Raw genomic sequence first — 56435 nt, forward strand, 5'->3', positions numbered from 1 at the left:
TGCGCAAGATCGTCGAGGAGCACGGCGGAAGCATCGATCTTCTGGATTCACCGGCGGTGGCCGAAGGCGGCCACGGCGCAATGGTCAGGATCAGCTTGCCGATCGATCCGCACAGAACGGGTTGATTGTCGGTGGTTTGCCATCGATAGGGCTTCAGATCGTGTGACATTTATGTTACTGCCGAAGCGGCCCGGGGCACTCGGACGGCCGCTCGGCGGCGGAACGGATACGCAGGAAACAATGGCGACCGACATTCTGATCGTTGACGACGAGGCCGATATTCGCGACCTCGTGGCGGGCATCCTGGAGGACGAAGGTCATGGTACCCGGACGGCCGGTGACTGCGACAAGGCCTTGCAGGCCATTGCCGAGCGGCGGCCGCAGCTGATCTTCCTCGATATCTGGCTGCAGGGCAGCCGCATGGATGGCCTGCAACTGCTCGACGAGATCAAGGCCAGCAACCCGGACGTGCCGGTGGTGATGATCTCCGGCCACGGCAACGTCGAGACGGCCGTCTCCGCCATCAAGCGCGGCGCCTACGACTATATCGAGAAGCCGTTCAAGGCCGATCGTCTGCTGCTGATCGCCGAAAGGGCGTTGGAATCGTCGCGCCTCAAGCGCGAGATCCGCGATCTGCAGATCCGCTCCGATCGCCAGGAAGGCATCGTCGGCGGTTCGTCGGTGGTCAACCAGCTTCGCAACACCATTGATCGCGTCGCGCCCACCAACAGCCGGGTGCTGATCTCCGGCCCCTCCGGCTCCGGCAAGGAATCGGTGGCGCGCGCCATCCACGAGCACTCGCACAGGGCGGGCGGCCCGTTCGTGGTGCTCAACGCCGCCGCCTTCTCGCCCGACCGGGTGGAGATCGAGCTGTTCGGCAGCGAGTCCGACTCCGACGGCAAGCGCAAGGTCGGCGCCCTCGAGGAGGCGCACGGCGGCACGCTCTACCTCGACGAGATCGGCGACATGCCGCGCGAGATGCAGAACCGCATGGTGCGCGTGCTCGTCGAGCAGGCCTTCGAACGCGTCGGCGGCACCCAGAAGGTGCACGTCGACGTGCGCTACGTGTCGTCGACGGCGCGCGACCTCGAGCGCGAGATCGCCGAGGGTCATTTCCGCGAGGACCTGTTCCATCGCCTGGCCGTGGTGCCGGTGCGCGTGCCGGGCCTGTCGGAGCGGCGCGAGGATATCCCGTTCCTCATCGAGCAGATGATGCACCAGATCTCCCGGGCCACCGGCCTGCCGGTGCGGCGCATCGGCGAGGACGCCATGGCCGTGCTGCAGTCGCACGACTGGCCGGGCAATCTCCGCCAGCTCAGGAACAACGTCGAGCGGCTGATGATCCTGACGCGCGGCGATCCGGAGGCGGTGATCACCGCCGACCTGTTGCCGTCGGAGATCGGCACCATGCTGCCGTCGCTGCCCTCCGGCTCGGGCGGCGAGCACCTGATGGCGCTGCCGCTCAGGGAAGCGCGCGAGATCTTCGAGCGGGAGTATCTCAAGGCCCAGCTCAACCGCTTCGGCGGCAATATCTCGCGCACCGCCGAATTCGTCGGCATGGAGCGCTCGGCGCTGCACCGCAAGCTGAAGAGCCTGGCGATCGCCGGCTGAGGCTCTTCAGTCGGTTGGGTCGCCGTCGACCAGCTCGGGTAGGTTGTCCTCTTCCCATTGCCGGCGCGGGATGGGCCTGCCGAGCGTGAAGGCGAAGGAGGCGACGCGGTCGAGGCCGGCCGTCGCGGTGCAGGCGAACGACAGCCGATACCATTCCCCGCCGGCATGGACGGCGGCGCCGGGCGCCTCGATCGACGTTGCCGTCAGCGACGGATCGGCCGTCGCATAGGCTACGACGTGGTCGGCGACGAAGCCGGCCTTCCAACGCCTGAGCTGTTCCATCGCCTCGATGTTGCAAAGCTGGATCAGCCGTTCGTCGCTGCCCAGCGCGGCGAGCTTCCGCCGGGTTGTCCGGTTGCGGGGATCGTCGAGGACGGCGCCGGCAAAATACTCCGTTGCGGTGACGCGGGCGCCGGACGGCGGACGGGCCGGTTGGGCCGGCGGAGCCGCCGGCCGGTCGACAGCCTCAGGCTGTGCGGCCGCCGCCGGGCCGGCGTTGGCAACAGGCGAGGGGACGGTGACAGGCGGCGGCGGTCGGCTTGCCGCCGGGGCGACCATGACCACCTCGACTGCGGCCGGCGGCCGCATGGCGGCGATGTGGCGCGGGGCCTCGATGGCGAGAAGGGCGAGGAAGACCGCGTGACCGAGCACCGACAGTGCCGTCGCCGGCCGTGGCCATGTCAGCGCAAACCTCACCCCTGTTCCTCCCGCTTCCCCATATCCATCGCCGGCTTTCGTGGCGGTTTGGCGGCTCCTCCCCGCCATTGCGGCAGCCGCCGTCCGGACACGATGTCGTGATCGCGACGGGCCTGGCAGATTGCCACCTTTTATCTATTGCCTGGCACCGGAGACTCATTTCGCGCGCTGCCGCAACGGCTGTTCACCCTCCCTTTACCACGTTGGTCCAGACTCCTCGGCAAGGGAACGGGACGTTCCCGCTGTCCCCCGCGTGAGTTGGTTGCGTATGATTACCCGCCAGTATCGCCCGTCTTGGCTCCGCCGCCTGATCCTTCCCGCCGTGACGGCGGTTTTCCTCGGCTATTTCGGCTATCACGCCGTCAACGGCGAATATGGCATGGTGGGACGCGCCCGCTTCGAGAGCCGCACCCAGGAACTCAACGCCGAACTCGCCCGTCTCAACGCCGAAAAGGCGGCGCTGGAAGCGCATGTCAAGCTGCTGCGGCCGTCCAGCCTCGACCAGGACATGGTCGACGAGCGGGCCCGTGTCCAGCTCTCCGTCGTCAATCCCAATGAAGTCGTCATCATGGACTTTGATAAGCTGGCGCAAGCCAAAAGCAATTGACATCACTATATTTTCCTTGAATGAACTTGATTTCGGTTAATTTGCCCATCCAGTGATGCGGCTTTCGCATGATTGACATGCGATCCAAACCTTGACTTGCTCCCGGGAAAGGGGTTCCGTCGGCGCCTCTACGAAATAATCCCGATCCGGGAGGAATGATCTATGGCTGTACGACCGGCGACCGAGAAGCGCAGCCGCGCTTCGGCCCCGACCTCCGCAACGAAAAAAACCGGCAAGACCTCCAATCCGGCCATCAACTATCAGGTCGCCGAGTTCGACAAGGACGACGAGCTCAAAGCCTACCGCGACATGCTGCTGATCCGGCGCTTCGAAGAGAAGGCCGGCCAGCTCTACGGCATGGGCCTGATCGGTGGTTTCTGCCACCTCTACATCGGCCAGGAAGCAGTGGTCGTCGGCATCCAGAAGGCGCTGCGCGACGGTGAGGACCAGGTCACCACATCCTATCGCGACCATGGCCACATGCTGGCCTGCGGCATGGATCCCAAGGGCGTCATGGCCGAGCTGACCGGCCGCCAGGGCGGATATTCGCGCGGCAAGGGCGGCTCGATGCATATGTTCAGCCGCGAGAAGCAGTTCTTCGGCGGCCACGGCATCGTCGGCGCCCAGGTGCCGATCGGCGCCGGCCTCGCCTTCGCCGACAAGTACCGCGGCACCGACAACGTGTCGGTGGTCTATTTCGGCGATGGCGCCGCCAATCAGGGTCAGGTCTACGAGACCTTCAACATGGCGCAGCTCTGGAAGCTGCCGGTGATCTTCGTCATCGAGAACAACCGCTATGCCATGGGCACCTCGGTCAGCCGCTCGTCGGCGCAGACCGATTTCGCCAAGCGCGGCGAGAGCTTCAACATTCCCGGCGAGCAGGTGGACGGCATGGACGTCCGCGCCGTCAAGGCGGCGGCCGACCGGGCTGTCGAATGGGCGCGGGCCGGCAACGGCCCCTACATCCTGGAAATGCAGACCTACCGCTATCGCGGCCATTCGATGTCCGACCCGGCCAAGTACCGCACCAAGGACGAGGTGCAGAAGATGCGCGACGAGCGCGATCCGATCGAGCAGGTCAGGAAGCGGCTCGTAGAGAAGGGCTGGGCCAGCGAGGACGATCTCAAGGACATCGACAAGAACGTGCGCGCCGTGGTGACGGAAGCGGCCGACTTCGCTTCCGCCGATGCCGAGCCGGATCCGTCCGAGCTCTGGACCGACATTCTTCGCTGACAGCGCCGAAAGGTTTTTGAAAATGGCAATCGACATCCTGATGCCGGCGCTGTCGCCGACCATGGAAGAAGGCACGCTCACCAAGTGGCTGAAAAAGGTGGGTGACGACGTGAAATCCGGCGACGTGATCGCCGAGATCGAGACCGACAAGGCGACGATGGAGATCGAAGCCGTCGACGAGGGCAAGCTCCTCGAAATCCTGGTCGCCGAGGGCACCGAGGGCGTGAAGGTCAACGCCGTCATCGCCCGCGTCGGCGAGGAAGGTGAGACGGCGGCCGAGAAGCCGTCCAAGGATCCGGCGGCGGCCGCCAAGGAAGAGCCGGGCGAGGTGCCGACCGCCGCCGCCCAGGCGGCGCCGGCCGAAAAGCCGCAGCCGGTGGCGCAGGCGTCGAGCACGGTGCCTGCCGCCCCGGCCGTCAAGGCGGAGGCCGATCCCGACATCCCCGAGGGTACCGCGTTCGAGAGCAAGACGGTGCGCGAGGCCTTGCGCGAGGCGATGGCCGAGGAAATGCGCCGCGACGGCGACGTGTTCCTGATGGGCGAGGAAGTCGCCGAATATCAGGGCGCCTACAAGATCTCGCAGGGCCTGCTCGACGAATTCGGCGCCAAGCGCGTCATCGACACGCCGATCACCGAGCACGGCTTCACCGGCATCGGCGTCGGCGCGGCCTTCGCCGGCCTGAAGCCGATCGTCGAGTTCATGACCTTCAATTTCGCCATGCAGGCGATCGACCAGATCATCAACTCGGCCGCCAAGACGCTCTACATGTCCGGCGGCCAGATGGGCTGTCCGATCGTCTTCCGCGGCCCCAACGGCGCCGCCGCCCGCGTCGGCGCCCAGCACAGCCAGGATTACGCCGCCTGGTACGGCATGATCCCCGGCCTCAAGGTGGTGATGCCGTATACGGCCGCCGACGCCAAGGGCCTGCTCAAGGCGGCGATCCGCGATCCCAACCCGGTGATCTTCCTCGAGAACGAGGTGCTCTACGGCCATCACTTCGACGTGCCGAAGCTCGACGACTACGTGCTGCCGATCGGCAAGGCGCGCATCCACAAGGCGGGCAAGGACGTCACCATCGTCTCCTTCGGCATGGGCATGTCCTATGCGATCAAGGCGGCGGAAGAGCTGGCCGGCCTCGGCATCGACGCCGAGGTGATCGACCTCCGCACCATCCGGCCGATGGACATCGAGACGGTGATCAACTCGGTGAAGAAGACCGGCCGCTGCGTCACCGTCGAGGAAGGCTGGCCGCAGGGTTCGGTGGGCTCGGAGATCGCCTACCAGATCCAGGCCAACGCCTTCGACTATCTCGACGCGCCGGTCGGCCGCATCACCGGCAAGGACGTGCCGATGCCCTACGCGGCCAACCTCGAGAAGCTCGCCCTGCCGAACGTCGGCGAGGTGATCGAGGCGGTGCGCGCCGTCACCTATCGCTGAGGAGAGACAAGATGCCGATCAAGATCCTGATGCCGGCGCTCTCTCCGACCATGGAGACGGGCAACCTGACCAAGTGGAACGTCAAGGTGGGCGATGCCGTCAAGTCCGGCATGGTGCTCGCCGAGATCGAGACCGACAAGGCGACCATGGAGGTCGAGGCGGTCGACGAGGGCACCGTCGCCAAGCTGGTGGTGGCCGAAGGCGCCGCCGACGTGCCGGTCAACGCGGTGATCGCCATTCTCGCCGAAGAGGGCGAGGACGTCGAAGCCGCCGCGGCGGCGGCCGAAGGGGCGGCGCCGGCCGAGGCCAAGGCGGAAGCGCCGAAGGCCGAGGAGAAAGCGAAGTCCGAAGAGCCGAAAGCGGAAGCTCCGAAGCCCGAGACTGCCAAGCCCGAGGCTCCCAAGCCGGACGCGCCGAAGGCGGAAGGCGCCAAGGCGGCGGAGGGCGAGCGCATCTTCGCCTCGCCCTTGGCCCGCCGGATCGCCAAGGAGAAGGGGCTCGATCTCAAGTCGATCAAGGGCTCGGGGCCGAAGGGCCGCATCATCCTGCGCGACGTCGAGGCGGCCGAGGCCGCACCGAAGCCGGCGCCGTCCGCTCAGCCGGCTCCGGCTGCCGCGCCAGCCGGAAAGCCTGCCGGCGCCGGCGACGAGACGACGCTGAAGCTGTTCGATCCCGACAGCTACGAGCTGATTCCGCACGACGGCATGCGCAAGACCATCGCCCGCCGCCTCACCGAGTCCAAGCAGACGGTGCCGCACTTCTACGTCACCGTCGACGTCGAGATCGACGCGCTGCTCGCCCTGCGCAAGGACATCAACGACGCGGCGCCGACCGCCGACGGCAAGCCGGCCTACAAGGTGTCGGTCAACGACATGGTGATCAAGGCCTACGCGCTGGCGCTGAAGGCCGTGCCGGACGCCCACGTCTCGTGGACCGACGGCGGCATGCTGAAGCACAAGCACGCCGATGTCGGCGTCGCCGTGTCGATCCCCGGCGGCCTGATCACGCCGATCGTCCGCAAGGCCGACGAAAAGAGCCTTTCCGCCATCTCCAACGAGGTGAAGGATCTCGCCAAGCGCGCCAAGGATCGCAAGCTGAAGCCCGACGAATACCAGGGCGGCACCACCTCGGTCAGCAACCTCGGCATGTTCGGCGTCAAGGACTTCGCGGCCGTCATCAACCCGCCGCACGCCACCATCCTGGCGGTCGGCGCCGGCGAGCAGCGGGCCGTGGTGAAGGACGGCCAGCTTGCCGTCGCCACGGTGATGAGCGTCACGCTGTCCACCGACCACCGCGCCGTCGACGGCGCGCTCGGGGCCGAGCTTTTGAAGGCGTTCAAGGGCTTCATCGAGAAGCCGATGTCGATGCTGGTGTGACGGGGTTCCTCCGTCGTCCGTTTCGGGAGGCGGCCGCCGGCGACGCCGGCGCCGCCTGCTTCCGGCGCGAGGCCCGGCCCGCGCCGCACCCAGATTGAAGGCATAGACCTATGTCCCAGTATGACATCCTGATCATCGGCTCCGGTCCCGGCGGCTACGTCGCCGCCATCCGGGCCGCCCAGCTCGGCCTCAAGGTCGGCGTCGTCGAGCGCGCCTATGTCGGCGGCATCTGCCCCAACTGGGGCTGCATTCCGGCCAAGGCGCTGCTGCGCTCGTCGGAGATCTTCCACTATATCGAGCATGCTGCTGATTACGGCCTCAAGGCGGAGAAGCCGGGCGCCGACGTCGCCGCCATCGTCAAGCGGTCGCGCGGCATCGCCCAGCAGATGAGCCAGGGCGTCGGCTTCCTGCTCAAGAAGAACAAGGTCGACCTGATCTGGGGCGAAGCGAGCATCACCGCGCCCGGCAAGGTCAAGGTGAAGGCGGTGGACGGCGCCCCCAAGGGCTGGCTGCCGGCCGGCGACTTCGAGGCCAAGCATATCATCGTGGCGACCGGCGCCCGGCCGCGCGTGCTGCCCGGCCTCGAGCCGGACAAGAAGCTGGTCTGGACCTATTTCGAATCGATGGTGCCGGAAGCGCTGCCCAAGCGCCTGCTGGTGGTCGGCTCGGGCGCCATCGGCATCGAGTTCGCCAGCTTCTACCGGGCGCTCGGCTCGGAGGTGACGGTCGTCGAGGTGATGAGCCAGGTGATGCCGGTCGAGGATCACGAGATCGCTGACCTCGCCAGGAAGCGCTTCGAGAAGGCCGGCATGAAGATCCTGCTGGAGGCCAAGGTGGCCTCGCTGAAGAAGGGCGCCAACGAGGTGACGGCCACCGTCGAATTGAAGGACGGCTCGAAGCAGCAGATCACCGCCGATCGTGTCATTTCGGCGGTCGGCGTGGTCGGCAACGTCGAGAACCTCGGCCTCGAGGCGTTGGGCGTCAAGATCGAGCGGGGGACCATCGTCACCGACGGTCTCGGCCGCACCAACGTGCCGGGCATCTACGCCATCGGCGACGTCGCCGGGCCGCCGATGCTGGCCCACAAGGCCGAGCACGAGGGCACGCTGTGCGTCGAGGCGATCGCCGGCCATCACGTCCACCCGATGGACAAGCTGCAGATTCCGGGCTGCACCTATTGCCATCCGCAGGTGGCGTCGGTCGGCCTCACCGAGAAGAAGGCCAAGGACGCCGGCTTCGAGCTGAAGATCGGCCGCTTCCCGTTCATCGGCAACGGCAAGGCGGTGGCGCTCGGCGAGCCGGACGGCCTCGTCAAGACCATCTTCGACGCCAAGACCGGCCGCCTGCTCGGCGCCCACCTGATCGGCGCCGAGGTGACGGAGATGATCCAGGGCTTCGTCGTCGCCATGCAGCTCGAGACCACCGAGGAAGAGCTGATGCATACGGTGTTCCCGCATCCGACCGTCAGCGAGACCATGCACGAGAGCGTGCTTGCCGCCTACGGCCGGGCCATCCATATTTGACGCAAGAGTCGCGACTCGACACAGAGGCCGGCGGCCTTTCGATTCCGGGAGACACCTGATGCAGGGGCACGCCTTTCTCGTCTGGGGCGCCATCGGCCTTCTTGCCGGCTGGCTCGCGAGCTTCGTGGTGGGCGGCGGCGGCCTCATCCGTTACCTCGTCTCCGGCCTGATCGGCTCGTTCGTCGGCGGGCTGGTGCTGCAGTGGACCGGCATTTCCCTGCCGATCGCCAGCCCCTTTCTGCACGAGGTCGCCGTTGCCACCATCGGCGCGATCATCTTCGTCTTCATCGCCCGCCTGGTCGCCTGAGCGGCCGCAGCCTTCGTTCCTGTGCTGGAATGGTCGGCTTCGGCCGTCCTGTGCGCGTTGTTTCAGCGCTTGATAGGTAATTCCCCCGTCGCTATTTCTACTTTGTTAAAGAACTGGTGGGACTGTTGGAAAATTGAATCCGCGATGATCCGGGGGACGGGATGACGGCTTCGGTTGTGTCCATTCGCGACATTTCGTCAAAATCCGACTCCGTTCAGGAAATCGCCTTCAACAAGGTCGGGCAGATCAGGGCGATCAATCGCCGCATGCGCATTCTCGCCCTCAACGCGCTGATCGAGGCGGAGCGGGCCGGCGAGGCCGGCCGTGGTTTCGCGATGGTCAGCCAGGAGGTGCGCGGCATCTCCGAAGAGGTGGAGAAGCTGTCGACGGCGCTCGAGGCCGAACTCGCCTCGGAGATCGGCGAGATCTCCTCGCTGGTGCAGGAGATGAGCCAGTCGTCGCAGGGGCAGCGGCTGGTCGACCTGGCGCTCAACGCCATCGAGATCGTCGACCGCAACCTTTACGAACGCACCTGCGACGTGCGCTGGTGGGCAACCGATTCCGCCTTCGTCGATGCGATGGCCGCGCCCGACGAGGCGGCCTTCGCCTATGCGGCGCGGCGTCTCGACGTCATCTTGCGCGCCTATACCGTCTATCTCGACATCTGGCTGTGCGACCCTTCCGGCAAGGTGGTGGCGTCCGGCCGCGGCGACCGCTTTGCGGTCACCGGCGCCGATGTCTCGTCGCGCCCCTGGTTCCGTACCGGCATGGGCCTCAGGACCGGCGACGATTTCCACGCCGAGGACATCGCCCGCGAGCCGCTCCTGGCCAATACCGCGGTCGCCACCTTCGTCACGCCGGTACGGACCGGCGGCGAGGCCGACGGCCGGCCGATCGGCCTCCTCGCCATTCATTTCGACTGGGAGCCGCAATCGCGGGCCATCGTCGAGGGCGTCCGCCTGACCGACGAGGAAAGGGCGGTGAGCCGCGTGCTGATCGTCGATCGCGACAATCGCGTCATCGCCGCGTCCGACGGCGCCGGCCTGCTGACCGAGCGGCTGCCGGCCTTCGGTGGCCCGCAGGCGGGCTGGCAGGTCAGCGACGGCCGGATCGTCGCCCAGCACGTCACGCCGGGTTATGAGACCTACCGGGGCCTCGGCTGGCGCGGCGTGATCGAGCAGCGGCTCGCCGCCGACAAGCCCTCGGCCACGGTGACGCCGCTCAAGAGATCCCGCTAGATCGCCACGCGTCCCGACGGACGCGGCTGGCGATCCGGCTTTTTGTTGTGGCATCGGATTTTCCGAAAACCGGATTCCACTTTTCGGTCCGATGCCTTAAGCCGGTCGGCGGCGTTCCCAATCCGCATTTCAGGCAGTAAGATCATCCCGTGAAGGGCGGCGTCGCAGTCTCGTTCCGCCCTCCGGTGGAGGATGACGCGATGCCCGTGGAACTCAATTTCCTCAGTCTTCTTACCGGCTGCTTTGCAACGCCCGTTGCCGAGAACCCGACGGTTGCCATGGTCGAGGCGGCCTACCGAGCCATGGGCCTCGACGCCCGCTATATCAACTGCGACGTGGCGCCCGCCGATCTGGGCGACGCCGTGCGGGGCGCCCGCGCCATGGGCTGGCGCGGCTTCAACTGCTCGCTGCCGCACAAGGTGGCGGTGATCGACTTCATCGACGATCTCGCGCCGTCGGCCGAAATCATCGGCGCCGTCAACTGCGTGATCAACAAGGACGGCCGGCTGATCGGCGAGAACACCGACGGCAAGGGCTTTCTCGCCTCGCTCAAGACGGTGATCGATCCCGTGGGCAAGCGCGTCGTGGTGCTGGGCGCCGGCGGCGCCTCGCGGGCGATCGCCATCGAAACGGCGCTCTCCGGCGCCGCTTCGATCACCATCGTCAACCGCGACGCGGCGCGCGGCAAGGCGGTGACGCAGCTTGTCGCGGCGCACACGTCGGCGGCGGCCGAATTCGTGCCCTGGCAGGGCAAATACGCCATCCCCGAGGATGCCGACGTTGTCATCAACGCGACGTCGATCGGCCTGTTCCCGGGCGTGGACGATATGCCCGCCGTCGCTTTCTCGACGGTGCGTCCGGGATTGGTGGTGGCCGACGTCATCCCCAATCCGCCGCGCACCGCCTTCCTGAAACAGGCGGAGGCGCGCGGTGCCCGGACGCTCGACGGGCTCGGCATGCTGGTCAACCAGGGCGTCATCGGCATCCGCCTGTGGACGGGCCGCGAGCCGGACGCCAAGGTGATGCGCGGCGCGCTGGAGGCCATCTTCGGCGTCTGATTTTTCGCTGAACGTCCGCTTGCGGTTGACCGTGGAAATACTACATTTTTCGCGACGCCCCGCGGACGTTCATCCGCGTTTCCGGTGACTGGGGGATACGCCTTTGACCACGACCGACATTGTGAAGACGCCCATGCAGTATCTCGACAAGGCGATGGGCGGGTTGCGCGACCTCGGCCTTCTGCCGGCCAAGACCGAGGAGGCGCCGATCGTCGGCCTCCTCGAGAAGATCACCGATCTCGATCCCGACAGGATCGCCGTCATCACCCGCACCCTCAGCCAGATGAGCGTGTTCAACGAGGTGGTGCGCGAGCAGATCTCGGAAATGTCGATCGGCGAGCGCTACGAGAAGATCACCCAAGGCTTCAATTCGATCCGCGACGACGCCAAGGCGATGGTCGACCAGATCTCCGACGGCAAGCTCGACCTGTTCGAGCGGGCGACCAACGCCTGGATGAAGATCTCGCGCGGCGACATCGCCAGCCGGTTCGACGGCATCCGCGACACCTATGTCGAGGTGGCGCGCGACACCAAGGCCAATATCGAGCGCGAGCAGATCATCCTCGAAGCCTACCGCGACTTTCGCGGCGCCCTGAAGCAGGCCGAGGTGGCCGCGCTGGAGGTGCTGAAGGCCGGCGAGGCCAAGCTCGCCGCCGCCAAGGACGATCTCGGCAAGGCGTCGGAAGCGGTGGCCGGCTATGCCGGCACCGACGCTGCCGAGCGGGCGAAGCTCGAACTCGTCCGCGACGAGAAGCTCCGCGTCATGCAGAACGAGGAAGGCCGCTACCAGGTGGCCAAGGACCTCGCCGACAACCTGACCATCGGCTATAACACGTCGGAAGTGATCATGGCGCGCCTGTTGCAGACGACGTCGGCCAAGGAGCGCGTCTACCAGCAGTCCGTCTCTTTCTTCACCACCAACGAATCGGTGCTGACGGCGCTGAAGGCGTCGTTCACCGGCGTGTTCGGACTGCACGAGTCGACGCAGACGCTGAACTCCATGAAGGAGGGCGTGTCGAAGTCGCTGGAAGTGTTGGCCGACATCGGCGGCAAGGTGCAGGAGGAGGCGCTGAAGGCCGGCTACGGCCCGACGGTGCGCGCCGACGCGGTGAAGAAGCTGGTCGACAGCGTCGTCAACTACCAGGAGCGCTCGACCGAGATCATCGCCGAGATGCGGACGCTGGCCACCAAGAACTCCGAGGAGATCCGCGCCGCCGTCGAGGACGGCAAGCGGCGGATCGCCCGCCTCGCCGAGCAGGGCAACGCGCTGGTGCTGAATGGCTGACATCGCTCAGGGCGGCGGTGCCGCCGCCCCCAAACTCGACGAACTGATGCTGGCGATGGACGTGGTCGACACGCTCCGTCACCAGGAGGGGCTGGTCGAGAAGGCGCTCGGCGAGGACAATCGCGACGCCACGCTGAAGGAGCGGCTCCGGGCGCTCTACGAGGGGCAGGGGCTCAAGGTTTCCGACCGCATCCTCGACGACGGCATCCGGGCGCTGAAGGAGAGCCGCTTCACCTACGATCCGGCGCCGCCGTCCTTCGCCCGCACCATGGCGCTGCTGTGGGTCGGGCGCGCCATGGTGGCCAAGGTGGTGGTGGCGGCGCTTCTCGCCATCGCCGTGCTCGGCGGCGTCACCTGGTGGCGGGTGGCGTCGACGGAGCGGGCGGCCGAGACGGCGCGGGTCGAGATGGCCGTGACGCTGCCGGAAGCGGTCGATACGGCCGAGCAAGCCCTGGCGACCGAGGCGCTGACCACCGACGCCAGGGCGGAGGCGGACCGGCGCGTCGCCGCCGCCCGCGCGGCGATCGCCGCCGGCGATGCCGGCGCGGCGCGAACGGCCGTGGCGGCGCTCGCCGATCTGCGCGGCAAGCTGGCCGAGGCCTACGAACTCAGGATCGTGTCGCGGCCGGGCGAGCGGACCGGCGTCTTCCGGGTTCCCGACGTCAACACCCAGGCCCGCAACTACTACCTGATCGTCGAGGCGGTGACGCCGTCCGGCGACGTCCTGAAGAGGCCGGTTACCAGCGAGGAGGACGGCAAGGTGGCGACGGTCGACAAGTGGGGCGTCCGCGTGCCCAAGGCGACCTACGACAAGGTGGCGGCCGACAAGAGCGACGACGGCATCGTCGAGGACAACATTCTCGGCGAGAAGCCGCGCGGCAGCCTGGAGCCCGTCTACGAGATGGACGTCCTGTCGGGCGCCATCACCAGTTGGTAAGCGCCGGAGCAAAAACCGATCGAACCGGATCGGTTCCTGCCCCGACTGTTTTTAGGCATCCGCTTGGTCCGAAAAGTCTTTCGACTTTTCGGGCGGATGCCATCCCCGAACCCAAGGACGCAGCATGATTTCCGCGCAGCAGGCGCTCAACGACATCGAACGGGCGATCCTCGGGGTTCGGCGCGACGAAGATCGCCTCGTCGCCATGCTGGCCGACACCAAGGCCGAGGGCGATCGCCTGCGGGCCGGGCAGGCCGACGCCTTCCGGGCGCTGGCCCGCCTGCGGCTCGACGCCATCGCCCGCGACGAGGTGGTCGGCGAGCTCGACAGCGTCGAGCGGCGGGCGCGCGCCGCCCTCGACAAGCGGCGCGACCGGCTCGCCGAGCTCAAGTCCAGCCGCGAGGGGGCATCGCAGAAGCTCGACGAGCTGGAGGGCAAGCGCGAGGCGGCGGCCAAGCTGCGCGACGCGGCGATCGCCGCGGTGGAGGCGAAGACCGATGCCGTGGAAGCCCGGCTGGCCACCGAAAGCGAATGGCAGGCCCTTTCCGCCGTCGTCGCCACGGCGGAAGCCACGGCCGCGGCGGCCGAGGAAAAGCGCCGGCAGGCCGAGGAGGATCGGGCCGTCAAGGGCAAGCCCTACGAGGACGATCGCCTGTTCATGTATCTCTGGCAGCGCGGCTACGGCACTTCCGCCTACCGGGCGGGGCCGCTGACGCGCTATTTCGACGGCAAGGTGGCGAAACTCGCCGGCTACGACGCGGCGCGCGTCAACTATTTCATGCTGACCGAAATCCCGCTGCGCCTCGCCGAGCACGCCGAGCGCCTCAAGGCCGACGTGGCGACGGCCGTTGCCGCCCGCCAGGCGCACGAACGCGCGGCGCTCGAGGCCGACGGCATCGGGCCGCTGGAGGCGGCGGTGGGCGATGCCGACAAGGCGCTCGCCAAGGTCGAGACCGATATCGCGCGCGTCAGGTCCGACGTCGACAGCATCGACAAGGAAACGGCGGCGGCGCTCGACGACAACGGCGATCCGGCGGTGCGCGGGGTGATCGACGATCTGGCCGGCACGCTCTCCCGCTCCGACATGGTCGAACTGGTGCGGCGCGCCGAAGCGACGCCGACGCCGGAGGACGACCGCATCGTCAAGCAGTTGCGCCAGATCGAGCGCGACCTGGTTCGCGTCGACGCCCAGGCCGAGGAACTCCGGCGCACCTCGATCGACATGGCGAACAAGCGGCAGGAACTGGAGCATTCGCGCGACACCTTCCGCCGCAACGGCTACGACCGGCCCAACGGCAGCTTCTCCAACGGCGAGACGATCGGCAACCTGATCGGCGGCATCATCTCCGGCGCCATCACCGCCGCCGTGCTGGAGGGGGCTTTCCGCGACGGCTATCGCCGCAGCGAATCCCGCCGCCGCGACGATTTCGGCGGCGGCCCCTGGGGCGGCGGCGGATCGTGGAGCGGCGGTGGCCGCTCAGGTGGCGGCGGCTTCGGCACCGGCGGCGGTTCGGGCGGCGGCGGCTTCAAGACCGGCGGCGGGTTCTAGAGCATCGGGCCGAAAAGTGGGAACCGGTTTTCGGAGACTCCGATGCGATAACAAAAAACCGAGACCGCATGACAATGACGCAGGCCTGATGCGATGGGGCCGGCATGGCCGCCTCTCAGTAGTTTTGCTAGGAATAAGCCACAGAAGACCGGCAAGGCCGGCCAAACGGGCAGAAAGCAACGGACAATGGTCACCATTCTCGACACCGTGAAGACCGCGCCGAGGGCGCGACATCCCGAGAAAGCCAACCGTCCGGACAACCCGATCCAGCGCAAGCCCGAGTGGATCCGCGTCAAGGCGCCGGGTTCGCCGGTCTACAAGGAAACGCAGGGCATCGTGAAGGAGAACGGCCTCTTCACGGTGTGCGAGGAGGCGGGCTGCCCCAACATCGGCGAGTGCTGGTCGAAGAAGCACGCCACCATGATGATCATGGGCGACACCTGCACCCGCGCCTGCGCCTTCTGCAACGTCAAGACCGGCATGCCGGCGCCGCTCGATCCCAGCGAGCCGGAGAACGTCGCCCTGGCCGTCGAGAAGCTCGGCCTCCGCCACGTCGTCATCACCTCGGTCGATCGCGACGACCTCAAGGATGGCGGCGCCGAGCATTTCGCGCAGGTGATCCGCGCCATCCGCGCCCGTTCGCCGTCGACCACCATCGAGGTGCTGACGCCCGACTTCCTCAGGAAGGACGGCGCGCTGGAAGTGGTGGTGGCGGCAAAGCCGGACGTCTTCAACCACAATCTCGAGACGGTGCCGTCGAACTATCTCACGGTCCGGCCCGGCGCCCGCTATTTCCATTCCATCCGCCTGTTGCAGCGGGTGAAGGAGCTCGATCCGACCATGTTCACCAAGTCCGGCATCATGGTCGGCCTCGGCGAGGAGCGGAACGAGGTGCTGCAATTGATGGACGACCTGCGTTCGGCCGACGTCGATTTCCTGACCATCGGCCAGTATCTGCAGCCGACCTCCAAGCATCATCCCATCATCCGCTTCGTGCCGCCGGACGAGTTCAAGTCGTTCGAGACCATCGCCTACACCAAGGGCTTCCTGATGGTGTCGTCGAGCCCCCTGACCCGTTCGTCGCATCATGCCGGCGAGGATTTCGACAAGCTTCGGGCCAATCGCGACAAGAAGCTCGCCGAGGCGCGGGGCTGAGGCAGGATTGCCTTTCGGCACGAAGTCTGAAAAGCGTAAGGCGGCCCCCCAAAAGCCGCCTTCATTCATCACAGGACGCCACCGGACAATGCCGACCTTCGAGACCGTGCGCCACGTCAACCACAGCCCGGAGCGGATGTTCGATCTGGTGGCCGATGTCGAGAAATATCCCGAGTTCGTGCCGCTCTGCGAACGGCTGATCGTCCGGCAGCGGCGGGTCGACGACGCGGGGCACGGCGTGCTGATCGCCGATCTCACCGCCGGCTACGGACCGGTGCGCGAGACCTTCACCTCGATGGTGACGCTCGACCGGGCGGCGCTCGCCATCAAGGTCGAGTATATCGACGGCCCCTTCCGCTTCCTCGACAACCGCTGGGGCTTCACGCCGCGCGACGGCGGCGGCTCCGACATTCACTTCTGGATTTCCTACGAGTTCCGCAGCCGGATGCTCGGCGCCCTGATGGGCTCGATGTTCGACCGGGCCTTCCGCAAGTTCTCCGAGGCCTTCGAGCAGCGCGCCAACGCCCTCTACGGTGTCGGCGCCTGAAAAGGGGAAGACGGACATGAGCCTTGCCGTCAATCTGCCGATCGTCCTGTCGGCCGCCTTGATCGCCACCGCCAGTCCCGGCCCGGCCACGCTCGGCATCGCCTCGATGTCCATGGGCGCCGGCCGCCGGCGTGGCGTCGCCATGGCGCTCGGCGTGGTGACCGGCTCGCTCGCCTGGTCGGCGGCGGCGGCGCTCGGCCTCGGCGCGGTCATGCTGGCCAACGCCTGGATCCTCGAGGCGGTCCGCTATGTCGGCGCCGGCTACCTTCTCTATCTCGCCGTCCTGTCGGCGCGGAGCGCCCTCCGCCCTCAGGCATTGGCGTTCGGCGCCGCCGGCGATCCGACGTTGGTCGAGGCCTATCGCAAGGGGCTGCTGCTGCACCTCACCAACCCCAAGGCCATCCTGTTCTTCGGCGCCCTCTATTCGATCGGCGTGCCGCCGGACGCCCCGCCGGCGACGCTCCTGGTGGTGATCGCCGCCGTCGGCCTGCAGAGCCTACTGATCTTCCTGACCTATGCCCTGGTGTTCTCGTCGGCAACGGTGGCGCGCGGCTTCGCCCGTATCCGCCGGCTGTTCGACGGACTGCTCGCCGTCGCCTTCGGCTATGCCGGCTTCAAGGTGCTGACGGCGCATTTGCGTTGAACATCGCCGCGCCACCGGTGTTTTTTCACTACCGGCCGACCCGGGCGCATCCTACATTGTCGCCCATAGTCGATCATGGAGGATCGGAATGGCGGGCGTCGGCATCATCGGAACCATCATCATCGGGCTGCTGGCCGGCTGGCTGGCCGAGCGCTTCACCCGGTCCAACCATGGTCTGCTCACCAACCTGATCCTCGGCGTCGTCGGCGCCGTGGTCTTCGGCTGGGTGGTCCGCCATCTCGGCTTCTTCCCCTACGGCTGGATCGCCAACCTCGTCGGCGGCACCATCGGCGCCGTCGTTCTCATCTGGCTCTATCGCCAATTGAGGCGGTGAGGCGCGGCGGAAGCCGCCGCCCCACCGGTTCCCGTCATGCCCTGCCGATGGCGTCGAGCTCGTTCAGCGTCGCGTCGTCGAGCTCGATCGCCGCCGCTGCGAGGTTTTCCTCGAGATGGCCGAGCGACGACGTGCCGGGAATGAGCAGGATGTTGGGCGAGCGCCTGAGCAGCCAGGCGAGCGCCAACTGCATCGGCGTGACGCCGCGGCGGGCTGCCAGCGCATTGAGCGTGTCCGACTGCAGCGGCGAGAAGCCGCCCAGCGGGAAATAGGGCACGTAGGCGATGCCCTCGGCGGCCAGCTCGTCGATCAGCGCGTCGTCGTCGCGGTGGACCAGATTGTAGTGGTTCTGGACGCAGACGACGTCGACGATGCGGCGTGCCGCCCTGACTTGCGCCGACGTCACGTGGCTGACGCCGATATGGCGGATGAGGCCCTGCCGCTGCAACTCGGCCAGCGCCTCGATCTGCGGCTCGACCGGCCCTTCGGCCGGATGGTGCGGATCGAACATGAAGCGCATGTTGACGACATCGAGCACGTCGAGGCCGAGGTTGCGAAGATTGTCGTGAACGGCCGAGCGCAGCTCGTCGGGCGCGTCGGCCCTGAGCCACGAACCGTCGGAGCCGCGCTTGCCGCCGACCTTGGTGACGATGGTCAGATCGGCGGGGTAGGGGTGGAGCGCCTCGCGGATGATCTCATTGGTGACGTGCGGGCCGTAGAAGTCGCTGGTGTCGATGTGGTCGACGCCGGCGGCGACCGCCGCGCGCAGCACCGCCACCGCCTGCGCCCGGTCTTTCGGCGGGCCGAAGACGCCGGGGCCGGCGAGTTGCATGGCGCCATAGCCGAGCCGCTTCACGCTGCGGTCGCCGAGGCGAAAGGTTCCGGACTTGTCGATCGAGGACATGGGCTGTCTCCTGAGCTGAGGAACCTAGAGATAGACGCTGGTCGCTGTGCCGGGAACGGGGTACGATTGGCACAAGCTGTACGGACTTTCGAACAATGGGCGTGGATTTCGGCGACATCTCGGCATTCCTGGCGGTCGCCAGGGCCGGCGGCTTTCGCGATGCCGCCCGGTCTTCCGGCGACAGCGCCTCGCGGCTCAGCGAAGCGGTGCGGCGGCTCGAAACGCGGCTCGGCGTGCGGCTGTTCCACCGGACGACGCGCAGCGTCGAGCTGACGGCGGTCGGCCGCGAGCTTGCCGATCGGCTGGCGCCGGCGATGGCCGAGGTGGACCTGGCGCTCGATGTCGTCAACGGCTATCGCGAGCGGATCGGCGGCCTGCTGAAGCTCAACGTGCCGGTCAGCGCGGCGCGGCTGGTGCTGCCGGATATCGTGCCGCCGTTTCTCGCCGCCTATCCCGATATCCAGCTCGAAATCGTCGCCGAGGACACGTTCGTCGATCTGGTCGCCTCGGGGTGCGACGCCGGCATCCGCTACGACGAGCGGCTCGAACAGGACATGATCGCCGTGCCGATCGGCCCGCGGCGCCAGCGTTATGCGCTCGCCGCCTCGCCCGCCTATCTCGATCGATGCGGCCGGCCGGCCCATCTGCGCGATCTTCTCGGCCACAACTGCATCCGCGGCCGCTTTTCGAGCGGCGCCATCGCGCCGTGGGAACTGGAGAAGGACGGGGAGGTGTTCAACATCGATCCGGCCGGGCAACTGATCGCCGGCACCGGCGGCGCGACGGACCTCATCATCGCCGCGGCGATCGGCGGCGTCGGCATCATGGGCCTGTTCGAGGAATGGCTGCGGCCGCATTTTTCGAGCGGCGCGCTCGAGCCGGTACTGGAATCGTGGTGGCCGAGCTTCTCCGGCCCGTTCCTTTATTATCCCGGCCGCCGCCTGGTGCCGGCGCCGCTCCGCGCGTTCATCGATTTCGTCAAGGCGCGCGGCGGCCCGCCGCCATCCGATCAGGCGGTGAGGCTCCAGCCGGCGACGGCTTCTTCCAGCATGGCCAGCGCCTGAGCCACCGCCGCGTAGCGCACGCCGGCGCGGTCGAGGCTGCCGAACCGCCGTTCGGCGTGCACCGTCGGCCGGCCGGTGGCGGCGCAGGCGAAGTGCACCAGGCCGACCGGCTTGTCGGCGGTGCCGCCTCCCGGGCCGGCAATGCCGGTGACGGCAACGGCGAAGGCGGCGCGCGAGTGGGCGAGCGCTCCCTCGGCCATGGCGCGGGCGGTGGCTTCCGAAACGGCGCCGTGGGCGATCAGCGTCGCCTCGGGCACGCCGAGCATTTCCACCTTGGCCTCGTTGGAATAGGTGACGAAGCCGCGTTCCACCACGTCGGACGACCCGGCGATCTCGGTCAGCAGGCCGGCGACGAGGCCGCCGGTGCAGCTCTCGGCGGTGGCGATCGTCACGCCTTTGGCGCGGGCCTTCTCGAGCAGGGTCTGGGCGCGAGGATGGAGCGGCGAAAGGTCGGTCATGGCGATCTCCTGATCGGCAGGGGCAATGGACTACATATAGTTCGCCGTTCGGCCGCCGCGAGGCGCGCCAGGCGATTCCGGTCTCAGCCGGCGAGCGGCAGCCGCACCGTGGCGGTGGCGATGGCGGCGATGCCTTCGCGGCGGCCGGCAAAGCCGAGCCCCTCGTTGGTGGTGGCCTTGACGCCGACCCGATCGACGGCGATGCCGCAGGCCTCGGCGATCGCCGCCCGCATGGCCTCGCGATGCGGCCCCACCTTGGGCGCCTCGGCGATGATCGTGACGTCGCAATGGGCAAGAAGGCCGCCGCGCTCGGCGAGGCGGCGGACGGCGTCCTCCAGGAACAGCCGGGAGGCGGCGCCGCGCCAGCGGTCGTCGGACGGCGGGAAATGCTTGCCGATGTCGCCGTCGCCGAGGGCGCCGAGGATGGCGTCGGTCAGCGCGTGCAACGCGACGTCGGCGTCCGAATGCCCCTTGAGGCGCCGGTCGTGCGGGATGAACACGCCGCAGAGCGTCACCCCGTCGCCGGGCTCCAGCACGTGGACGTCGTAGCCGGTGCCGACGCGGACGTCGGGGCAGGCGAGGAAGGCCTCGGCGGCGAGGCGCTGTTCGGCCATCTGGAAATCCTCCGCGGTGGTCAGCTTGACGTTGTCGGCGCCGCCGTCGACCAGCAGCACGCGGTGGCCGGCCAGTTCCGCGACGGCGGCGTCGTCGGTGACGCCGGTGATGCCGCGCGCCGCCAGCGCCTTGTGGGCGGCGGCGATCTCGGCGTAGCGGAAGCCCTGGGGCGTCGCGGCGCGCCACAATCCTTGGCGCGGCACGGTCTCGACCACGTTGCCCGCCGCGTCGGCGCGCTTCACCGTGTCGATCACCGGCACGCCGCAGAGCACCGCCACTTCGCGGCCGAGCGCCTCGATCACCCGGTCGATGGCGTCGCGGCGGATGAACGGCCGCACGGCGTCGTGAATCAGCACGTAGTCCGGCGCGTCGGCGGCGAGCGCCGCGAGGCCGGCGAGACAACTCGCCTGGCGGTCGGCGCCGCCGGGGACGGGCGGGAAAAGGCGGGGATCGTCGAGGCCGGCGACGGCGACGGCATAAAGGTCGCGGTCGTCGGGATGGATCACCGTCAGCACCCGATCGACGCCGGGATGGTCGAGAAAGGCAGAAATCGTCCGGGCGATGACGGGGCGGTCGTGCAGCCGACGGTACTGTTTCGGCGGCGCCTCGGCGCTGGCGGCGCGCACGCCGCGTCCGGCGGCGACCAGAATCACCGCGACGGTCGGGCGCGCCGAAGGACGGGCAGGGGAGGTGACGCTGGAAGGCATTGCCGTTTGTGGGCTCCGCTGGGCGACCGCAGCGCGGTCGCGGCAAAAATGTGCATTCTCGTTACGTTATCGGCCGGATGCGCCGCAAGACGCTTGCGTCAAATCTTCTGAGCGGCTATCAATTGCGTAATTTGTATGCAGTGACAGTTCATGCACAAGGTGTAAGCATGGCGGTTTCCAAGCCGGATCGCAAGGCGATGACGGCGCCGGCGAAGGAACTCCGTGTCGGCGGCGTAACGGTGCCGTCGCCGGTGTTCCTCGCGCCGATGGCCGGCATCACCGACCTGCCGTTCCGCCGGGTGGCCCGCCGCTATGGCGCCGGCCTCACCATATCGGAAATGGTGGCATCGGAAACGCTGCTGGACGGCCATCCGGAGACGACGGCGCGCGCCGAGGCCGACGACGAGGGGCTGCACGTCGTCCAGCTCGCCGGCCGCGAGGCGCGCTGGATGGGCGAGGGGGCCCGAGCGGCGGAAGCCGGCGGTGCCGACATCATCGACATCAACATGGGCTGTCCGGCCAAGAAGGTGGTGTCGGGCTACTCGGGTTCGGCCCTGATGCGCGACCTCGACCACGCGCTGACGCTGGTCGAGGCGGTGGTCGGCGCCGTCAGGGTGCCGGTGACGCTGAAGATGCGGCTCGGCTGGGACGACGGATCGATCAACGCGCCGGAGCTGGCCCGGCGGGCCGAGGCGGCCGGTGTCGCCATGGTTACCGTGCATGCCCGCACCCGCAACCAGTTCTACAAGGGCGTCGCCGACTGGTCGAAGGTGCGGGCGGTGCGCGCGGCGGTGTCCATTCCCTTGGTCGTCAACGGCGACGTCGTCGATGCCGCCTCGGCGCGCGAGGCGCTCCGCCAGTCGGGCGCCGACGCGGTGATGGTCGGCCGCGGTGCCTATGGCCGTCCCTGGCTGCCGGGCCGGATCGCCGCCGCGCTGGTCGCGGGCGGCGAGGCCAAGGCGCCGGACCGGGATGAAATCCTCGGTTCGCTGAAGGCGCAATACGCGCACATGCTCGGCCATTACGGCGAGGGCCTCGGCCTCAGGATGGGCCGCAAGCACATCGGCTGGACCTTCGACGCGGTGCCGCGCGGCGACGCGACGGCGCCGGATATCCGCCGGCGGGCGCTGACCGCCGAAGCGCCGGAGGCGGTGCTGGAAGCCATCGACGAGTGGTTCGGCGATGGCGCGAGTTTCGAGAGGGTTGCCGCATGACGACGTCATCATCCGCACCGGGCGCGGAGGTTCCGGCGGAGCGGGATCTCGAAGTGTCGATTCTCAACGCCCTGCCGCACCCGGTGATCATGCTCGATCCGGAAGGGCGGGTCTGTTCGGCCAACGACGCGGCGCAGAACTTCTTCCAGTCGAGCGCCGCCGTGCTCGGCCGGCATTCGCTCAGGCATTTCGTGCCCTTCGGCAGCCCGCTGCTGCAGCTCGTCGAGCAGGTGCGCGAGCGCGGCTCGTCGGTGAACGAGTACCGGGTCGACGTCGGCACGCCGCGCAACGGCGGCGAGCGGGTCGTCGACATCTACGCCGCGCCGGCCTCCGACCGCGCCGGCCACGTGGTGATCATGCTGCAAGAGCGCACCATGGCCGACAAGATGGACAAGCAGCTCACCCATCGCGGCGCCGCCCGTTCCGTCACCGGCCTTGCCGCCATGCTGGCGCACGAGATCAAGAATCCGCTGAGCGGCATCCGCGGCGCGGCGCAACTGCTGGAGCAGTCGGCGGACGACCAGGACCGGGCGCTGACCCAACTGATCACCGACGAGGCCGATCGCATCGTCAAGCTGGTCGACCGCATGGAGGTGTTCTCCGACGAGCGGCCGATCGAGCGCGAGCCGGTCAACATTCATGCGGTACTGGAGCACGTGAAGCGCTTGGCGCTCAGCGGCTTTGCCCGCGACATCCGCATCGTCGAGGAATACGACCCGTCGCTGCCGCCGGTCTACGCCAACCGCGACCAGCTGGTGCAGGTGTTCCTCAACCTCGTCAAGAATGCCGCCGAGGCGCTGACCGACACGCCGGACGCCGAGATCGCGCTGACCACCGCCTTCCGGCCGGGCGTGCGGCTCTCCGTGCCCGGCACGCGCGAGCGGGTCAGCCTGCCGCTCGAATTCTGCGTGCGCGACAACGGCCCCGGCGTGCCGGAGGAGATCCAGACGCACATGTTCGATCCCTTCGTCACCACCAAGACCAACGGCACCGGCCTCGGCCTCGCCCTGGTCGCCAAGATCGTCGGCGACCATGGCGGCGTCATCGAATGCGAGAGCCAGCCGCGCCGCACCACCTTCCGTCTCCTCCTTCCCGCCTACGTCGACAAGATCGCGGACTGAAAGGGTCTTTTCCGATGCCTACCGGCAGCATACTCGTCGCCGACGACGATTCCGCAATCCGCACGGTGCTGAACCAGGCCCTGTCGCGGGCGGGCTATGAAGTGCGCCTCACCTCCAACGCGGCGACGCTGTGGCGCTGGGTGAGCCAGGGCGACGGCGACCTGGTCATCACCGACGTGGTGATGCCCGACGAGAATGCCTTCGACCTGTTGCCGCGCATCAAGAAGGCGCGTCCCGATCTGCCGGTGATCGTGATGAGCGCGCAGAACACCTTCATGACGGCGATCCGCGCCTCCGAGAAGGGCGCCTACGAGTATCTGCCCAAGCCGTTCGACCTCAAGGAACTGATCTCCATCGTCGGCCGGGCGCTTGCCGAGCCCAAGGGCAAGCAGCGGCTCGACGCCGGCGAGGACGGTTCGGAGAACATGCCGCTGGTCGGCCGCTCGCCGGCCATGCAGGAGATCTATCGCGTTCTCGCCCGCCTGATGCAGACCGACCTGACGGTGATGATCACCGGCGAGAGCGGCACCGGCAAGGAGCTGGTGGCGCGGGCGCTGCACGACTACGGCAAGCGCCGCACCGGTCCCTTCGTACCGATCAACATGGCGGCCATCCCGCGCGACCTGATCGAGAGCGAGCTGTTCGGCCACGAGAAGGGCGCCTTCACCGGCGCGCAGGCCCGTTCGGCCGGCCGGTTCGAGCAGGCCGAGGGCGGCACGCTGTTCCTCGACGAGATCGGCGACATGCCGATGGACGCCCAGACGCGCCTCCTGCGCGTGTTGCAGCAGGGCGAATACACCACGGTCGGCGGCCGCACGCCGATCAAGACCGACGTGCGCATCGTCGCCGCCACCAACAAGGACCTCAGGCTCCTGATCAACCAGGGCCTGTTCCGCGAGGACCTGTTCTTCCGCCTCAACGTGGTGCCGATCCGCCTGCCGCCGCTGAGGGAGCGGGTCGAGGACATTCCCGACCTGGTGCGGCACTTCTTCACCGTCGCCGAAAAGGAAGGCCTGCCGTCCAAGCAGATCGAGCCGGCGGCGGTGGAGCGGCTCAAGCGCTATCGCTGGCCGGGCAACATCCGCGAGCTCGAGAATCTCGTCCGCCGTCTCGCCGCGCTCTATCCGCAGGACACCATCACGGTGAACCTGATCGAGGCGGAACTGGCGACGCCGACGGTGACGCTGGTCGAGGAGGAGACGCCGGCCGACGAGGACCTGTCGGAATCGGTGGAGCGCTTCCTCGCCAAGTATTTCGCCGAATTCGGCGACAACCTGCCGCCGCCCGGTCTCTACCACCGCATCCTCAAGGAGGTGGAGTACCCGCTGATCGGCGCGGCGCTGGCGGCGACGCGCGGCAACCAGATCAAGGCGGCCGAGCTTCTGGGCGTCAACCGCAATACGCTGCGCAAGAAGATCCGCGATCTCGACGTGCAGGTGATCCGCAACTCGCGATAACCCGAGCGCGGCATGGGAAGAAAAAGGCGTCGGCCAAGGCCGGCGCCTTTTGCGTCGTTGGTTTCCGGATATCCGGCGGAAAAGAAGCCTTTCGATCGGCTTTCGAGTGAAAGCCAAAGCATTCCAGCGTTTTCGCACCCGGACTGGAGCCCTCTAGCGCGCAAGGCCGAGGATATAGCGGATCGTCCGCCTGACGATGCTGGTTCTCCGGCAGGGTTCCATCAGTTCCATTTCATAGTCATCTTGACTCTGGTCTGGAAATGACCTTCTCTTGGGCTTCGGTCGCATGAATAAATGGGCGTATTGATCAGGGGTCATGGCGTTTCTCCCTTGTTCGCCCTCTAGATACAGCGACCGATGAATCGGTTCAATCCTGCAGGATTGCAACTTGGCATGCAGAAATGAAAAACATCCCCTGGGATTCCTACCAGATCTTCCTGGCGGTCGCCCGTAGCGGCAGCCTCAGCGCCGCCGCCGACCGCATTGGCCTGTCCAGCGCCACCATCGGCCGGCGGATGCTGGAGCTCGAGCGGCAGATGGAGTGCGGATTGTTCGTGCGCAGCCAGGCCGGCTATTCGCTGACCGGCGGCGGGCAGGCGCTGCTCGATCATCTCGCCGGCATGGAGGAGGCGGGCCGCGAGCTGGAAATCTGGAACGACGGCCTGTGCGGCGCCGTGCGCGTGCGCATCTCGGCCGGCAGTTGGTGCGCCCGCTTTCTCGCCCGCAATCTCGACGAGCTGGTTCGTCCGGGCGACCGGCACGGCATCGATATCGGCATCGGCGAGGAGCGGGCGTCGCTCGCCCACCGCAGCGCCGACATCGGCATCCGCGCCTTCGAGCCGGAGGAAACCAACCTCGCCGCGGTGCGGCTGCCGGAGGTGGCCTACGCCGTCTATGCGGCGCTCGACATGCCCGAGGCGCACGCCGAGCGCTGGATCGCCGTGTCGGAGGAGATGGCCATTTCCCGCTACCTGCGCTATCCGCACGACAAGTGGCCGAACAACCTGATCGCCACCGTCGGCCGGGCGGAGGGGCTTCGCCATTCGATCCTGTCGGGCGCCGGCGTCGGCGTCCTGCCCTGTTTCGTCGGCGATAGCGACGCCGGGCTGCGCCGGATCGGCGGGGAGATCGCCGAACTGCGTCACCGAAGCTGGCTGGTCATGAACAACGAGGACCGTCACCGGCCGGAGATTCGCGCCGTGGTCGATCGCATGACCGCGCTGTTCCGCCGGCACGCGGCGCTGTTCGAGGGCCGATGCGATGCCGGCGAGGCGGCCTTGTCAAACGCGCTCGATGTGGCCACATAGGGCACCTGCTTTCGGAGACGCGCATGAGCGAGGCGCCGCAACATTTCGACGTGGCCGTGGTTGGCGGAGGGCCGGCGGGCCTTGCCGCGGCCATCGCGCTTGCCGATGCCGGCGCGCGCGTAGCGCTGGTCGCGCCGCGTCCGGGCGTCGACGACTGGCGGACCACGGCGCTTCTGGGCGGCTCCGTCGATTTCCTCGAGCGGCACGGCGTCTGGGCGGGGCTCAGCGCCGTTGCCGCGCCGCTCAAGCGGATGCGGCTCGTCGACGCCTCCGGCCGGCTGTTCCGGGCGCCCGACGTCGCGTTCGACGCACGGGAGATCGGCCGCGAGCTCTACGGCTACAATGTCGCCAACGGGCCGCTGGTCGCCGCGCTGTCGGACGCCGTGGCGGTTCGCGATGGCGGCATCGTTCGCTTCGAGGCGCTGTTCCAGACGCTAGACCAAGGAGAACGGGCCGATCTCCTGCGCCTGTCGTCCGGCGAGACCATTGCCGCCGCCCTGGTGATCGCGGCGGACGGCCGCAAGTCCGGCGTGCGGGAGGCGGCCGGCATCGAGGTGAAATCCTGGAGCTATCCGCAGGAGGCGCTGGTGCTGGCGCTGGCGCACAGCCTGCCGCACCACGACACCTCGATCGAATTTCATACCGAGGCCGGCCCCTTCACCCTGGTTCCCCATGGTCCGGGGCGGTCGTCGCTGGTGTGGATGGACCGGCCCGAGGTGATCGAGCGCATGAGCGGGCTCGATGATGCGGCGCTGGCCCTGGAGATCGAGCGCCGGTCGGGTTCGGCCCTCGGGACCATCAGCATCGACAGCCCGCGCCAGCGCTGGCCGATCGCCGGCTTCCAGGCGCGGCGGCTGGCCTCCGGCCGCGTCGCCCTGGTGGGCGAGGCGGCGCATGGCTTCCCGCCGATTGGCGCCCAGGGCTTCAACCTGACGCTGCGCGATGTCGCGGCGCTGGAAGACATCGTCCGCGCCGCGACGCATCCGCCGACCGGCAAGCCGCTCGACGGCGCGCTGGTCGCCGGGCGCTATGGCCGGACGCGCCGTTTCGACGTGGCCGGGCGGGTGACCGGCGTCGACCTTCTCAACCGTTCGCTGCTGAGCGGCTTCCTGCCGCTGCAATTCGCCCGCGCCGCCGGCCTGATGCTGGCCCGCGAGGTCGGGCCCGTCCGTCGGCTGCTGATGCGGGCCGGGCTGGGGGCGCGATAGCCGTTCTTTAAGTCAGGCGCGCTGGAAATAGGCCGAGGGGGTGACGCCCAAGGTGCGCTTGAAGAGCGCGATGAAGGCGCTGACGCTGTCGTAGCCGAGATCGATGGCCACCGTGGTCACCGCTTCCCCTTCGGCGAGCAGCTCGAGCGCCCGCATCAGTCTCGCCCGCTGGCGCCAGGCCGTATAGGTAAATCCCGTTTCCGAGACGAATCGGCGGGTCAGCGTCCGTTCCGAAATGCCGGCCCATTCCGCCCATTCGTCGACGCCGCGCCGGTCGCCCGGATCGTCGAGCAGGGCGCGGGCGATCAGCCCAAGACGCGGGTCGCGCGGCATCGGCAGCCCGAAGGGTTTGACGGGAGCGGTGCGCAGTTCGTCGAGAATCACCATGGCGACGTGCCACTGCTGCTCGCCGAGGCTCTCGCCCTGCCAATCCGAGGCGCGCATCACCGCCTCGCGCAGCAAGCCCGAGGTCCTGATCGTGCACGGCCGCGCCGGCAGGGTCGCGCAGGCCGGCTCGGCCACGTAGCAGCTCCACCCCTCGACGGCGCCGTGCGTCCACCCGTAATGGCGATGATGGGGCGGAAGCCAGACCGCATGATCGGCCGGCACGATCCAGGCACCGGCCTCCGTGCCCATGGTGAGCAGGCCCCGGCGCAGGCCGGAGAGCTGGCCACGCGCGTGGCTATGCGTTCCCAGTTCGCGATGCTCGGCCTGCGCCTCGTAGAACGCGACGATGACGGGGTCGCGGGCGTTATTGGCCGCTAGCGCGAACTTCTCCTCGATCATGGCGGCTACTCGCAATTGTTTGGCGCCGATAGCTTAGCGCGGCCGCGCGGAACCGGCTATCTTCTCCCAATCAGGAGAAACCGATGACCTTGCAAAGTCCCCCGCTTGCCGAAGCCGATCTCGACCGGCTCTACGCGCCGCCCTCGGAGCATATCCAGAAGGCGGTGATGCCGGAGCTCCTGTCGTTTCACGTCGCCTATCTGGAGAAGGCGACCTTCTTCTGCCTCGCCACGGGCGACAGCACCGGGCTCGACGCGTCGCCGCGCGGCGGTCCGCCGGGCTTTGTCCACGTGCTGGACAGCAAGACGGTGGCGTTCGCCGATTGGCCGGGCAACAACCGCATCGAATCCCTGCGCAACCTCACCGAGGACGATCGGCTGGGCATGCTGTTCCTGTTCCCGGGCCTCGACGTGTTCATGCGGATCAACGGGCACGGCCGGATCACCGAGGATCCGGCGCTCTGCATGAGCTTGGCGGAGGGAGCGAAGCGACCCAAGACCGCCGTCGTCGTGACGGTGGACGAGGTGCTGTTCCATTGCGGAAAGGCGGTCAACCGGGCGCGGCTGTGGGACCCGGCATCGCGCATCGACCGCAGGAGCGTGCCGACGCCCGGCCAGATGCTGGCTGCCATGACCAGGCAGGACGCCGCCGTCGCCGAGGCGATCGACGCGCAGTACGATCACGCCGTGCGGACCGATCTCTACGGCTGAACGCTTTCACTCCGGCTTGGGCAGCGGCAGCACTGGGAGCTTCGGGTCGCGCGGCGGGGCGCCGTCCAATAGGTCGTTGGCGTCGGCGGCCCTGGCGGCGGTCGCTTCGCCGTCGGTATCCGGCGGCAGGTCGACGGCATCCGGATCCTTGGTATCGACGTCGGGCTTGCCGGCGGCGGCCTTTTCGCGCTCGATCCTGCGCCACTTGGCGACGTTGCGATTGTGCTCGGCAAGGCTGGCCGCGAAGACGTGGCCGCCGGTGCCGTCGGCGACGAAATAGAGATCCTTGGTATTGGACGGGTTGGCCACCGCCTCGAGCGCGGCGCGGCCGGGGTTGGCGATCGGCCCCGGCGGCAGGCCGTTGACGTGATAGGTGTTGTAGGGCGTCGGCTTGTCGATGTCGGCGCGGGTGATCGGGCGGCCGAGCGTGCCGGCGCCGCCGACCAGGCCATAGATGATCGTCGGGTCCGACTGCAGGCGGATGTTGCGCGCCAGCCGGTTGAGGAACACCGAGGCGACGTGCGGCCGCTCGTCGGCCTTGCCGGTCTCCTTCTCGACGATCGACGCCAGCGTCACCAGCTCCTTCGGGTCGGAGAAGGGGAGGTCGTCGTTGCGGCCGGCCCAGATCTCGTCGAGCGCCTTGCTGTGGGCGGCCTGCATCTGCTCGATGATCTGGCTGCGGGAGGCGCCGCGCGTGAAGCTGTAGGTCTCCGGCAGCAGCGTGCCTTCGGCGGGCACCGCCGCAACCGCGCCGGTGAGGAACTCGCTCTGCTTCAGGCGGTCGACGATCTGCTGCGAGGTGAGCCCCTCGGGGAGGGTGATCTGGTGCAGGATCGCCTTGCCCGATACCAGCATGTTCATCACGCCGCGCATGCTGATGCCGGCCGGAAAGGCGTATTCGCCGGCCTTGAGACGGCCCTGCTGCTGGTAGGCGCGCACGCCGCCGATGAAGATATAGTGGCCGAGCATGTCGTAGGGGCTCTCGATGACCCCCTCGGTCTCCAGGATGTCGGCGACGCGGACGAGGCCGGAATCGGCGGGGATGATGACCACCTTTTCCTCGGTGAGCGGGCCGGGCTTCTCGAATTCGCGCTTGCCCCAGTAGAGCAGCGCGCCGGCGGCGAGGATGCCGAGCAACAGCAGCGTCACGAGGCCGTTCATGAAGACGACGATCGGGTTGCGGGCCCGGCGCGAACGCGGCAAGGGCGGCGCCTGATCGGGCGCCAGGGCCTCCCGCGGGCTCTTCGGGTTGACCCGCGTCTTGATCCCGTCGGTCGTGTCGGTTGCGTCCTGCCTGTCGTCCATGGGCCTTGGTCTCTTCATGGGGGCGCGGTCCGTCACTTCCGCCCATGATTGTGGCAGCAGCACGGAACGGTGGCCGTCGAGACGCCCAAGCCAAAGGCAAAGCGTCTTTTCCGGCCCGTTCGGGCGAACCTCCAAGCAACACGCCGCCTTCGGCCTTGGCAAGCGTCGCTTTGCCGATTGCCACAGCTTTCGCCGATCGAATCAAAAGGCCTGCCGGATGAAGGAATCCGGCAGGCTTTTTCTTTCTCGCCTCAGTCGCCGGAAGCCGCTCCGCGGCTTCGGTTTATTCTGGGCCTCAGTCGCCGGCGGGCGTCCCGCCCTTGGCTGTCGCTCCGCTTATACATTTCGAGGCGATTCCCGCCTCGAAATGCCGCTTGGCGCCGGAAGCCGCTCGCGCGGCTTCTGGTCTCGTCTCAGCCCTCGAAGGCCTTGACGATCAGCGAGGCGTTGGTGCCGCCGAAGCCGAAGGAGTTGGAGAGCCCGTAGCGCAGCTTCTTTTCCTTGGCCTTGTGCGGCACCAGGTCGATCGGCGTCTCGACGTTGGGATTGTCGAGGTTGATGGTCGGCGGCAGGATGCCGTCGCGCACGGCGAGCGTGGTGTAGATCGCCTCGATGGCGCCGGCGGCGCCCAGGAGATGACCGGTCATCGACTTGGTCGAGGACATGGCGAGGGTCTTGGCCGCGTCGCCGAACAGCCGCTCGACGGCGCCCACCTCGATGCCGTCGGCCATGGTCGACGTGCCGTGGGCGTTGACGTAGCCGATCTCGTCCGGCGAGATCTTGGCGTGGCGCAGGGCGGCCTTCATGCAGCGGAAGGCGCCGTCGCCGTCCTCGGAGGGGGCGGTGATGTGGTAGGCGTCGCCCGACATGCCGTAGCCGACGATCTCGCCGTAGATGGTGGCGCCGCGCTTCCTGGCGTGCTGCAGCTCCTCGACGACGACGACGCCGGCGCCTTCGCCCATCACGAAGCCGTCGCGGTCGCGGTCATAGGGGCGCGAGCCCTGTTCCGGCCGGTCGTTGAAGGCGAAGCACAGCGCCTTCATCGAGGCGAAGCCGGCGAGCGAGATGCGGCAGACCGGGCTTTCCGAGCCGCCGGCGATCATCACGTCCGCCTCGTCGTTGGCGATCAGCCGCGCCGCGTCGCCGATGGCGTGCGAGCCGGTCGAGCAGGCGGTGACCACCGACGAGTTCGGCCCCTTGTAGCCGTGGGCGATGGAGATGTAGCCGGCGGTGAGGTTGATCAGGCGGCCGGGGATGAAGAACGGCGAGACGCGGCGCGGCCCCTTGTCGCGCAGCGTGTAGCCCGCCTCGACGATGCCGTTGATGCCGCCGATGCCGGAGCCGACCAGCACGCCCGAGCGCGCCTGGTCGTCGTATTCGGTCGGCTTCCAGCCGCTGTCCTCGACCGCCTGGCGGGCGGCTTCCAGCGCGAAGATGATGAAATCGTCGACCTTGCGCTGGTCCTTGGGATCCATGGCGTGGTCGGGATCGAAGGTGCCGTTGCTGCCGTCGCCGCGCGGAATGAGACCGGCGATCTGACAGGCGATATCGTCGACGGGGAAGGATTCGATGCGGCGGATGCCGCTCTTGCCGGCCTTGATGGCGGCCCAGTTGTGCTCGACACCGCAACCGAGCGGCGTGACCATGCCGAGACCGGTAATGACGACTCGTCTCATTTGGACGAGAGCCTCCCTGTTGGTCGTCTCCGCCGGGTCCGTCGCCATGGGGAGGACACGCGCGAGCGGGACGCAATTGACGGAGCGGAGGGACCGTTCAGCTAGCCGGGGCCGACCGAAAAACACCGCCGGCCATCAGGCCGACGCCAGTCCCGGGAACGCGCTGCCAAGCAAAGGAAGCAGTCCCTCGGGGAGGAACTGCTTCTCCGCCGGACGCGTCCGGAAATCAGGCCGTCGCCTTCTCGAGGAACTTGACGGCGTCGCCGACCGTCAGGATCGTCTCGGCGGCATCGTCGGGAATCTCGACGCCGAAGGCTTCCTCGAAGGCCATGACCAGTTCGACGGTGTCGAGCGAGTCGGCACCCAGGTCTTCGATGAAGGAGGCTTCGAGAACCACCTTGTCGGCGTCCACGCCGAGATGGTCGATGACGATGTTCTTCACCTTTTCAGCGACTTCGCTCATGTTCACGGATCCTTATCAGTCCAAATCCATTGCCGAACGGGACGTCGGCCGCTCGCCGCCTGCCTCGTGTCAGCGAGGCCGTGGCGGCGAAAGACCGGCTACCGAAGGTGTCGAGCATGCCAGCGCCTGACGGCACCACCCCCCGGTTGGTCCGATCGCCCGCCTCCTAGAGCATTTCCCGGTCAGATGCCATCTGATCGATAAGGAAATGCACCAGATTCAATTCCTTGAGCATAGTCCGATGGCTCGGATCATTTCAATCCAAACCGGATATGCTCAGGGTCGAACGCGTTCGAGGTCCCTCGGAAATCGTGGCGATCTCGGCTTATGCTCGTGCTCGCGACCTTCGGGCGGGTCCTCGGACAGTTCCCGATCAAATCGCGGGCTTGGTAACACACTTCGCCCCAGATGACTAGCGGCCCCAAAAGAAACCGCCGTTGATCGCAAACGGTTCCTTTACCATTCGCGAAACCCTCAAAATGCAGGCAAGTCAGGGCCTTCCGCGCCCGGCCGAGCCCGTCAGATCATCGCCATGCCGCCGTTGACGTGCAGCGTCTGCCCGGTGACGTAGGCGGCCTCGCGACTGGCAAGATAGACGCAGGCGGCGGCGATCTCTTCCGGGGTGCCGAGCCGGCCCATGGGCACGGCGGCGAGCGTACCCTCCTTCTGCTTGTCGTTCAGCGCGTCGGTCATCGCCGTCTCGATGAAGCCGGGCGCCACGCAGTTGGCGGTGATGCCGCGGGTCGCCACCTCGGCGGCCAGCGCCTTGGTCATGCCGATCATGCCGGCCTTGGCGGCGGCGTAGTTGCCCTGGCCGGGATTGCCGGTGACGCCGACGATGGAGGTGATGCCGATGATGCGGCCGAAGCGGCGCTTCATCATGCCCTTGACGGCGGCGCGGGCGAGGCGGAAGCCGGAGGTGAGGTCGACCTCGATCACCTGGTCCCAGTCCTCGTCCTTCATGCGCATGAACAGGCCGTCACGGGTGATGCCGGCATTGTTGACGAGGATGTCGACCTGGCCGAGCGCGGCCTCGGCGTCGGCGAACAGGCGGTCGACGTCGGCCCTGTCGGAAAGATTGGCGGCGACGACGTGGCTGCGGTCGCCCAGCCGGCCGGCCAGTTCCTCGAGCGGCGCCAGGCGGGTGCCGGAGAGCGCCACCTTGGCGCCCTGCGCGTGCAGCGCCGTGGCGATGGCGCCGCCGATGCCGCCGGAGGCGCCGGTGACCAGCGCGGTCATTCCAGTCAAGTCGAACATGGCTTTCCACCTCGTTCTTGCGGCCGGCCGATCGTCGCCGGCGCCTTGCTGACGGCCTGACACCACGTCGGCCGCGCCAAGTCAAGCGGCAACGGCCGGTTTTCCCGCCTTTGCCAGTCACTTCGCCCTTCCGGCGACCAAAGACTGCTGACGCGGACGGGCCTGACCGGGCTTAATATGGCGCAGCAGACAGGGAGAGACCCATGGCCGAAGCAACGCATTTTTCCACCGTGTCGATCATCGCGCTCGGCGTCGCCGATCTCGCCCGCGCCCGCGCCTTCTACGAAGCGCTCGGGTTCGCCGCCGGACCCGGTTCGAGCAAGGACATCGCGTTCTTCCAGATCGGCGGGCTCGTATTGTCGCTGTTTCCGCGGACGCTGCTCGCCGAGGATGCCGGGGTGGCCGACGACGGCCATGGCTTCGATGGCGTGACGCTCGCCCACAACTATCCCTCGGAAGCGGCGGTGGACGCGGCGATGGCGCACGCGCTCGCCGCGGGCGCCACCCTCCGGAAGAAGCCGCAGAAGGTATTCTGGGGCGGCTATTCGGGCTATTTCGCCGATCCCGACGGCCATCTCTGGGAAGTCGCCTACAATCCCTTCGTCAAGGTCGACGATCATGGCATAGTGACGCTCTGAATCGGGAAGAAGGAGTGTCACCGATGGCCATCGACGGCAAGACCGACGACGACGTCACCCGTATCCTCGAGGAGACGCGGACCATCGCCGTGGTCGGCGCCAGCCAGAATCCGTCGCGCCCGGTCTATGGCGTCATGGGCTTCCTGATCGGGCGCGGCTACGAGGTCTATCCGATCAATCCGGGCCTCGCCGGGCAGGAGCTGCAGGGACGGACGGTCTATGCCAGCCTCGCCGACGTGCCGGCCGAGATCGACATGGTCGACGTGTTCCGCAATTCCGAGGCGGCCGGCGACACCATCGACGAGGCGCTGGCGCTGGCCGTGCCGCCGAAAACCATCTGGCTGCAGCTCGGCGTCATCAACGAGGCGGGTTTCAAGCGGGCCGAGGCCAAGGGCGTCAAGGTGGTGATGGACCGTTGCCCGGCCATCGAGGGGCCGCGCCTCGGCGTATGAAGTCGATGGGCCGGTGACCGTTAATCACCGGCTCGTCATCTGCTCGGTCGCCTCGGCTCATCCGTTCGCATGGATGGAGGCGAGAGCCGGCCTCTATCGTCCTCGTCTCACCTTGCCCATCCGTTCCTTGCGTTCCCGGTCCTTGCGCGCCTTGGCGGCGCGCAGGGCGGCGGCGCGGCCGAGCGGCCGGCCGGCGCGGCCCTCCGTCATCATCTCGAAGCGCAGGGCGCCGGCGAACGGCGCCGCCTCGATGAGCCGGACCTCGACGGCGTCGCCGAGCCGATAGGTCTCGCCGCTCCTCGAGCCGATCAGCGCGTGCCGCGCCTCGTCGAAAGCGAAGTAGTCGGCGCCCAGCGTCGAGATGGGGATGAAGCCATCGGCGCCGGTCTCGTCGAGACGGATGAACAGGCCGGCCTTGGTGACGCCGGAAATGCGGCCGCGGAAGATGGCGCCGACGCGGTCGGCGAGCCAGCCGGCGATCAGCCGGTCGATGGTTTCGCGCTCGGCCTGCATGGCGCGCCGCTCGGCGGCCGAGATGTCCTCGGCGACGCGCGGCAGCGTTTCCTCGACGCCGTCGGGCAGGCCGCCATCGCCGAGGCCGAGGGCGGTGATCAGCCCGCGATGGACGACCAGATCGGCATAGCGGCGGATCGGCGAGGTGAAGTGGGCGTATTTGCGGAGATTGAGGCCGAAGTGGCCGATGTTGACCGGCGAGTATTCGGCCTGGCTCTGCGAGCGCAGCACCACCTCGTTGACGAGATAGGCCTGCGGCGTGCCTTCCACCCGTTCGAGGATGCGGTTGAACAGCTCCGGCTGGAGATTGCCCTGCTTGGCGATCTTCATGTCGAGCGTCGCCAGGAACTCGCGCAAGCTCTCCAGCTTGGCGAGCGACGGCTGGTCGTGAACGCGGTAGAGGAGCGGCGTGCGGCGCTTTTCCAGCGTCTCGGCGGCGGCCACGTTGGCCTGGATCATGAACTCCTCGATCAGCCGATGGGCGGCGAGCCGCTCGGGCGTGACGATGCGGTCGACGGTGCCGTCGGGCTTCAGCAGCACCTTGCGTTCGGGCAGGTCGAGATCGAGCGGGCCGCGGGCGTCGCGGGCGGCGGCCAGAATGTCGTAGGCCGCCCAGAGCGGCTTCAGGACGCCGTCGAGGATCGGGCCGGTGCGGTCGTTGGGCGCGCCGTCGATCGCCGCCTGCGCCTCGACGTAGGAGAGCTTGGCCGCCGAACGCATCATGATGCGGTGGAAGCCATGGCTCTTCTTGCGGCCTTCGGCGTCGAACACCATGCGCACGGCGATGGCCGGCCGGTCGACGCCTTCCTTCAGCGAGCAGAGATCGTTGGAGATGCGCTCGGGCAGCATGGGAATGACGCGGTCGGGGAAATAGACCGAGTTGCCGCGCTTCAGCGCCTCGCGATCGAGAGGAGAGTCCGGCCGGACGTAGGCGGCGACGTCGGCGATGGCGACGGTGACGACGTGGCCGCCGGCGTTGGCCGGGTCGTCGTCGGCAACCGCATGGACGGCGTCGTCGTGGTCCTTGGCGTCGGGCGGGTCGATGGTGACGAGGGGGAGGGCGCGCCAGTCCTCGCGATCGGCCATGGTGGCCGGTTTGGCCGCGTCAGCCTCGCGGATCACCGCCTCGGGGAAGACATAGGGAATGTCGTTGGCGTGGATGGCGATCATCGACACGGCTTTTTCCGAGCGGAGATTGCCGATGGTGTCGCGCACCCGGGCGCGGCCGAGGCCGAAGCGGCCGGAGCGGATGATGTCGACGGAGACGAGGTCGCCGTCCTGCGCCGTGCCGAGATCGGCGTCGTCGACGACGAGCTCCTCGTATTGCTTCTTGGAGATCGGCAGCAGGCGGGCGCCGCCGTCGGTGACGCGCAGGATGCCGAGCACGCCCTCCGGCTTCTTCTCCAGCACCTTCATGACGCGCAGGCCGGCGCGGGCGAGGCCCTCGTAGCCGTCGGGAAGATCGACGACGCGGGCCAGCACGCGGTCGCCGAGGCCGGCCGACGGGCCGTGCTCGCCGCGGCGCCGGCGCACGGCGACGACGATGAAGCGCGGCCTCGGTCCCTGGTCGGCATCCCATTCGGCCGGCTCGGCGTAAAGGTCGCCGTCGCGGTCGCGGCTGACGATGTCGCAGGCCATGACGGCCGGCAGCGCGCCGGGCTCGGCGAAGCGGCGATGGCGGCGCTCGATCAGGCCCTCGCCCTCGAGCTCCTTCAGGATGCGCTTCAGCACGACGCGGCCCTCGCCATGCACCTCGAAGGCGCGGGCGATGTCGCGCTTCGTTCCCTTGCCGGGGTGCTCGGAGACGAAGCGGAGGATTGCTTCACGGGTGGGGGTAGCGGGTTCGTCGATCGGACGGGGCTTGCGGGCCAAGCGGGTCTTCCCTGCGGCTTGAGGAGGCTGAGACATAGACCACAGATGGAGATGCAAGGCCAGCCTCGCAATCGGCCGGCCGGCTCAACGGCCCGGCGCGGACGGCGTCAGGATCTGCCGCCTCTGCGCCGGCGCGGCGGGGGCGGCAGGTCGGCGCTCCAGATCACCTCGTCGCCCTCGACGATGCCCGCCGCGGTCGGTTCCGAGGCGAGGCAGACGCGGCTGCGGCCGGTGGCCTTGGCGGCTTCCAGCGCCGCATCGGCGGCGGTGAAGGCCTGCGTGAAGGGCGTCGCCGCCGGCACCTCGGCGATGCCGGCCGAGGCCGTCAGGCAGACCGGCTTTTCCAGCGTGCCGAAATTGCTGCTCTCGAATCGCGCCAGCAGCGCCAGGACCTGGGCCCTGGCTTCGGCAACGGCGCAGCCGGTGGCGAGCACGGTGAATTCCGTGCCGTCGGTGCGGTAGATATGGCCGAGATTGCCGAGCTCCTCGGCGATCAGCCGGGCGGAGCGGATCAGCACCCGATCGCCGACGGTGTGGCCATAGCGCTCGTTGACCGCCTTGAAGCGATCGAGCGACAGGAGGATGAGCAGGCGGGTGCCTTCCGGTCCGGCGTCGTAGTCGATGGGCAGCGAGGCGCGGTTCCTGAGGCCGGTGAGGCCGTCGGCCAGGCTCTGCTCGGCCAGCTTGATCTTGGTGCGGTGATGATCGAGGCGCGTCCTGCCGAGATAGACGCCGACCGGATAGGCGACCAGGGCGACGACGCCGGCGGCGATCGCCCAGCCGCGAAGGATGTCGATCCAGCCGCCGAAAGCGATCAGTTGCAGGGCGAGATCCGCCGCCATGGCGAGGACGAAGCAGATGGCGGCGATGCGAAAGGCAAAGATCCTGACGTCGCGTTCGGACTGAACGGGCCTGTTGAGCAGCGTCCGCAGGATTTCACCATACATTGTCGTTCTTCTAGACCATTGAACGAGACGAACACTTCCATCGTTCAATGATAGAGGCGGAATGTAAGGATATGGTCAATGAAAACGATAAAATTATAGATTATTTCTAGTCGCAATTTTATCTTTATCTACCTTGAATTGCACCCATCAGGCGGATTCCGCCTTTGACGTCCGGGGCTTGGCAGCGGCCTTCTTCGTGGCCTTGGCGGCGCCCGTCTTGGCGGCGGCTTTCGGCGCCGCCTTTTTCTTGCTGCCGGCGTCGCTTCCGGTCGCCGCTTTGGCGCCGGCCTTTGGCGCTTTGGCCGGCTTGCCCTTCGTGCCCTTGCCCGCCTTGTCGGCGATCAAGGCGACGGCTTCCTCGAGCGTCACCGTCTGCGGGTCCTTGCCGCGCGGCAGGGTGGCGTTGATCTTGCCCCAGGCGACGTAGGGGCCGTAGCGCCCGTCGCGAACGGTGATCTCGCCGCCGGAGGCCGGATGCTCGCCGAGGCTCTTGAGCGCGGCCGGCGTGGCGCGGGCGCGGCCGCCGCGCTCCTTTTTCTCGGCGAGGACGGCGACGGCGCGGTTGAGGCCGACGTCGAACACCTCGTCGACCGAGGAGAGATTGGCGTAGGTGCCGTCATGACTGACGTAAGGCCCGTAGCGGCCGATGTTGGCCTCGATCGGCTTGCCGGTCTCCGGATGGTTGCCGACGGTGCGCGGCAGCGACAGCAGGCGGCAGGCGCGTTCGAGGTCGACGTTCTCGACCGTCCAGTCCTTGGGCAGGGACGCGCGCTTCGGCTTGCCCTCCTCGCCGAGCTGGACGTAAGGCCCGAAGCGGCCGGAGCGCAGCGTGACGTCGAGGCCGGTTTCCGGGTCGGTGCCGAGCAGCTTGATGCCGTTCTCGCCGAGCGCCGCGTCTGCCTCGCCGTCGCCATTGGTGCCGAGCTGGCGGGTGTAGCGGCATTCCGGATAGTTGGAGCAGCCGATGAACGAGCCGAAGCGGCCGAGCTTCAGCGACAGCCGGCCGGTGCCGCACAAGGGGCAGGAGCGCGGATCGGAGCCGTCGCCGCGATCGGGGAAGATATGGGCGGCGAGGTCCTCGTTGAGCGCGTCGATGACCTCGGCGACGCGCAATTCCTTCACCTCGCCGATGCGGGTGTTGAAATCCTTCCAGAAGCGGCGCAGCACCTCGCGCCATTCGGCCTCGCCGGCCGAGATGCGGTCGAGGTCTTCTTCGAGGCTGGCGGTGAAGTCGTATTCGACGTAGCGGGTGAAGAAGCTTTCGAGGAAGGCGGTGACGATGCGGCCCTTGTCGGAGGGAACGAGCCGCTTCTTGTCGATCGACACGTAGTCGCGGTCGCGCAGCGTGGCGAGCGTCGCCGCGTAGGTAGAGGGACGGCCGATGCCGAGCTCCTCCATCTTCTTGACCAGCGTCGCCTCGGTGTAGCGCGGCGGCGGCTCGGTGAAATGCTGGCTCGCCGACACCGACTTGCGCGCCAGCGCGTCGCCGACGGAAAGCGGCGGCAGGCGCGAGCCGTCCTCGTCCTCCTCGTCGTCGCGGCTTTCCTGGTAGAGCGCCAGGAAGCCGTCGAACTTCAGCACCGAGCCGGTGGCCCTGAGGCCGGCCTTGGCGCCGCCGCTCTTGGCCGTGATGTCGACGGTGGTGCGCTCGAAGTCGGCGCTCTGCATCTGGCTGGCGATGGTGCGCTTCCAGACCAGCTCGTAAAGGCGGGCCTCGTCGGCCTCGAGGTAGCGGGCCACCGCCTTCGGCAGGCGGGCGAGGTCGGTCGGGCGGATGGCTTCGTGCGCCTCCTGGGCGTTCTTGGCCTTGGTGGAATAGAAGCGCGGCTTCTCCGGCAGGTAGCGCTCGCCGTATTCCTGAGCGATCACCCGGCGGGCGGCGTTGACCGCCTCCGGGGCGATCTGCACGCCGTCGGTTCGCATGTAGGTGATGAGGCCGACCGTTTCGCCGCCGATGTCGGTGCCCTCGTAGAGGCGCTGGGCGACCTGCATGGTGCGTTGGGCCGAGAAGCCGAGCTTGCGCGAGGCCTCCTGCTGCAAGGTCGAGGTGGTGAAGGGCGCGAAGGGGTGGCGCTTCTGCGGCTTCTGCTCGGCATCGGTCACCGCGAAGGAAGCGCTGTTCAGGAAGGCGCGAATCTCGTTGGCGGTGACGCCGTCGGCAATGTCGAGCCGGCCGATCTTCCTGCCCTGCCACTCGGAGAGGCGGGCTTCGAACTCGTCGCCGGCCGGATTGGCGAGCTTGGCGATGATCGACCAGTATTCCTGCGGCTTGAAGACCTCGATCTCGTTTTCGCGGTCGCAGACGAGGCGCAGCGCCACCGACTGGACGCGGCCGGCCGAGCGGGCGCCGGGCAGCTTGCGCCAAAGGACGGGCGACAGCGTGAAGCCGACGAGATAGTCGAGCGCCCGGCGGGCCAGATAGGCCTCCACCAGCGGTTGATCGACGTCGCGCGGCTTGGCCATGGCGTCGAGCACGGCCTGCTTGGTGATGGCGTTGAAGACGACGCGCTGGATGGTCTTGCCCTTGAGCGCGCCGCGCCGGGCGCCCAATACCTCGAGCACGTGCCAGGAAATCGCCTCGCCCTCGCGGTCGGGGTCGGTGGCGAGAATGAGCTTGTCGGCGGTCTTCAAGGCGGCGGCGATGTCGGAGACGCGCTTGCCGGATTTGCCGTCGACTTCCCAGCTCATGGCGAAATCGTCGTCGGGCAGAACCGAGCCGTCCTTGGCCGGCAGGTCGCGGATGTGGCCGTAGGATGCGAGCACCGTGTAGTCGCGGCCGAGGTATTTATTGATGGTTTTCGCCTTGGCGGGCGACTCCACGATCACGAGGTTCATTCAGATGCGCCGGGCAATTTCAGGATAAAGTCTCAGCCCTCTTTAAGTGCGGCCTCGGGATTACGCAAGGGTCGATCCCCGTACGTGGGGATGAGCCGGCGGTCAGCGCAGCAGCGAAACGAGCTGGTTGCCGTGCCGCTCGACACGCCCGGCAAGATCGAGTTCCAGGAGGATGACCGATACGACCGACGACGTCAGGCCGGTGTGGGAAATGATGTCGTCGACCGCCACCGGCGCCGGGCCGAGCGCCTCGAGGACCGCCGCGCGGCTTTGCGGGCCGACGGCGTCGGGGATCGCCACGTCGTCGCTTTCGCCGAGCTCCAGGTAGGTCGGCGCGTCGCCTTCCAGCATCGGCCGCAGCACGGCGATGACGTCGTCGGCGGAGCGCGTCAACGTCGCGCCGTCGCGGATCAGCCGGTTGGTGCCCTCGGCGCGCGGGTCGAGCGGCGAGCCGGGCACGGCAAACACTTCGCGCCCCTGGTCGAGCGCGTAGCGGGCGGTATGCAGCGTGCCGGAGCGGGCGGCCGCCTCGACCACCACGACGCCGAGGCTCATGCCGGAAACGATGCGGTTGCGGCGCGGAAAGTCCTTGGCGCGCGGCACCCAGCCGAACGGCATTTCGCTGAGGACGGCGCCGCCCCGGCCGACGATCTCCTCGATCAGCGGGCCGTGCTCCTCGGGGTAGACGTGATCGATGCCGCCGGCGATCACCGCCACGGTGCCGGTATCGAGGGTTGCCCGGTGGGCGGCGCCGTCGATGCCGCGGGCAAGGCCGGAGACCACGACGAAGCCGGCTTCGCCGAGGCCGCGGCCGATGCGTTCGGCCATCTTGTGGCCGGCCAACGAGGCGTTGCGCGACCCGACGATCGCCGCCGTCGGCCGGCCAAACAGATCGGGCGAGCCACCGCGTATGGAGACGAGCGGCGGCGGCGCGGCGATCTGGCGCAGATAGGCCGGATAGAGAGGCTCGGAGATGGCGACGATCCGGGCGCCGTGGGCGAGCGTCCGACCGATCTCGTCCTCGGCCTCGGCTACCGACGGGATCGCAATGGTTTTGGCGGAGCCGCCGCGCCGGGCGAGGGCCGGCAGGGCGGCGAGCGCCGCCTCGGCCGAGCCGAAATGGTTGATCAGGCCGCGGAAGGTGGCCGGCCCGACGTTTTCGGCGCGAATGAGGCGCAGCCAGGAAACGCGCTGGCCGTCCGAAAGCTCAACCATGCGTCCTTCCCGTCCCGCTCATCCCTTGTGTCCGATCTTGCCTTCGGTGCCCTCAAGGAGACGCCGGATGTTGGCGCGGTGCTTCACCCAGACGATGACGGTGAGCAGGGCGAACATCGCCGCCAGGATGTTTTCGCCGAGCCCCCACAGCGCCAGCGGCACCACCACGGTGGCGACGAGGGCGGCGAGGGACGAATAGCGGCTGAAATAGGCGATGACGATCCAGACGCCGGCGAAAATGAGCACGGCCGGCCAGAACAGGCCCAGCAGAACGCCGATGTAGGTGGCGACGCCCTTGCCGCCCCTGAAGCCGAGCCAGACCGGAAAGAGGTGGCCGAGGAAGGCGGCGACGCCGGCGAGGGTGTCGGCCTCCGGCGCCGCCGGCATCAGAAACCGCACCAGGAGGACCGCCGCCGTTCCCTTGAGGAGGTCGAGGAGCAGCGTGGCGGCGGCCAGCTTCTTGTTGCCGGTCCTCAGAACGTTGGTGGCGCCGATGTTGCCCGAGCCGATGGCCCTGACATCGCCGAGGCCGGCCGCCCGCGTCAGCAACAGGCCGAAGGGAATGGAGCCGAGGCCATAGCCGACGAGCGCGGCGACAAGATAGGCGATCCAGGGAGCGGCGGACTCGAACATGATGCCCTCGGCAATCTTGGACAGGGACAACCGGTTACCGTTTGCGTGTCATTGTCGATAGAGCCCTAGCGCTCGAACACCGGGACGCCGCCGACATAGGTGCGGCGGACGCGGCCGGTGAAGCGGGCGCCGTCATAGGGCGTGTTCTTCGCCTTGGAGAGAATGTCCCTGGCGTTGAGCACCCACGGCTCGTCCGGATCGAACGCCACGACGTCGGCCGGCGCGCCCTTTTTGAGCGTGCCGGCGTCGAGGCCGGCGATTTCGGCCGGCCGGGTCGACATTGCCTCGATCAGCCGCGGCAGCGTCAACGAGCCGTCGTGCACCAGCCGCAAACCGGCCGACAGGAAGGTTTCGAGGCCGATGGCGCCATCGGCCGCCTCGGCGAACGGCAGGCGCTTGGTCTCGACGTCCTGGGGATCGTGGTTGGAGACGATGACGTCGATGGCGCCGGTCTTCACCGCCTCGACGAGGGCGAGACGGTCGGCTTCGGCGCGCAGCGGCGGCGACAGCTTGAAGAAGGTGCGGTAGGCGCCGATGTCCATCTCGTTGAGCGTCAGATGGGCGGCCGAGACTGAGGCGGTGGCGGCGATGCCCCGGTCCTTGGCCCAGGCCATCAGCTCGGGCGATTCGGCGGCCGACAGCAGCGAGGCGTGATAGCGGCCGCCGGAGAGGCGGGCGAGGCGGAGATCGCGGGCCAGCATGACGGTCTCGGCCTCGGCCGGAATGCCCTGCAGGCCGAGCCGCACCGCCGTCTCCGACAGGTTCATGACCGCGGCGCCCTTCAGCGCCGCGTCCTCGGGCCGGTTGCAGACGAGGGCGCCGAAATCCCTGGCGTAGGTCAGCGCCCGGCGCAGCACCTGGGCGTTGGCGATGGCGCCGCGGCCCGAGGTGAAGCCGACGGCGCCGGCTTCGCCGAGCAGGCCGAACTCGGTCAGCTCGCCGCCTTGCTGGCCCTTGGTCAGCGCCGCCATGACGCGGACGCGCACGGCGGACGTCCGGCGGGCGCGCGTCGCCACGAAATCGACCAGCGCCGGGTCGTCGATGCAGGGATCGGTATCCGGCATGGCGATGAGCGTGGTGATGCCGCCGGCCGCAGCGGCCCGGCCGGCCGAGGCGAAGGTCTCGCGATGCTCGTGGCCGGGCTCGCCGACATGGGCGCAGAGATCGATGAGACCGGGCGCCACGACGAGGCCGCGGCAATCGACGACCTCGGTGCTGTCCGGCGCGCCATCGTTTGCAGCCGACGGGCCGGCGGCGGCGATGCGACCATCAATCATCAGCACGGCGCCGGGGCCGTCGAGGCCCTGCGACGGATCGACGACGCGGGCATTGGTCAGCCACAGCGGGCGGGTCTGGACCATCCTGCTCATGGCGCGGCCTCCGCGCCGTTGCCCTTGGCGTTCACCACCGCGTCGAGCACCGCCATGCGGATGGCGACGCCCATCTCCACCTGCTCGCGGATCAGGCTCTGCGGGCCGTCGGCGACGGCCGGGTCGATCTCGACGCCGCGGTTCATCGGTCCGGGATGCATGACGAGCGCATCGGGCTTGGCATAGGACAGCTTCTCCTCGTCGAGACCCCAGTAGTGGAAGTACTCGCGCACCGACGGCACGAAGGAGCCCTGCATGCGCTCGCGTTGCAGGCGCAGCATCATGACGATGTCGGCATCCTTCAGGCCCTCGCGCATCGAGGTGAAGGTCTCGATGCCCATCTCGCGGAAGGCGCCGGGCACCAGGGTCGACGGGCCGACCAGACGGACGCGGGCGCCGAGGGCGGTGAGCAGCAGCACGTTGGAGCGGGCGACGCGGCTGTGGGCGACATCGCCGCAGATGGCGACGACGAGACCGTCGATGCGGCTCTTGTGGCGGCGGATGGTCAGCGCGTCGAGGAGAGCCTGCGTCGGATGCTCGTGGCTGCCGTCGCCGGCGTTGACCACGGAGCAGTCGACCTTCTGGGCGAGCAGTGCCACGGCGCCCGAGGCGTTGTGACGGACGACGATGACGTCGGGGTTCATGGCGTTGAGCGTCATCGCCGTGTCGATCAGCGTCTCGCCCTTCTTCACCGATGACTGGCCGACCGCCATGTTCATCACGTCGGCGCCGAGCCGCTTGCCGGCCAGCTCGAAGGACGACTGCGTGCGCGTCGAGTTCTCGAAGAACAGGTTGATCTGCGTGCGCCCCAGAAGGCTGTCGCGCTTCTTGGAAGGCTGGCGGCCGAGTTCGATGTTGTCTTCGGCGCGGTCGAGGAGGTCGACGATCTCCGGGGGCGAAAGCCCTTCGATCCCGAGGAGATGCGGGCGGCTGAATCCGTAGGGATTGGCGGCTTTCGTGATCATGAGCCCCTCTGATAGAGGCGTTTTGCGCCCCCGGCAAGGGTGGGGAAATCGAGTGAACAGAAGAATCGCGGCGTCGCGTGCTTCGTTGCCGCGCTCAAGAAAAGCCGGCCGTCATGAGCGGTCGCGCTCGAGGGGCAGGCGAGGCGCAGATGACGCCCCCGAAGCCTATGACGGCGGTCAGGTCGCCTCGGTGCTGGCAGCCTGTCTTGTCGCCGATCTCCGCAATATCTGACGGACAGAGGCGCTTTCAGCTCAGACGTTGGCGGAACCAGTCGGCAAGTTGTCGTTCGTCGATCTCTCCGGCGGCGAGCGCCTGCATGAGCCGCACGGCTTCGGTTTTCTCGAAAAAGAGGCGACCGCCATTGTCGGCAAAGAACAAGCGCGCGGCGATCCAGGCGATGCGTTTGTTTCCATCGGCGAAGGGGTGGTTGCGGGTGAGACCGAAGGCATAGGCAGCGGCCAGGTCGGCAGCATCCGGCACGCCGTAGAGGGCGAGATTAAGCGGACGGGCCAGCGCGGATTCCAACGCGCCACTTTCCCGAAGTCCGAGCAAACCACCATGTTCGGCGATCTGGCGATCATGGATGGCCAGGATAACCGGCAAGCCGATCCAGCGCCAATCCGTCATTTGGCAAGCGCATGCAGAATGTCGCGGTCTTCCTGCATGATCGTCTCGGCGGCGGCCATCTGCCGTTCGAAGTCGGGATCAAGAGGCGTCAGACGATAACCGTCCGGCGCTTCCGTCAGATAGAGAACGTCGCCCTTGGCGACTTTCAATCGCGCCAGCGCTTCCTTCGGCAAGATGACGCCCGCCGATGCGCCGACCGTGGTGACCTTGAGCTTGAGCATGGGCAATTCCCAAGATTATAATCAACATTATATAGTCGGCAGACGGGTGCTTGCAACAGTCGCTCGGCAGCAAAGCCGATCATCTCGCGGGCAGGTCAGCATCACCGCTTTTCTCCACGAGCGCGCGCAGATCCATCATAGGTTTGGTCATCGGGGCAATCCCTCGGTCTAGGTTGGTCTCAGCAACCCGACCCTGCCGAGAAACCCGATGGCCGCAGCCAACTACACCACCTTCATGGACGCTATCGAGACACGCGCGAGTGCCGCAGGCGGTGCCGATTCGGTATGGAAAGCAACTTCCCGGCTGCCTGCCGGCTATTCCTCCCCGGAGAAGATCTGCATGCGGTTCATGCGAGAAATGGGCGCAGGCAGACAGTAACTTTACGGGATGTCATCCATGGACGGTGCAGTTCATCCCGGTGAATCGCGCGCAAGGCTGCCATACGAAAATACTTCTGGCCTGCCGGCCCCCTGAGGGTGTAGCGCTGATCATGCAAGAGATGCCCTGGGCATCCGCGCACCAGGCCGCAGCCCGCCGCGGCCCTCTCCACTGCCGATCGGTATTGTCGATGCTTCTCCCGCCGCCGGGTTCCGGCTTCCGCGCTCGTGGTCTCCGCTGGGCTGTCCTGCTCTCGGCGTCGGCGGCGATCAGCGTCGCTCTCGAACTCTGCCACCTGCCGGCCGCCCTGCTGCTCGGGCCGATGCTGGCGGCGGTCTTCCTCGGCGTCAACGGCCGGGCCGTCACGGTGCCCCGGCCGGCCTTCATGATGGCGCAGGGGGTGGTCGGCACGCTGATGGCGCGGGCGATGCCGCCCACCGTGCTCGGCGAGGTCCTCGCGGCATGGCCGGTGATCCTGATCGGCGTGGCGTCGGTGGTGCTGACGGCCAACGTGATCGGCTACGGGCTTGCCCGCTTCCGCGTGCTGCCCGGCACCACCGCCGTCTGGGGCGCTTCGCCGGGGGCGGCGACGGCCATGGTGATCATGGCCGAGGCCTATGGCGGCGACACGCGGCTCGTCGCCGTCATGCAGTATCTGCGCGTGCTGGTCGTCGCGACCACCGCCTCGCTGGCCGCGCGCTTCTATCTCGACGCGACGCTCACCGGCGGCACGGCGGCCGCCTGGTTCCCCCCGGTGCACTGGGCGAACTTCGCCGGCACGCTGGCGGTGATCGCCGCCGGCCTCGTCGTTGCCCGCGTCTTCCGCCTGACGACGGGCGCCATGATCCTGCCGATGCTGTTCGCCATCGGCCTGCAGGGCGCCGGCGTGCTCACCGTCGAGCTGCCGCCGGTGCTGCTCGCCGTCTCTTACGCCGTCTGCGGCTGGGCGATCGGCGGCCGCTTCACCCGGGAGATCCTGGCCTACGCGGCGCGGGCGCTGCCGACCATCCTGCTGGCCATCGTCGTGCTGATCGCCATCTGCGCCGTCTATGCCGGCGTTCTGGCGTCGGTGACCGGCGTCGATTTCCTGACCGCCTACCTCGCCACCTCGCCGGGCGGCGCCGATTCGGTGGCGATCATCGCCGCGTCGAGCAACGTCGACATGTCCTTCGTCATGGCCATGCAGACCATGCGCTTCTTCATGGTGCTGTTCACCGGGCCGGCGACGGCCCGCTTCATCGCCGACCGCGTCAGTTGCTGAGCCGTTCCTTCTTGCCGAGCACCACGGCGCGCGCCGCCGCGAGGCGGGCGATCGGCATGCGGAACGGCGAGCAGGACACGTAGGCGAGGCCCGCCTCCTCGCAGAAGGCGATCGACGCCGGATCGCCGCCGTGCTCGCCGCACATGCCGAGACCGATGTCGGGCCGCGACTTGCGCCCGCGCTCGATGGCGATGCGGATCAGCTCGCCGACGCCGTCGCGGTCGATGCTGACGAAGGGATCGCGGGCGAGCACGCCCTTCTGCAGGTAGGTCGGCAGGAAGGAGGCGGCGTCGTCGCGGCTGATGCCGAAGGTGGTCTGGGTGAGGTCGTTGGTGCCGAAGGAGAAGAAGGCGGCCGACTGGGCGATGTCCTCGGCCATCAGCGCGGCGCGCGGCAGCTCGATCATCGTGCCGACCTGGTAGTTCACCGGCTGACCGGCCGTCTCCGACACCTCGACGGCGACGCGGGCGATGATCGACTTGACGTAGTCGAGTTCCTTGCGGGCGGCGACCAGCGGCACCATGATCTCCGGCACGACCGGCCGGCCGAGCTTTTCCGCCGCGGCGATGGTGGCCTCGAAGATGGCGCGCGCCTGCACCTCGGCGATCTCCGGGAAGGAGACGGCGAGGCGGCAGCCGCGATGGCCGAGCATCGGATTGTATTCCTCGAGATTGGCGATGCGGCGGCGCAGCACGTCCGGCGCCACGCCGGCCGTCCGGGCCAGCTCGGCCACCTCGCGCTCGGTGCGCGGCAGGAATTCGTGCAGCGGCGGGTCGAGCAGGCGGATGCACACCGGCCGGCCTTCCATGATCTCGAACAGCTCGGCGAAATCCTGCCGCTGCATCGGCAGGATCTTTTCGAGCGCCGCGCGGCGGCTTTCCGGCGTCTCGGCGAGAATCATCTCGCGCACGGCGGAAATGCGCGAATTCTCGAAGAACATGTGCTCGGTGCGGCAGAGACCGATGCCTTGGGCGCCGAACTGGCGGGCTATGCGCGCCTCGGTGGGCGTCTCGGCGTTGGCGCGCACCTCGAGGCGGCGGATGGCGTCGGCCCAGGTCATGATCTCGGCGAAGGGGCCGGACAGCTCCGGCTCCTTCATCGGCACGCGGCCGGCCATGATCTGGCCGGACGAGCCGTCGATGGTGATGACGTCGCCGGTCCGCAGCTCGCGCTTGCCGACGGTGATGATGCCGGCCACCGGATCGGCCTTGAGGGCGCTGACGCCGACCACGCAGGGCTTGCCGAGGCCGCGGGCGATGACGGCGGCGTGCGAGGTCATGCCGCCGCGGGCGGTGACGACGCCGACCGCCGAATGCATGCCGTGCACGTCGTCGGGGCTGGTCTCGGCGCGCACGAGAATGACCTTGATGCCCCGCTGGCGGGCCTTTTCGGCCTGCTCGGAGTTGAAGGCGATCTCGCCGACGGCGGCGCCGGGGGAGGCCGGCAGGCCGGTGGCCAGGATGTCGCGCGGCGCGTCGGCCTCGATGGTCGGATGCAGGAGCTGTTCGAGCGACGACGGATCGATGCGCTCGACCGCTTCCTCGCGGCTGATCAGCCCCTCGTTGGCCATGTCGACGGCGATCTTGAGCGCCGCCTCGACGGTGCGGCGGCCGGAGCGGGTCTGCAGCATCCACAGCTTGCCGCGCTCGATGGTGAATTCGAGGTCCTGAATGTCCTTGAAATGCCGCTCCAGCTTCTGGCAGTAATCGATGAACTCGCGGTAGGTCTCGGGCATCAGCGCTTCGAGCGACGGCCGGTCGGAGCGGCTGGCGAGGCGGGCTGTCTCGGTGATGTCCTGCGGCGTCCTGAGGCCGGCCACCACCTCCTCGCCCTGGGCATTGAGCAGGAATTCGCCGTAGAGCTGCCGCTCGCCGGTGGATGGATTGCGCGTGAAGGCGACGCCGGTCGCCGAGCGCTCGTCCATGTTGCCGAACACCATGGCCTGGACGTTGACGGCGGTGCCGGAGTTCGAGGAAATGCCGTGCAGCTTGCGGAAGGTGACGGCGCGGCTGTTGCTCCACGAGCCGAACACGGCGCCGATGGCGCCCCAGAGCTGCTCGAGCGGCTCGAGCGGGAACGGCGTGCCGGTCTCGTCGGCGATCAGCTCCTTGAAGCCGGCGATCACCTTGCGCCACTCGCCGGCGGTGAGCTCGGTGTCGTTGAAGTAGCCCTCGCGCTCCTTGAGGTCGTCGAGGATCTCCTCGAAGGCCTGGCCGTCGACGCCCATCACGACGTCGCCGAACATCTGGATGAAGCGGCGGTAGCTGTCGAGCGCGAAGCGCGCGTCGCCGGATTCGGCGGCCAGCGCCTCGACGGTCACGTCGTTGAGGCCGAGGTTGAGCACCGTGTCCATCATGCCCGGCATGGCGGCAAGCGCGCCGGAGCGGACCGACACCAGGAGCGGCTTTTCGGGATGGCCGAACGAGCGGCCGGTGCGCCGGCTGAGCAGATCGAGCGCGGCGTTGACCTGGCGCTCCAGATCGAGCGGATAGCGGTGGTCGTTGGCGTAATAGTGCCGGCAAACCTCGGTGGTGATGGTGAAGCCGGGCGGCACCGGCAGGCCGAGGCTGGCCATTTCCGCGAGATTGGCGCCCTTGGTGCCGAGCAGATGCCGCAGACGGATGCCGCCGTCCGCCACGCCCTCGCCGAAGCTGTAAACCCACGTCGGCATGCTGCCGCTTTCCAGTTGCGTGTCGCGAGTGTCCATGACCTGCCTATAACACGGAAACCCGGCGTGCGCGTCCGTTGAGACGCTCAATCGTTTCGCCGGCGCAGGCTACGGCGCCGCTTCGATCTCCAGGGCGAAAGGCGTGCCCTCGAAGGCATCGGCGCCGCGGCCGATGGCGTCGATCGCCGCCACCATGCGGCCGTCGCGGCCGAGCAGGCGGTCGGCGATCTCGACGATGCGGCGGTTGGGCGTCGCCGACGGCGCGCGCTGGCGAAGAAGGGCGGCCAGGGCGGCCTCGTCGCGCCAGGGGTTGAGGGCCGAGACCAGCGTATAGGCGGCGGCGGTGGAGCGGGAGATGCCGGCGAAGCAGTGGACGACGAGCGGCGTCGTCCGATCCCAGTCGTTCACCCATTCCAGCATCTGCGCCACATGCGTGTCGCCGGGCGGCGTCATGCCCTCGACCGTCTCGACGATGTCGTGCATGGCCAGGAAAAGGTGGTTTTGGTGGCCGATCGTCGCCGGCAGGCGCATCGGCGTGCCGGCATTGATCAGCGTGATGACGTGACGGGCGCCGGTGAGCGCCACCGTCTCTTCGAGCTTGGTGAGGGAGCAGACGTGGATGGTCGCGGCGGTCATCGCTGGCTTTCGAGCTGTTGGAATCGGTCGAGAAAGGCGTCCTCCGCCGAGACGGTCGGCAGCGGATCGAGGCCGAGCACCGGGCCGGCCGGCGTCTGGCGGCCGATGCCCCGGGGAACGCCGAAGATACGCTTCGCCTCCTCGGCGGTGAAGCCGGCGAGTTCCACCGCCTCGAAATAGGCCGATATCAGGTCGGCCTTCTTGGCGAGCTTCCTGAGGCGCTCGGTGTCGTATGTCTCCAGCCCGAAGCGGCGGTGGATGGCGTCGGCAAGGCGCTTCTCGACCGTCTTGTAGTCGCCGCCCATCACCGCCTTGAACGGCGAGATCATGTCGCCGATCACATATTCCGGGGCGTCGTGCAGCAGCACGACGAGGCGCTGACAGACGCTGAGCCCCGGTTCGAGCAGGCCGGCGATGTCCTCGACGACGAGGCAGTGCTGGGCGACGGAAAAGGCGTGATCGCCGACGGTCTGGCCGTTCCAGCGGGCGACGCGGGCGAGCCCGTGGGCGATGTCGGATATCTCGACATCGAGCGGCGAGGGATCGAGAAGGTCGAGCCGCCGTCCCGACAGCATGCGCTGCCAGGCACGGGGCGGTGAGCCGGCTTTGTCGGCCATGGATGTCAGTCGTCCGGTCCGGATGCGTCCGGTTTTGGGGTGCCTGGGTTCGGGGTCTCCGGCCAGCCGTAGTCGGCCCAGGCGGGAAGCGCAACCGAAACCGGCAGGCCGTCCACCGTGACGGCCTCGCCCGCCGCCAGCGCGTCGCGGACGCGGTCGAGCCTCAGGACGGCGATGCCGCGCATTCCGCTCGCCGAGCCGAGGTGGCCGGCGACCCGGCCGCCGATCAGGATCTCGGTGCCGGCCGGCGGCAAGTCCGCCTCGGCCGAAAGCACCACCGGCCGGCGGCGGGCGGTGCCGCGATAGCGCATGCGGCTCACCACCTCCTGGCCGACGTAGCAGCCCTTGTCGAAGTCGACGCCGTTGAGGCTGTCCATGGCGAGGTCGTGCGGGAAGGCGTCGAGCAGCGGCAGGTCGGCGCCGGCTTCCGGAATGCCGAGCGCAACGCGATGGGCCTGCCACCTGGCCTCGTCGGCGTCGGGGACGACCGATCCCTCGGCGGCGTAGAGGCGCCAGCCGAGGCCGGGATGGCGGGGATCGGTGGCGAGGAGGCCGGCGGCGGCCGGCGGCGTGCCCGTGCCGGCGTAGACGACCAGCGGCGAATCTCCGACCGTCACGTCGGCGCGCAGCTTGAACATGGTCAGCCGCTTGCGCAGCTCGGCGGCGCCGACGGCCGGCGCGTCGAGCAGAAATCCGCCATTTTCCTGTCGGACAACGAGAAAATCCGAAATGATCTTGCCCTGCGGGGTCAGGAGCGCGCCGAAGGCGGCGGTTCGTTCGCCGGCGACGTCGGTCTTCTGTGTAATCATACGATCGAGAAACCCGGAGGCCTCTGGACCGGCGACTTCAACGAGGCTACGGCTTTCGAGGCGGCAGAGGAAGGAATCGGCCATGTCGGATCTTTCCGTTCGTGTCGGCGCGTGATCACTACGTAGTTTCCGATTGGTAGCCGGCTGCCGGAGTCGAGGCAAGCCTGCCGCCACCGCCAACGATGATTCCGGTCCGGCGCCGCGCCGGCCAGGTTCGATCAGGGAGGACGCGACATAGCGGGGACCGGCATCGACGGACAGAAACCGAACGGCCGAACGCGCTGGTGGAAGCACGCCCTCCGGTTCGCGGTGATTTTGCTCGCCGTCACCGGCATCGCCGTCTCGTTTCTGGCCTGGCGCCTGTTGCAGGGGCCGCTGTTCCTGCCGTTTCTGGCCAGCCGGATCGAGGCGATCATGACGGCCGACGCGGACGGCGCCGTCGTCACCATCGGCCTTGCCGGCTTCGAGATCGCCGACGACCTCAATCCCGAACTGGTCATTCGCGACATTCGGCTGGAGCGGCCGAACGATGTCGTGGTGTCGGTCAACGAGATGCGCGTCGCCGCCCGCTGGCCGGCGCCGACCGCCAACGTCATCCCCGTCGACGGCGTGATGCTGGACCACGTTCTGGTCAGCGACATCGGCCCGGAATCGAAGCTGCCGCCGCTCGACCGCGTGATCATGGCGGTGCGCCGGGCGGTCGAGGAAAACGGTCTGCGCTTCTTCGAGATCCGGTCCTTCGGCTTCGGCGTCGAACGACCGGGAAAGGCCCGGCGCGATATCGTGTCCGACGTATCGGTGACCGGCAGCGTCCGCGACGGCCGCGTCATCGAGGCGCAGGCGATCGGCCTTGGCGCCAGCGGCGCCGTTTCGGTGCGGCTCGCCGCCGATCTGCCGGCGCCTGGCGCCCCGATCGTCGTCAACGGCGAGACCCGCGGCTTCGACCTCGCCGACATCGCCTCGGCGGCGGGCCGCGACGATCTCGACCTGTCGGGCACGTTCGGGCTGACCGGCGCCGTCACCGTCGACCCCGAAAAGGGCCTGACCGCCGCCGGCTGGCAGGTGACGCTCGGCCCGTCGCTGCATGTCGGCGACAGCGATCTCGATGCGCTCGCAGCCCCCGTCCGGCTCGACTTTACCTGGAACCCGGAGAAGCGGGCGATATCGGTCAACCCGTCGCCGGTCGTCCTCAGCAGCGGCTATCTGCTCGTCCATGGCGAGGTGGTGCCGCCCCGCGATGCCAACCAGCTCTGGACCTTCGACGTGGCGCTCGAAGGCCAGGACGTGCTGAGCGGCATTCGCACCACCGAAGGGCGGGTGGCCGGCAGCTACGACGCCAAGGCGGCGCTGTTCGTCATGGACGACATGCACGTCGAGGGCGCCGGCATCAGCTTCACGGCGGCGGCGCGGGCGTCGCACCGGGACGGCGGCTCCTTCGCCGTCCTGTCGGGCGTATCGCCGCGCCTGCCGGCCGCCGCGCTCAAGGTGCTCTGGCCCACGACGGTGGCGCCCGAGGTTCGCGACTGGGTCGGCAAGCACATCCATTCCGGGCTGATTTCCAACGCCACGGTGGACCTCTCCGTGCGCGGCGACCGGATGGCGGGCGGCAGCGTCGTGCCGGACGCGACCATCGCCTTCGATTTCTCCGAGGGCGCCTTCATGCCGTTCGACGGCGCGCCGCTGATCCACGATGCGATCGGGCGCGGCAAGCTTTCCGGCAACCGCTTCGAGATCGCCGTCGACAGCGGCTGGGTCGATCTCGGGGACGGGCGGCGCCTCGACATGGGGCCGTCCACCTTTGTGGTGCCCGCCGTCGACGCCAAGGTGCCGGACGGCGAGGTGACGTTGCGACTGTCCGGCCCGGCGGCGGCCGGCATCGCCCTGTGGAACCGCCTGCCGTTCGCCGAGGCGGCCGATTTTTCGCCGGATCCCGCCGACGTCGCCGGCGACGTGAAGGCCGACCTGTCGATCCGCCTGCCGCTCGCCGACGACATAGCCGACACCGATATCGTCTATAACGGCCGGATCGACCTTTCCGGCTTCGATCCGGGCACGCCGATCAACGGCCGGGCGGTGAAGCGGGGCAACCTGTCGATCGAGCTCAGCGACGGAACGGCGCATGTCAGCGGCAAGGCGCTGATCGACGGCGCGCCGGCCGATGTTTTCCTGACGCGGCCGCTGTCCGGCGAGGGCGAGGCGAAGTCGGTGGTGAAGCTCGATCTCGACGCCGCCGCCATCAAGGGCTACGGCCTCGATCTCGGCGATATGCTCGACGGCGTCGTTTCGGTGGAGATGACCGACAACGGAGCGTCGCGCCATGTGTCGGTCAACCTCGCCAAGGCGGACGTCAACCTGCCGCTGGTCGGCTTCCGCAAGCCAGCCGGCAAGCCGGGCACGCTGGCCTTCGATCTGTCGGCCCGGTCGGGCGGTACCGCCGTCACCAACCTTGCCCTGAAGGCGGGCGCGGCCGAGGTCGAAGGCCAGGTCAGCCTCGACGGCAATGGCGACTTCGTCGGCGCCAACCTCACGAAGTTCAATTTCTCGGCCGCCGATCGTCTGGCCCTCAAGGCATCGGCGGGCGACGGCGCTCTCAAGGTCACCGTCAACGGCTCCCGGCTCGATGCGCGCTCGCTGGTGGGCAGCCTTCTGCGCCGGACCACCGGCACCGGCATTCCCGGCGACATGGCGCTCGATCTTTCCGCCGCCATCGCCAACGTGTCCGGCGAAGGGGGCGAGCAGCTCGATGGGCTCAATCTCTCGTCGGCGATCTCGGGAGGCAGGATCAATAATCTGTCGCTGACGGTGCAGACGTCGGGCGGCGGCTCGGCGTCGGCGACGCTGCAGCCCGGCGCGCGGGGACGGGATCTCAAGGTTGAGGCCGGCGAAGTCGGGCGCATTCTGCGCTTTCTCGGCGTCTACCGGCGCGTCTACGGCGGGCGCGCCACGCTCGCCGGCGTTATCGACGACAGCGGCATCCTCACGGCCGGCATCGACGGCAACCACTGGAAGGTGGTGGAGGAGCCGGCGCTGGCGCAGCTCTCCACCGCCTCGCGCAACGGCCCGACCGAGGGCTTGTCGACGGCCGACATCGGCCGGCTGATCTTCGACGTCAAGTTCGGCAACGGCGTGCTGTCGATCGGCGAGGGGTTCATCCGGACCGAGACGGCGGGTCTCACCATGGCCGGCGACGTCGATTTCTCGAGGAACGCGCTGCGCCTTGCCGGCAGCTATCTGCCGGCCAGCCAGCTCGACAGCGTGCTGGCGGCCATCCCGCTGCTCGGCCAGACGATCTTTGCCGGCGGCGGCCGCTCCGGCCTGCTCGGCGTGTCCTACCGCCTGAGCGGACCGATCGACGCGCCGTCGCTGTCGGTCAACCCGCTGTCGGCGATCGCTCCGGGCATCTTCCGCCGCCTGTTCGAGCTGAAATAACGACGCGGCGGGTAAGTTCTATTCAGAATATTGGCGATAGACTTCCCGAGACCGGGCGACGCTATAGTCCGGATGGGGACGCGCGCACGTCGGCGAATGCCCGGAGAGGGTGGAGCGCTGCGCGGCATGCCTTACTTGGATGACCCAACCACGGATTGGCAATCATGTTCGCTTTGCTGATTTTGCAGTTGATCGCCTTCTCGCTGTTTCCGCTTTATTTCACCACGCTCTCGGGCCCGCTGCGCCAGATCCATTTCTACATCTACATTTCGCTCGTCCTGCTGATCGGCGGCTTCATGGGGAATGTCTACTCGCTGCCGGTTGCCGACGGCGTGGTCATCTCGGGCGGCAACCTGTGCTACGGCGCCTTCATGATGACGTCGGTGATGTTCGTGTGGGTTGAGAAAGACGCTTTCATCCTGCGGCATCTGGTCCGTCTCGTCATCATCGTCGACATCTTCAACATCGTCTTCTCCTTCCTGACCCAGTCCATTCTCAGGACGGACGGGGTCATCAACCCGCACGGCGTTCCTCCCGGGATGTTCGAGACTTCGACGT

General features: G+C 68.1%; 52 protein-coding genes and 1 pseudogene (2 of these 53 cut by a window edge). 30 read left to right on the top strand and 23 right to left on the bottom strand.

All coding sequences use genetic code 11. From position 1 onward, the window contains the following. Together CJ014_RS02360 and ntrX are read left to right on the top strand one after the other, a co-directional pair. Positions 1-125, top strand: partial view of a sensor histidine kinase NtrY-like gene (locus tag CJ014_RS02360; RefSeq protein WP_207765648.1) — the end only. Its footprint begins 2116 nt before the window's first position; 125 of the gene's 2241 nt are visible here — the last part of the coding sequence; its start codon lies beyond the left edge, outside the window; the stop codon is at positions 123-125. Positions 126-240: 115 nt separating this feature from the next. Continuing rightward, complete coding sequence (gene ntrX, locus CJ014_RS02365; protein ID WP_100078898.1) at positions 241-1611, top strand: nitrogen assimilation response regulator NtrX; 1371 nt, start codon at positions 241-243, stop codon at positions 1609-1611. Positions 1612-1617: 6 nt separating this feature from the next. Here the strand turns inward: ntrX and CJ014_RS02370 are convergent, their stop codons facing one another. Beyond that, on the bottom strand, positions 1618-2307 hold the full coding sequence (locus tag CJ014_RS02370; protein WP_165790716.1) for a DUF930 domain-containing protein: 690 nt from the start codon (positions 2305-2307) through the stop codon (positions 1618-1620). 268 nt (positions 2308-2575) lie between these two features. Between CJ014_RS02370 and CJ014_RS02375 the strand changes: the two genes are divergently transcribed. The 15 genes from CJ014_RS02375 (at position 2576) to CJ014_RS02445 (ending at position 17537) form a co-directional block, all read left to right on the top strand. Next, positions 2576-2914: an FtsB family cell division protein gene (locus CJ014_RS02375; protein WP_100078900.1), complete on the top strand. Its 339-nt coding sequence runs from the start codon at positions 2576-2578 to the stop codon at positions 2912-2914. A gap of 162 nt (positions 2915-3076) precedes the next feature. Continuing rightward, on the top strand, positions 3077-4147 hold the full coding sequence (gene pdhA / locus CJ014_RS02380; RefSeq protein WP_100078901.1) for a pyruvate dehydrogenase (acetyl-transferring) E1 component subunit alpha: 1071 nt from the start codon (positions 3077-3079) through the stop codon (positions 4145-4147). Positions 4148-4169: 22 nt separating this feature from the next. Further along, positions 4170-5585, top strand: coding sequence for a pyruvate dehydrogenase complex E1 component subunit beta (locus CJ014_RS02385; protein WP_100078902.1), 1416 nt, complete (start codon positions 4170-4172; stop codon positions 5583-5585). 11 nt (positions 5586-5596) lie between these two features. Then, on the top strand, positions 5597-6961 hold the full coding sequence (locus CJ014_RS02390; protein ID WP_100078903.1) for a pyruvate dehydrogenase complex dihydrolipoamide acetyltransferase: 1365 nt from the start codon (positions 5597-5599) through the stop codon (positions 6959-6961). Between the two features lie 110 nt (positions 6962-7071). Beyond that, on the top strand, positions 7072-8484 hold the full coding sequence (gene lpdA / locus CJ014_RS02395) for a dihydrolipoyl dehydrogenase (RefSeq protein ID WP_100078904.1): 1413 nt from the start codon (positions 7072-7074) through the stop codon (positions 8482-8484). Positions 8485-8542: 58 nt separating this feature from the next. Further along, positions 8543-8791, top strand: coding sequence for a GlsB/YeaQ/YmgE family stress response membrane protein (locus CJ014_RS02400; protein ID WP_100078905.1), 249 nt, complete (start codon positions 8543-8545; stop codon positions 8789-8791). A 161-nt stretch (positions 8792-8952) separates the two neighbouring features. Next, complete coding sequence (locus tag CJ014_RS02405) at positions 8953-10029, top strand: methyl-accepting chemotaxis protein (protein WP_100078906.1); 1077 nt, start codon at positions 8953-8955, stop codon at positions 10027-10029. Positions 10030-10229: 200 nt separating this feature from the next. Beyond that, positions 10230-11087 carry a shikimate dehydrogenase gene (gene aroE, locus CJ014_RS02410; protein ID WP_207765649.1) on the top strand — a complete coding sequence of 286 codons (858 nt, stop codon included), beginning with the start codon at positions 10230-10232 and terminating at the stop codon, positions 11085-11087. 133 nt (positions 11088-11220) lie between these two features. Beyond that, complete coding sequence (locus CJ014_RS02415) at positions 11221-12372, top strand: cell surface protein (RefSeq protein WP_100079323.1); 1152 nt, start codon at positions 11221-11223, stop codon at positions 12370-12372. Continuing rightward, entirely contained in the window at positions 12365-13309 is a 945-nt protein-coding gene (locus tag CJ014_RS02420; RefSeq protein ID WP_100078907.1) for a DUF6384 family protein, read from the top strand. Before CJ014_RS02415 ends, CJ014_RS02420 begins: the two co-directional genes overlap by 8 nt. A 124-nt stretch (positions 13310-13433) precedes the next feature. Then, a complete protein-coding gene (locus CJ014_RS28020; protein ID WP_207765650.1) occupies positions 13434-14858 on the top strand; it encodes a prolipoprotein diacylglyceryl transferase in 1425 nt (474 codons plus the stop codon). 186 nt (positions 14859-15044) lie between these two features. Beyond that, positions 15045-16013 carry a lipoyl synthase gene (gene lipA, locus CJ014_RS02430; protein ID WP_100078908.1) on the top strand — a complete coding sequence of 323 codons (969 nt, stop codon included), beginning with the start codon at positions 15045-15047 and terminating at the stop codon, positions 16011-16013. An 88-nt stretch (positions 16014-16101) separates the two neighbouring features. Beyond that, positions 16102-16560: a type II toxin-antitoxin system RatA family toxin gene (locus CJ014_RS02435; RefSeq protein WP_100078909.1), complete on the top strand. Its 459-nt coding sequence runs from the start codon at positions 16102-16104 to the stop codon at positions 16558-16560. A 16-nt stretch (positions 16561-16576) separates the two neighbouring features. Next, positions 16577-17203: a LysE family translocator gene (locus CJ014_RS02440; RefSeq protein WP_100078910.1), complete on the top strand. Its 627-nt coding sequence runs from the start codon at positions 16577-16579 to the stop codon at positions 17201-17203. An 88-nt stretch (positions 17204-17291) separates the two neighbouring features. After that, positions 17292-17537, top strand: a complete 246-nt coding sequence (locus CJ014_RS02445) for a GlsB/YeaQ/YmgE family stress response membrane protein (RefSeq protein ID WP_100078911.1) — start codon at positions 17292-17294, stop codon at positions 17535-17537. Positions 17538-17571: 34 nt separating this feature from the next. On the opposite strand, the gene CJ014_RS02450 is transcribed toward CJ014_RS02445, so the two are convergent. Further along, positions 17572-18441: an aldo/keto reductase family oxidoreductase gene (locus CJ014_RS02450; protein ID WP_100078912.1), complete on the bottom strand. Its 870-nt coding sequence runs from the start codon at positions 18439-18441 to the stop codon at positions 17572-17574. Between the two features lie 95 nt (positions 18442-18536). On the opposite strand from CJ014_RS02450, the gene CJ014_RS02455 reads away from it, so the two are divergent. Then, the gene (locus tag CJ014_RS02455) at positions 18537-19505 is read left to right on the top strand and encodes a LysR family transcriptional regulator (RefSeq protein WP_100078913.1); all 969 of its coding nucleotides are present in this window, start codon (positions 18537-18539) and stop codon (positions 19503-19505) included. Here the strand turns inward: CJ014_RS02455 and CJ014_RS02460 are convergent. Together CJ014_RS02460 and CJ014_RS02465 are read right to left on the bottom strand one after the other, a co-directional pair. After that, positions 19451-19963, bottom strand: a complete 513-nt coding sequence (locus tag CJ014_RS02460) for a CinA family protein (RefSeq protein WP_100078914.1) — start codon at positions 19961-19963, stop codon at positions 19451-19453. The two genes, CJ014_RS02455 and CJ014_RS02460, sit on opposite strands and share 55 nt — an antisense overlap. 83 nt (positions 19964-20046) lie before the next feature. Next, complete coding sequence (locus tag CJ014_RS02465) at positions 20047-21285, bottom strand: bifunctional 2-C-methyl-D-erythritol 4-phosphate cytidylyltransferase/2-C-methyl-D-erythritol 2,4-cyclodiphosphate synthase (protein WP_100078915.1); 1239 nt, start codon at positions 21283-21285, stop codon at positions 20047-20049. Positions 21286-21452: 167 nt separating this feature from the next. Between CJ014_RS02465 and dusB the strand changes: the two genes are divergently transcribed. From dusB to CJ014_RS02490, 5 genes are all read left to right on the top strand, one after another. Beyond that, positions 21453-22499 (top strand): tRNA dihydrouridine synthase DusB, encoded by a 1047-nt coding sequence (dusB, locus tag CJ014_RS02470; protein WP_245427014.1) that lies wholly within the window; start codon positions 21453-21455, stop codon positions 22497-22499. Then, positions 22496-23620 (top strand): two-component system sensor histidine kinase NtrB, encoded by a 1125-nt coding sequence (locus CJ014_RS02475; RefSeq protein ID WP_100078916.1) that lies wholly within the window; start codon positions 22496-22498, stop codon positions 23618-23620. Before dusB ends, CJ014_RS02475 begins: the two co-directional genes overlap by 4 nt. A gap of 14 nt (positions 23621-23634) precedes the next feature. Continuing rightward, the gene (gene ntrC / locus CJ014_RS02480) at positions 23635-25077 is read left to right on the top strand and encodes a nitrogen regulation protein NR(I) (RefSeq protein ID WP_100078917.1); all 1443 of its coding nucleotides are present in this window, start codon (positions 23635-23637) and stop codon (positions 25075-25077) included. A 401-nt stretch (positions 25078-25478) separates the two neighbouring features. Then, the gene (locus tag CJ014_RS02485) at positions 25479-26384 is read left to right on the top strand and encodes a LysR family transcriptional regulator (RefSeq protein WP_100078918.1); all 906 of its coding nucleotides are present in this window, start codon (positions 25479-25481) and stop codon (positions 26382-26384) included. Positions 26385-26407: 23 nt separating this feature from the next. After that, on the top strand, positions 26408-27592 hold the full coding sequence (locus CJ014_RS02490) for a UbiH/UbiF family hydroxylase (protein WP_100078919.1): 1185 nt from the start codon (positions 26408-26410) through the stop codon (positions 27590-27592). A gap of 12 nt (positions 27593-27604) precedes the next feature. Here the strand turns inward: CJ014_RS02490 and CJ014_RS02495 are convergent, their stop codons facing one another. Next, positions 27605-28378 (bottom strand): AraC family transcriptional regulator, encoded by a 774-nt coding sequence (locus CJ014_RS02495; RefSeq protein WP_100078920.1) that lies wholly within the window; start codon positions 28376-28378, stop codon positions 27605-27607. 83 nt (positions 28379-28461) lie between these two features. Between CJ014_RS02495 and CJ014_RS02500 the strand changes: the two genes are divergently transcribed. Further along, positions 28462-29088 carry an MSMEG_1061 family FMN-dependent PPOX-type flavoprotein gene (locus CJ014_RS02500; protein ID WP_100078921.1) on the top strand — a complete coding sequence of 209 codons (627 nt, stop codon included), beginning with the start codon at positions 28462-28464 and terminating at the stop codon, positions 29086-29088. Positions 29089-29094: 6 nt separating this feature from the next. On the opposite strand, the gene mltG is transcribed toward CJ014_RS02500, so the two are convergent. The 4 genes from mltG to fabG form a co-directional block, all read right to left on the bottom strand. Next, a complete protein-coding gene (mltG, locus tag CJ014_RS02505; RefSeq protein WP_100078922.1) occupies positions 29095-30393 on the bottom strand; it encodes an endolytic transglycosylase MltG in 1299 nt (432 codons plus the stop codon). Positions 30394-30806: 413 nt separating this feature from the next. Then, positions 30807-32069: a beta-ketoacyl-ACP synthase II gene (gene fabF, locus CJ014_RS02510; protein ID WP_100078923.1), complete on the bottom strand. Its 1263-nt coding sequence runs from the start codon at positions 32067-32069 to the stop codon at positions 30807-30809. 226 nt (positions 32070-32295) lie between these two features. Beyond that, positions 32296-32532, bottom strand: coding sequence for an acyl carrier protein (locus tag CJ014_RS02515; protein ID WP_026792810.1), 237 nt, complete (start codon positions 32530-32532; stop codon positions 32296-32298). Positions 32533-33051: 519 nt separating this feature from the next. Next, a complete protein-coding gene (fabG, locus tag CJ014_RS02520) occupies positions 33052-33789 on the bottom strand; it encodes a 3-oxoacyl-[acyl-carrier-protein] reductase (RefSeq protein ID WP_100078924.1) in 738 nt (245 codons plus the stop codon). A 203-nt stretch (positions 33790-33992) separates the two neighbouring features. Between fabG and CJ014_RS02525 the strand changes: the two genes are divergently transcribed. Continuing rightward, a complete protein-coding gene (locus tag CJ014_RS02525) occupies positions 33993-34427 on the top strand; it encodes a VOC family protein (protein WP_100078925.1) in 435 nt (144 codons plus the stop codon). Positions 34428-34450: 23 nt separating this feature from the next. Beyond that, positions 34451-34879 carry a CoA-binding protein gene (locus CJ014_RS02530; protein ID WP_100078926.1) on the top strand — a complete coding sequence of 143 codons (429 nt, stop codon included), beginning with the start codon at positions 34451-34453 and terminating at the stop codon, positions 34877-34879. Positions 34880-34972: 93 nt separating this feature from the next. On the opposite strand, the gene rnr is transcribed toward CJ014_RS02530, so the two are convergent. From rnr to CJ014_RS28360, 10 genes and pseudogenes are all read right to left on the bottom strand, one after another. Continuing rightward, complete coding sequence (rnr, locus tag CJ014_RS02535) at positions 34973-37300, bottom strand: ribonuclease R (protein ID WP_100078927.1); 2328 nt, start codon at positions 37298-37300, stop codon at positions 34973-34975. 71 nt (positions 37301-37371) lie between these two features. Continuing rightward, positions 37372-38211, bottom strand: a complete 840-nt coding sequence (locus tag CJ014_RS02540; RefSeq protein WP_100078928.1) for a GGDEF domain-containing protein — start codon at positions 38209-38211, stop codon at positions 37372-37374. 147 nt (positions 38212-38358) lie between these two features. Continuing rightward, positions 38359-41046: a type I DNA topoisomerase gene (topA, locus tag CJ014_RS02545; RefSeq protein ID WP_100078929.1), complete on the bottom strand. Its 2688-nt coding sequence runs from the start codon at positions 41044-41046 to the stop codon at positions 38359-38361. A 102-nt stretch (positions 41047-41148) separates the two neighbouring features. Next, positions 41149-42261 (bottom strand): DNA-processing protein DprA, encoded by a 1113-nt coding sequence (gene dprA / locus CJ014_RS02550; RefSeq protein WP_100078930.1) that lies wholly within the window; start codon positions 42259-42261, stop codon positions 41149-41151. 18 nt (positions 42262-42279) lie between these two features. Beyond that, entirely contained in the window at positions 42280-42894 is a 615-nt protein-coding gene (gene plsY, locus CJ014_RS02555; protein ID WP_100079325.1) for a glycerol-3-phosphate 1-O-acyltransferase PlsY, read from the bottom strand. 65 nt (positions 42895-42959) lie between these two features. Further along, entirely contained in the window at positions 42960-44264 is a 1305-nt protein-coding gene (gene pyrC / locus CJ014_RS02560) for a dihydroorotase (protein WP_425351886.1), read from the bottom strand. Continuing rightward, positions 44261-45229 carry an aspartate carbamoyltransferase catalytic subunit gene (locus CJ014_RS02565; protein ID WP_100078931.1) on the bottom strand — a complete coding sequence of 323 codons (969 nt, stop codon included), beginning with the start codon at positions 45227-45229 and terminating at the stop codon, positions 44261-44263. Before CJ014_RS02565 ends, pyrC begins: the two co-directional genes overlap by 4 nt. 247 nt (positions 45230-45476) lie before the next feature. Beyond that, positions 45477-45857 (bottom strand): type II toxin-antitoxin system death-on-curing family toxin, encoded by a 381-nt coding sequence (locus CJ014_RS02570; protein ID WP_100078932.1) that lies wholly within the window; start codon positions 45855-45857, stop codon positions 45477-45479. After that, the gene (locus CJ014_RS02575) at positions 45854-46078 is read right to left on the bottom strand and encodes an AbrB/MazE/SpoVT family DNA-binding domain-containing protein (protein WP_100078933.1); all 225 of its coding nucleotides are present in this window, start codon (positions 46076-46078) and stop codon (positions 45854-45856) included. Before CJ014_RS02575 ends, CJ014_RS02570 begins: the two co-directional genes overlap by 4 nt. Before the next feature lie 17 nt (positions 46079-46095). Next, a pseudogene (locus tag CJ014_RS28360) lies at positions 46096-46229 on the bottom strand (IS256 family transposase); the annotation flags it as partial. A gap of 57 nt (positions 46230-46286) precedes the next feature. On the opposite strand from CJ014_RS28360, the gene CJ014_RS27730 reads away from it, so the two are divergent. Both CJ014_RS27730 and CJ014_RS02580 read left to right on the top strand, forming a co-directional pair. Beyond that, on the top strand, positions 46287-46457 hold the full coding sequence (locus CJ014_RS27730; RefSeq protein WP_165790718.1) for a hypothetical protein: 171 nt from the start codon (positions 46287-46289) through the stop codon (positions 46455-46457). A gap of 190 nt (positions 46458-46647) precedes the next feature. After that, positions 46648-47718: an AbrB family transcriptional regulator gene (locus tag CJ014_RS02580; protein WP_100078934.1), complete on the top strand. Its 1071-nt coding sequence runs from the start codon at positions 46648-46650 to the stop codon at positions 47716-47718. On the opposite strand, the gene ppdK is transcribed toward CJ014_RS02580, so the two are convergent. The 4 genes from ppdK to ygfZ form a co-directional block, all read right to left on the bottom strand. Beyond that, entirely contained in the window at positions 47708-50389 is a 2682-nt protein-coding gene (gene ppdK / locus CJ014_RS02585) for a pyruvate, phosphate dikinase (protein ID WP_100078935.1), read from the bottom strand. The two genes, CJ014_RS02580 and ppdK, sit on opposite strands and share 11 nt — an antisense overlap. Positions 50390-50494: 105 nt before the next feature. Next, entirely contained in the window at positions 50495-51022 is a 528-nt protein-coding gene (locus CJ014_RS02590; RefSeq protein WP_100078936.1) for a tyrosine phosphatase family protein, read from the bottom strand. Next, complete coding sequence (locus CJ014_RS02595) at positions 51019-51639, bottom strand: HD domain-containing protein (RefSeq protein ID WP_100078937.1); 621 nt, start codon at positions 51637-51639, stop codon at positions 51019-51021. The genes CJ014_RS02590 and CJ014_RS02595 overlap by 4 nt, the downstream gene beginning before the upstream one ends. 5 nt (positions 51640-51644) lie before the next feature. Continuing rightward, a complete protein-coding gene (ygfZ, locus tag CJ014_RS02600; protein WP_100078938.1) occupies positions 51645-52532 on the bottom strand; it encodes a CAF17-like 4Fe-4S cluster assembly/insertion protein YgfZ in 888 nt (295 codons plus the stop codon). 231 nt (positions 52533-52763) lie between these two features. Here ygfZ and CJ014_RS02605 point away from each other — a divergent pair, with 231 nt between their 5' ends. Continuing rightward, the gene (locus CJ014_RS02605) at positions 52764-55877 is read left to right on the top strand and encodes an AsmA-like C-terminal region-containing protein (protein ID WP_133121796.1); all 3114 of its coding nucleotides are present in this window, start codon (positions 52764-52766) and stop codon (positions 55875-55877) included. A 164-nt stretch (positions 55878-56041) separates the two neighbouring features. Continuing rightward, positions 56042-56435, top strand: the 5' end (the start) of a protein-coding gene (locus CJ014_RS02610; protein WP_100078940.1) for a putative bifunctional diguanylate cyclase/phosphodiesterase. The gene runs 2045 nt beyond the window's last position; the window shows 394 of its 2439 coding nt (coding positions 1-394); its start codon is at positions 56042-56044; the stop codon falls past the right edge of the window.

Origin of the sequence: Pleomorphomonas carboxyditropha (assembly GCF_002770725.1) — a bacterium.
In the GTDB taxonomy this organism is placed as follows: domain Bacteria; phylum Pseudomonadota; class Alphaproteobacteria; order Rhizobiales; family Pleomorphomonadaceae; genus Pleomorphomonas; species Pleomorphomonas carboxyditropha.

Excerpts from the sequence above, each read along its gene's own strand:
- ntrX (WP_100078898.1), top strand. The coding sequence starts at position 241 with ATGGCGACCGACATTCTGATCGTTGACGACGAGGCCGATATTCGCGAC.
- CJ014_RS02375 (WP_100078900.1), top strand. The coding sequence starts at position 2,576 with ATGATTACCCGCCAGTATCGCCCGTCTTGGCTCCGCCGCCTGATCCTT.
- pdhA (WP_100078901.1), top strand. The coding sequence starts at position 3,077 with ATGGCTGTACGACCGGCGACCGAGAAGCGCAGCCGCGCTTCGGCCCCG.
- CJ014_RS02385 (WP_100078902.1), top strand. The coding sequence starts at position 4,170 with ATGGCAATCGACATCCTGATGCCGGCGCTGTCGCCGACCATGGAAGAA.
- CJ014_RS02390 (WP_100078903.1), top strand. The coding sequence starts at position 5,597 with ATGCCGATCAAGATCCTGATGCCGGCGCTCTCTCCGACCATGGAGACG.
- lpdA (WP_100078904.1), top strand. The coding sequence starts at position 7,072 with ATGTCCCAGTATGACATCCTGATCATCGGCTCCGGTCCCGGCGGCTAC.
- CJ014_RS02400 (WP_100078905.1), top strand. The coding sequence starts at position 8,543 with ATGCAGGGGCACGCCTTTCTCGTCTGGGGCGCCATCGGCCTTCTTGCC.
- CJ014_RS02405 (WP_100078906.1), top strand. The coding sequence starts at position 8,953 with ATGACGGCTTCGGTTGTGTCCATTCGCGACATTTCGTCAAAATCCGAC.
- aroE (WP_207765649.1), top strand. The coding sequence starts at position 10,230 with ATGCCCGTGGAACTCAATTTCCTCAGTCTTCTTACCGGCTGCTTTGCA.
- CJ014_RS02415 (WP_100079323.1), top strand. The coding sequence starts at position 11,221 with ATGCAGTATCTCGACAAGGCGATGGGCGGGTTGCGCGACCTCGGCCTT.
- CJ014_RS02420 (WP_100078907.1), top strand. The coding sequence starts at position 12,365 with ATGGCTGACATCGCTCAGGGCGGCGGTGCCGCCGCCCCCAAACTCGAC.
- CJ014_RS28020 (WP_207765650.1), top strand. The coding sequence starts at position 13,434 with ATGATTTCCGCGCAGCAGGCGCTCAACGACATCGAACGGGCGATCCTC.
- lipA (WP_100078908.1), top strand. The coding sequence starts at position 15,045 with ATGGTCACCATTCTCGACACCGTGAAGACCGCGCCGAGGGCGCGACAT.
- CJ014_RS02435 (WP_100078909.1), top strand. The coding sequence starts at position 16,102 with ATGCCGACCTTCGAGACCGTGCGCCACGTCAACCACAGCCCGGAGCGG.
- CJ014_RS02440 (WP_100078910.1), top strand. The coding sequence starts at position 16,577 with ATGAGCCTTGCCGTCAATCTGCCGATCGTCCTGTCGGCCGCCTTGATC.
- CJ014_RS02445 (WP_100078911.1), top strand. The coding sequence starts at position 17,292 with ATGGCGGGCGTCGGCATCATCGGAACCATCATCATCGGGCTGCTGGCC.
- CJ014_RS02450 (WP_100078912.1), bottom strand. The coding sequence starts at position 18,441 with ATGTCCTCGATCGACAAGTCCGGAACCTTTCGCCTCGGCGACCGCAGC.
- CJ014_RS02455 (WP_100078913.1), top strand. The coding sequence starts at position 18,537 with ATGGGCGTGGATTTCGGCGACATCTCGGCATTCCTGGCGGTCGCCAGG.
- CJ014_RS02460 (WP_100078914.1), bottom strand. The coding sequence starts at position 19,963 with ATGACCGACCTTTCGCCGCTCCATCCTCGCGCCCAGACCCTGCTCGAG.
- CJ014_RS02465 (WP_100078915.1), bottom strand. The coding sequence starts at position 21,285 with ATGCCTTCCAGCGTCACCTCCCCTGCCCGTCCTTCGGCGCGCCCGACC.
- dusB (WP_245427014.1), top strand. The coding sequence starts at position 21,453 with ATGGCGGTTTCCAAGCCGGATCGCAAGGCGATGACGGCGCCGGCGAAG.
- CJ014_RS02475 (WP_100078916.1), top strand. The coding sequence starts at position 22,496 with ATGACGACGTCATCATCCGCACCGGGCGCGGAGGTTCCGGCGGAGCGG.
- ntrC (WP_100078917.1), top strand. The coding sequence starts at position 23,635 with ATGCCTACCGGCAGCATACTCGTCGCCGACGACGATTCCGCAATCCGC.
- CJ014_RS02485 (WP_100078918.1), top strand. The coding sequence starts at position 25,479 with ATGAAAAACATCCCCTGGGATTCCTACCAGATCTTCCTGGCGGTCGCC.
- CJ014_RS02490 (WP_100078919.1), top strand. The coding sequence starts at position 26,408 with ATGAGCGAGGCGCCGCAACATTTCGACGTGGCCGTGGTTGGCGGAGGG.
- CJ014_RS02495 (WP_100078920.1), bottom strand. The coding sequence starts at position 28,378 with ATGATCGAGGAGAAGTTCGCGCTAGCGGCCAATAACGCCCGCGACCCC.
- CJ014_RS02500 (WP_100078921.1), top strand. The coding sequence starts at position 28,462 with ATGACCTTGCAAAGTCCCCCGCTTGCCGAAGCCGATCTCGACCGGCTC.
- mltG (WP_100078922.1), bottom strand. The coding sequence starts at position 30,393 with ATGGACGACAGGCAGGACGCAACCGACACGACCGACGGGATCAAGACG.
- fabF (WP_100078923.1), bottom strand. The coding sequence starts at position 32,069 with ATGAGACGAGTCGTCATTACCGGTCTCGGCATGGTCACGCCGCTCGGT.
- CJ014_RS02515 (WP_026792810.1), bottom strand. The coding sequence starts at position 32,532 with ATGAGCGAAGTCGCTGAAAAGGTGAAGAACATCGTCATCGACCATCTC.
- fabG (WP_100078924.1), bottom strand. The coding sequence starts at position 33,789 with ATGTTCGACTTGACTGGAATGACCGCGCTGGTCACCGGCGCCTCCGGC.
- CJ014_RS02525 (WP_100078925.1), top strand. The coding sequence starts at position 33,993 with ATGGCCGAAGCAACGCATTTTTCCACCGTGTCGATCATCGCGCTCGGC.
- CJ014_RS02530 (WP_100078926.1), top strand. The coding sequence starts at position 34,451 with ATGGCCATCGACGGCAAGACCGACGACGACGTCACCCGTATCCTCGAG.
- rnr (WP_100078927.1), bottom strand. The coding sequence starts at position 37,300 with ATGTCTCAGCCTCCTCAAGCCGCAGGGAAGACCCGCTTGGCCCGCAAG.
- CJ014_RS02540 (WP_100078928.1), bottom strand. The coding sequence starts at position 38,211 with ATGTATGGTGAAATCCTGCGGACGCTGCTCAACAGGCCCGTTCAGTCC.
- topA (WP_100078929.1), bottom strand. The coding sequence starts at position 41,046 with ATGAACCTCGTGATCGTGGAGTCGCCCGCCAAGGCGAAAACCATCAAT.
- dprA (WP_100078930.1), bottom strand. The coding sequence starts at position 42,261 with ATGGTTGAGCTTTCGGACGGCCAGCGCGTTTCCTGGCTGCGCCTCATT.
- plsY (WP_100079325.1), bottom strand. The coding sequence starts at position 42,894 with ATGTTCGAGTCCGCCGCTCCCTGGATCGCCTATCTTGTCGCCGCGCTC.
- pyrC (WP_425351886.1), bottom strand. The coding sequence starts at position 44,264 with ATGAGCAGGATGGTCCAGACCCGCCCGCTGTGGCTGACCAATGCCCGC.
- CJ014_RS02565 (WP_100078931.1), bottom strand. The coding sequence starts at position 45,229 with ATGATCACGAAAGCCGCCAATCCCTACGGATTCAGCCGCCCGCATCTC.
- CJ014_RS02570 (WP_100078932.1), bottom strand. The coding sequence starts at position 45,857 with ATGACGGATTGGCGCTGGATCGGCTTGCCGGTTATCCTGGCCATCCAT.
- CJ014_RS02575 (WP_100078933.1), bottom strand. The coding sequence starts at position 46,078 with ATGCTCAAGCTCAAGGTCACCACGGTCGGCGCATCGGCGGGCGTCATC.
- CJ014_RS27730 (WP_165790718.1), top strand. The coding sequence starts at position 46,287 with ATGGCCGCAGCCAACTACACCACCTTCATGGACGCTATCGAGACACGC.
- CJ014_RS02580 (WP_100078934.1), top strand. The coding sequence starts at position 46,648 with ATGCTTCTCCCGCCGCCGGGTTCCGGCTTCCGCGCTCGTGGTCTCCGC.
- ppdK (WP_100078935.1), bottom strand. The coding sequence starts at position 50,389 with ATGCCGACGTGGGTTTACAGCTTCGGCGAGGGCGTGGCGGACGGCGGC.
- CJ014_RS02590 (WP_100078936.1), bottom strand. The coding sequence starts at position 51,022 with ATGACCGCCGCGACCATCCACGTCTGCTCCCTCACCAAGCTCGAAGAG.
- CJ014_RS02595 (WP_100078937.1), bottom strand. The coding sequence starts at position 51,639 with ATGGCCGACAAAGCCGGCTCACCGCCCCGTGCCTGGCAGCGCATGCTG.
- ygfZ (WP_100078938.1), bottom strand. The coding sequence starts at position 52,532 with ATGGCCGATTCCTTCCTCTGCCGCCTCGAAAGCCGTAGCCTCGTTGAA.